Below are 49,577 nucleotides of genomic sequence, written 5' to 3'. Positions count from 1 at the left end.
CTGATCCGTCGAGCCAGGATAGGGGATTGGCGTGGCAGACATGGCCGTTCAAAGCAGCGATGTAATGGAAGCCGCCGGTCCTTACGATCGCGCCCGGGCGATCAACGCTTTCAAACTCGGCGACGTCACGTTTTACTGGATCACCCGCGCCTGCGCGATCTCGGTCCTGCTTATTCTCAGCGGCATCATTCTGTCGCTGATTGCGGGGGCGTGGCCCGCGATCCGGGCCTTTGGAGTTTCCTTTCTGCTGACGGCGCGCTGGGCGCCGACGGCCGATCCGCCGGTGCTCGGCGCGCTCGGGCCGCTCTACGGCACGCTGGTGACCTCGGTGATCGCGATGATCATCGCCATTCCGGTGGGTCTCGGGATTGCGATCTTTCTCACCGAACTTTGTCCGCAATGGCTGCGGCGCCCGATCGGCATAGCGGTGGAACTGCTCGCCGGCATTCCCTCGATCATCTACGGCATGTGGGGCTTCTTCGTGCTCGGCCCGTTCCTGGCCAATTACTTTCAGCCCTTCCTGATCGATAGCTTCGCCAACGTTCCGGTGCTCGGCACGATTTTCGCGGGACCGCCATCCTATCTCAGCCTGTTCAATGCCGCGCTGATCCTCGCCATCATGGTGCTGCCCTTCATTACCGCGATTTCGGTTGACGTGTTCAAGACCGTGCCGCCGGTTCTGAAAGAGGCCGCCTACGGTGTCGGATGCACCACCTGGGAGGTGGTGCGCAACGTCGTGATTCCGTATACAAGGGTCGGCGTCATCGGCGGCATCATGCTGGCGCTCGGCCGCGCGCTTGGCGAAACCATGGCGGTAACCTTCATCATCGGCAACGCGTACCGCATCACCGGTTCGGTGTTCTCTCCGGGCACCACGATCTCGGCGGCCATCGCCAGCGAGTTTGCCGAGAGCGATGGCCTGTATCAGTCGGGTCTGATCCTGCTTGGCTTGTTGCTGTTCGTGATGACGTTCTTCGTGCTGGCCGCGGCGCGACTGATGTTGATGCGGCTGGAACAGAAAGCCGGGAAATAGCTTCATGAATCCGATATACACGCGCCGCCGCCGCGTCGACATCATGATCCGGGCGCTCTGCTGCGCCGCGGCATTGTTCGGCGTCAGCTGGTTGGCGCTGATCCTGTTCACCCTGCTTTTCAACGGCGTTGCCGGACTGAACCTTGAGCTCTTCACCCAGAACACCCCGCCACCGGGATCGACCGAAGGCGGCTTGCTGAACGCCATTACCGGCTCGATCATCATGACCGTGATCGGCGTCGGCATCGGCGCGCCGCTTGGCATGTTCGCCGGGACCTATCTCGCCGAATATGGCAGGCACGATCGCCTGACCCCGGTGATCCGCTTCATCAACGACATCCTGCTGAGCGCGCCCTCCATCATCATCGGTCTGTTCATCTACGGCGCCATCGTGGTGCCGATGGGCGGGTTCTCCGCGCTGGCCGGCTCGCTGGCGCTGGCTGTGATCGTGATTCCCGTGGTGGTGCGCACCACCGAGGACATGCTGCTGCTGGTGCCCAACTCGCTGCGCGAGGCGGCATCGGCGCTCGGTCTGCCGCGCTCGCTGGTCATCAAGCGAATCGCCTACCGCGCGGCGCGCTCCGGCCTGATTACCGGCGTGCTGCTGGCCACCGCGCGGGTTGCCGGCGAGACCGCGCCGCTGCTGTTTACCGCGCTCAGCAACCAGTTCTTCAGCCTCGATCTGACCAAGACCATGGCCAACCTGCCGGTCACCATCAACAATTTCGTGCAAAGCCCCTACCCCTACTGGAAGCAGCTGGCCTGGAGCGGGGCCCTGCTCATCACCCTGACAGTACTCGCGCTGAACATCGGTGCGCGCATTCTTGGCGCCGAAAGGACCGCAAAATGAGTGAGCTTTCCGTGTCGATGGGCGGCGCGGGCGGACCCGCCGCCGAAGCATTGCCCGAGGCGGCGGCAAAGGTCACGGCGCGCAACCTGAATTTCTATTACGGCGACAACCAGGCGCTGAAGAACATCAATCTGACGCTGGGATCCCACCGCGTCACCTCCTTCATCGGGCCCTCCGGCTGCGGCAAGTCGACGCTGCTGCGTATCTTCAACCGGATGTACGACCTCTATCCGGGGCAGCGCGCCACCGGTCAGCTGATGCTCGATCACACCGACATTCTCGATCCCAAACTCGATCTCAATCTGCTGCGCGCCCGCGTCGGCATGGTGTTCCAGAAGCCGACGCCGTTTCCGATGACGATCTACGAGAACATCGCATTCGGCATCCGGCTCTACGAGAAGATTTCGCGCTCCGAGATGGACGGCCGGGTGGAAAAGGCGCTGCGCGGCGGCGCGCTGTGGAATGAGGTCAAGGACAAGCTCGGCGCCTCCGGCCTCAGCCTGTCCGGCGGCCAGCAGCAGCGGCTTTGCATCGCCCGCACGGTCGCGGTGCGGCCCGAAGTGATCCTGTTCGACGAGCCATGCTCGGCGCTCGATCCGATTTCGACCGCCAAGATCGAGGAACTGATCCAGGAACTGGCCGAGGACTATACCATCGCCATCGTCACCCACAACATGCAGCAGGCTGCGCGCGTCTCGGACAAGACCGCCTTCATGTATCTCGGCGAGCTCATCGAATTCGACAACACCAGCAAGATATTCACCTCGCCGAGCGATCGACGCACTCAGGACTACATTACCGGCCGGTTTGGCTGAGGAGAGAAACATGGCTTCCGATCACACCGCCAAGGCCTTCGACAGCGATCTGCAGGAATTGACCCGGCTGGTCGCGGAGATGGGCGGTCTTGCCGAACGCATGATTGTCGAGTCGGTCGATGCGCTGGTCCGCCGCGACGTCGCGCTCGGCCAGCGTGTCGTGGCCGCCGACGCCGACATCGACAAACTGCAGCGCGAGATCGAAGGGCGCGCCATATTGACCATCGCGCGGCGCCAGCCCATGGCGGTGGACCTGCGCGAAATCGTCGGCGCCATGCGGGTCGCCACCGATCTCGAGCGGATCGGGGATCTTGCCAAGAACATGGGCAAGCGGGTCGCGGCGCTGGAGAGCGATTTCCATCCGCTGAAGCTGATCCGCGGCCTCGAGCACATGACCGACCTGGTGCAGTCGCAGGTCAAATCCGTACTCGACGCCTACGCGGCGCACGATCTGCCGGCGGCGATGTCGGTGTGGAAAGGTGACGAGGAAGTTGACGCCATCTGCACCTCGCTGTTCCGCGAGCTTCTGACCTACATGATGGAAGATCCGCGCAACATCAGCTTCTGCATCCACCTGATGTTTTGCGCCAAGAACATCGAGCGGATCGGCGATCACGCCACCAACATCGCCGAGACCGTGTTCTACATGATCGAAGGCCAGCAGATCTCCGACAAGCGCCCGAAGGGCGACATGACGACATTCGCCACGACGGTACCTGGAAACTGAACTGTCCGCGTGAAGAAACGCATCAAAACAGCAGAGAAGGCAGCTTCAGATGAGCGCGCGCATTCTGGTGGTGGAAGACGAGGAAGCGTTGACAACGCTGCTGCGCTACAACCTCGATGCCGAAGGTTATGATGTCGAAACGGTCGCGCGCGGCGATGACGCCGACGCCAGGCTGAAGGAGGGCGTTCCTGATCTGATCGTGCTCGACTGGATGCTGCCGGGCCTGTCCGGGATCGAGCTGTGCCGCCGCCTGCGGGCGCGACCGGAGACCAAGTCGCTGCCGATCATCATGCTGACCGCGCGCGGTGAGGAAAGCGAGCGGGTCCGGGGTCTTGCCACCGGCGCCGACGATTACATCGTCAAGCCGTTCTCGGTGCCGGAGTTGCTGGCGCGGGTAAGGGGTCTGTTGCGCCGCACCAGCCCCGAGCGGCTCGCCACCGTGCTGGCCTATGGCGACATCGAGCTCGATCGGGAGAAGCGCCGCGTCGCGCGCTCCGGCCGTCCGATCGATCTCGGCCCGACCGAATACCGGCTGCTGGAGTTCTTTCTCGAGCATCCCGGCCGGGTGTTCAGCCGCGAGCAGTTGCTTGACAGCGTTTGGGGTCGCGATATCTATATCGATGAGCGTACCGTGGATGTGCATATCGGGCGGTTGCGCAAATTGCTCAACCCGGGCCGCGAACGGGATCCGATCCGCACCGTGCGCGGCGCCGGCTACGCGCTCGACGACCGCTTCGCCAAGGCGGAATAGTCACGGTTCGACCTGCAAGCGGTCGCGCTGAATGCGGGGGCGGTCGGCCTGAATGATTAACCAACTGACCGGGTGGAAACGATGGCGCGATTTCAGGCGAACTTGCGTGGGTGGCTCGCAGGCATGCTTGCGGGGCTGGCAACCATCGGTGCCGCGTCTGCAGCGACGATGATCGAAGATGCCGCTTCGGCCTGCGGCGGCCTCGCCGGGCCTTCCGACGCCGGGCGGATCGATTCCGCGACGCTGCAGGCGCCGTCGGAACTTGCGGTGTCTGACCGCGCGCCGACGCCGGCATCGCGCATCGTGCCGGCCAACCCGGCGTTCTGCAAGGTGCTCGGCCATATCGAGCCGACCGATCCCAAGGCGCCGCCGATCAGGTTTGAGGTCAACCTGCCGGTGCAGTGGAACGGCCGCTCCGTGCAATATGGCGGCGGCGGCTTCAACGGCACGCTCATCACCGGGCTCGGCCTGCCGCCGGCCTATCCCTTCGACAAGCCGTCGCCGCTCGCGCGCGGCTTCGTCACCTACGGCACGGATTCCGGCCACGAAAGCAAGCCCGGCGAGCCGCCGCAGCTCTTTGCGCTCAACGACGAGGCCTTCGAGAATTTCGCGCACCGTTCGTACAGGAAAGTGCGCGATGCCGCCGCAGCCTTGATGGTGCGCGCCTATGGCAAGCCGCCGGAGAAGATGTATTTCATGGGATCGTCCGAAGGCGGCCGCGAGGCGCTGACCATGGCGCAACGCTATCCGGATGATTTTGACGGCATCTTTGCGCGCGTGCCCGTCATCAACTGGGTTGGACTGCAGCATGCCGGCACGCGTTCGGGACTGGTGACGATGGGCGAGGGCTGGATCGGTCCGGCGCAGGTCAAGCTGGTCGCCGACGCCGTGCGGCAGGCCTGCGACAAGGCCGACGGCTCGGATGACCGGCTGGTTGAGAATCCCGTGGCCTGCAAGGCGACATTCAAGCCGGCTGCGCTGCGTTGCGACAGCAGCCAGAGCGGCGACCAGTGCCTGACGGAGGCGCAGATCAAGGCCATCGACACGCTGCATGCGGCCTATAAATTCCCGTTCCCGCTCGCCAACGGCCTCGATGACTATCCGGGTTGGGGCGTTTCAGGCGAAGACACGCCGGCTTCCGGACCGACCGGCGGATGGATGGCGTGGTGGCTGGGCACGGCGCCGCCAGCGTTGCCGCCGACACCCAACAACGGCATCGCCTGGGTCTACGGCGCCGGCGGCATTCAATATGTTTTCGCGCGCGATCCCAAGCTCGATGTCAGGAGCTACAGGCCTGAGCAATACAAGGCTCGGCTGCTCGAAGTCTCGCAGCTCATGGACTCGACCGATCCCGATCTCGGCCGTTTCCGCGCCCGGGGCGGCAAGCTGATCATGCTTGAACATATGGCCGACTATGCGCAGAGCCCCTATGCCGGCATCCGCTATTTCGAAAACGTCGAGCGCAGACTGGGCCAGGCGGAGACGGCGGCGTTCGCAAGGCTCTACACGGCGCCCGGCGTCGACCATGTCGGTTCCGGCGCGCCGGCCAATGTCGACATGCTCAGCGTGCTGGTCGATTGGGTCGAGAAGGGTGAGGCGCCGGGCGATCTCGAAGTCGTCGAGCAGAAGGTCGAAGCGCCTGCCTTTGCCGTCCTCCGTGCGCTGCCGCTGTGCCGATGGCCGGCCTGGCCGCATTACAAGGGCGGCGATGCCATGAGCGGGTCGAGCTTCGAATGCGCGAAATGATGCGGCCCGGGGTGGCGAGAATTCCTTTGTCGATGGTCACTTCGCCCAGCTTGACCCGAAGACCCAACGAGGCTGCGCAACAGACCGATGAGGCATGTTAGGATGAGGCATGTTAAGATAGTGGCTCCGATCGCCGGTTCATGACGAGCGTTGGGTAGAACCAAGCTCAAGTAGGGCCGATGAACGGCCTAAACGCCTTCGAGAGGCAAATCCCGCACGACCGGAGCCGTAGCGGTGGTAGCACAGAGCGTGGCTTTCGTCGAGTCACTCGCTTGGGTGTCTGCCGCCTTCTGTGCGAGCGGTCCGGCAATTTGACGACATTTGCGATCGCGCGCAGGCGACGGCTCAAACCTGGCTTAAACCGCGCTCGCACCTTCATGGGAAAGGCCGAGATAGCTCGCGGCGACGCGCTGGTTGGACGCAATATCCTTTGCCGCGCCGTCGAGGATGAATTCGCCGAGCTCCATGACATAGGCGCGGTCGGCGACCTGCAGCGCGGCTTGCGCATTCTGCTCGACCAGCAGCACCGAGACGCCGCTTGCGCGCAACTCGGAGATAATGCGGAAAATATCGGCGACGATGATCGGCGCCAGCCCGAGGCTCGGCTCGTCCAGCATCAAGAGCTTTGGCGCGCCCATCAGGGCGCGGCCCATCGCCAGCATTTGCTGTTCACCGCCCGACAGCGTTCCGGCCAGTTGCTTGCGCCGTTCCTTCAGCCGTGGAAACAGCGCGTAGACCCGCTCGATCGAGTACGCCGCGACCGCGCGCGCGACCCGGAAGGCGCCGAGCTGCAGATTGTCTTCGACATTCATCGAGCCGAACAGTTCGCGATGCTCCGGCACCAGGCTCAAGCCGGCCGCGACGCGGTCCTCGATCTCGAGCCGCGCCAGATCCTGGCCGGCAAAGGTCACGCGGCCCCTTAGCGGCAGTATCCCCATGATGGCGTTCAACAGCGTGGTCTTGCCGGCGCCGTTGGCGCCGATGATGGTGACGATCTCGTCTCTGGCGACCTCGATCGACACCGCACGGACGGCCTCGACCTTGCCGTAGGCGACATGCGCCGAGGTGACCCTCAACAGCACGCTGACGGCAGGATTCATGAAACGGCTCCGAGATAGGCCTTGATCACCTCGGGATTGCTCTTGATCGCTTGCGGCCTGCCTTCGGCGATCTTGGTGCCGAAGTCGAGCACCACGATGCGGTCGGCCAGATCCATCACAAATCCCATGTCGTGCTCGACCAGCAGCACCGACATGCCGCCATCGCGCAATGCGCGCAGCAGGGCGGCGAGCCGCTGCTTTTCCATATGCCGCAATCCCGCGGCCGGCTCGTCGAGCAGCAGCAGAATCGGATCGATGCACAGCGCGCGTGCAATCTCGACGATGCGCTGCTGGCCGAGCGACAGGCTCCCGGCCGGCTGGTCGATCTGTTCGGTGAGGCCGACGCGCTCGATCTGGCGCGCCGCTTCCGCCAGCAGTCTGGCTTCGTCGGCGCGGTCGAGGCGGAACATGCTGGATATGGCGCCGGCACTGCCGCGCAGATGCGCGCCGATCGCGACATTTTCCAGCACGCTCATGTCGGGCACCAGTTTGACATGCTGGAAGGTCCTGGCGATGCCGAGTTTTGCAACCTGCTGCGGCGGCGCACGGTCGATGCTCTTGCCCTGAACGGAGATGTTGCCGCCCGACGAGGCGAGCACGCCGGTGATCAGGTTGAAGGTCGTGCTTTTGCCGGCGCCGTTCGGGCCGATCAGCGCGACGATCTCGCGGGCCTGAACGTCGAACGAGACGTCGTTGACGGCGATCACGCCGCCAAACTGCTTGCGCGCATGTTCGATCTGCAGCAGCACGGTGGGAGTGTCTGCTGCTCTCGGGCGTGCCGGCAATTTCAAGGATATGTCGGGGCGTTTGCGATTCGGCTGCAACGGCACGCGCGCCATCAGCCAGGGCCAGACGCCGCCTGGCGCCAGTTGCAGCAGCACCACCAGCAGGATGCCGAACACGATGGTCTCGAGCTGACCCTGGCCGCCAAACACATAAGGCAAATAGCTTTGCAGGATTTCTTTCAAGATGACGACGATGGCGGCGCCGAGCACGCCGCCCCAGACATAGCCGGCGCCGCCGACCACCGCGATGAACAGATATTCGATGCCGGCCTGGGCGCCGAACGGCGTCGGATTGGCGGCGCGCTGGAAATGCGCGTAGAGCCAGCCGGACAGCCCGGCCAGGACCGCGGCATAGATGAAAACCAGGAGCTTGGCGCGGGGCGCGTGGACGCCAAAGGCTTCGGCCGCGATATGTCCGCGCCGCAGCGCGCGGATGGCGCGGCCGGTGCGCGAGTCCAGGAGGTTCGTGGTCAAAAGCGCCGAAAGCAGGACCGCGATCCAAATGGCGAAATAGATCGCACCGGGGTCGATCATGCGGAAAGACCCGATCGACAGCGGCGGGATCGCGGAGATGCCGTCGTTGCGACCGAGGAATTCGAGCTTGCTGAACAGATAAAACAGGCCGAGCCCCCAGGCGATGGTGCCGAGCGGCAGGTAGTGCCCGGACAACCGCACCGTGACCAGGCCGAGCGCGACCGCGGCGATGCCTGAGACCAGAAGCGAGAGCGGCAATGTCAGCCATGGCGAGATGCCGTAGGCCGTGGTCAGCACCGCCGTCGTATAGGCGCCAAAGCCGCAAAATGCGGCCTGGCCGAATGATGTCAGGCCGCCGACGCCGGTCAGCAGCACCAGTCCCATCGCCACCAGCGCGGCCAGACCGATATTGTCCATGAGCACGAGCCAGAACGGTGGCAGGCCCGGGATGAACGGGATCACTGCCATGATCAACGCGAACACGATGATGGGCAGACGCTGCGTCATCGCGATCAATCCTTCTCTTCCTCGACCGCGGGCGCCGCCAGCGACCGCAGCACCAGAACCGGGAGGATCAGCGTGAAGACGATGACTTCCTTGAAATTGCTGGCATAGAACGAGGAAAACGCTTCGACCGACCCGACCACCAGCGCTGCGATCGCGGTCAGGGGGTAGCTGACAAGGCCGCCGATGATCGCGGCGATGAAGCCCTTCAAGCCGATCAGAAAGCCTGTATCATAATACAGTGTCGTGATCGGCACGATCAGGATGCCCGAAACGGCCCCGATCACCGATGCCAGCAGGAATGCAATCTGACCCGACAGCGTGGTCCTGATGCCGACCAGGCGCGCGCCCAGGCGATTGATCGCGGTGGCGCGCAGCGCCTTGCCATATAGGGTAAGGCCGAAAAACAACCACAGGCCGGCGATGAAAGCGACCGTCATGGCGTAGACGGCGATGCTTTGACCGGTGAAGCGCAGCGCGCCGATGCTGAACGTCGCATCCGAGATCGGCGGGCCGCGTTGGCCTTCGGCGCCGAAAAACACCAGCCCGAAGCCCTGCAGCGCCAGATGGCAGCCCACCGAGGCGATCAGCAGCACCAGCACCGAGGTGTGCGCGATCGGCTGAAACGCGATGCGATAGAGAAACAGCCCGATCACTGCTACGATCAAGAGCGACAGCGTGAAATTGATGGCGATCGGGGGGTGGCGGCCGGCGAGCCCGTAGGTCAGCGCGAAGATCGCCGAAGGCAGCACAATATTGATCGCAAACGCCCGCGCGAGGCCGCGCAAATGCAGCGACCGGCGCCCGGCAAACAGGTCGAGGCCCATCGCCACCACGCCCATCGCCACCGCCAGCTTTGCGGTACCCGGCATCTCACCCGCTGACAGCGAGGCATAAGTCAGTGCACCATAAGTGACGAACTCGCCTTGCGGGATCAGGATGACGCGCGTGACGGCGAACACCAGCACCAAAGCCAGACCGAGCAACGCGTAGATCGCGCCGTTGGTGACGCCGTCCTGCACCAGGAACAGCATGATGGTGGTGTTCAAAACCCCGCGCTCCCCCTAAACGAATCGGTTAGTGTGAGGCTCGGCCGCCCCCAACCACCCGATAACAGCAGTTGAAAAATGCTGTCGATTTTTGATATGGTAGATAACAATTATCAATTATAACCTCAAGGCCGGCCCCGGCTCTGGCCGGCCGTTGCCAGCCTAGCGGGATTGCGAGTATCGAGCGATGACTGTCTCCAAAACTGCCGTGATCGATGCCGCCAAGGCGCCCCGCTTGGCCCGTAGGGAGACCGCCGGTACGGCCGAAAGCGCGGAGCTGCAGCTTGGCGAACTGTCCGAATTGATCGGATATGCGCTCAAGCGTGCGCAACTGAAGGTGTTCGAGGATTTTTTGCGCTGCGTCGCGCCGCTGCAGCTGACGCCGGCGCAGTTCTCGGTTCTGCTGCTGATCGACAAGAACCCGGGACGCAACCAGACCGAGATCGCCAATACGCTCGGCATCCTCAGGCCGAATTTTGTGGCGATGCTCGACGGACTGGAGAGCCGCGATCTCTGCGCGCGGGTCCGTTCGAGCAACGATCGCCGCTCCCACATCCTGATCCTGACCGACAAGGGCCGGGCAGTGCTGGCGCGCGCCAAGAAGCTGATCGCCCTCAAGCATGAGGCGCGATTCAACGAATTGCTTGGCCCCGCCAACCGCGCCGAGCTGCTTGCGATGCTGACCACGATCGCCAGAGAGTTTTGAACACGCGAACGCTCAGCCTCCGACTTCGCCTGAGACGACGTCGCCGAACAGCTTCCATTTCTCGCCCTCGAACTTCATCAGCTGGAGCTGGCTGATCGGAGCGAAATCGGTCGCACTGGTGTTGATCACGATCCCGGGCAGCAGGACTTCGGTGCGGAAATCCTTGAGGTTTGCCGCCTGCTTCATGACGTTTTCGCGGGTGAGATCGTCGCCGCACTGCTTCAGCACCTGGACCAGCGTTTGCGCGACGCCGTAACCGACCACCGTTGACTGGTCGAGCTTGTTACCCTCCGGGTAGTCCTTGGCCAGAAATTCCAGGAACCTCTTCATTCCGGAATCGTTATCCCACTGCGGCTCGGAAGGATCCTTCAGATAGGCCGCCGAAATAATGCCCTGCCCGTTTTCGTAACCGGCGGGCTTGAGGACGCTTCCGACCGACGCCGAAACGTTGTTGAGGAAATGCAGCGGCTTCCACTCCGTCTCGGCGACTTTCCTGATCGCCTGCGCCGCGAATTTCGGGGTGGTGATATCGACGAAGATATCGGCTCCGGTCGATTTGAGCTTGACGATATGGTCGTCGACCGTCGGTTCGGTGGTCTCGTAGCTCTCCTCGGCTGTTATCATCGAGGCGGCCTTGGCGCCTAACCCGTCCTTCAGACCCTTCAGATAGTCCTTGCCGTAATCGTCGTTCTGGTACAGCACTGCGATCTTGCCGTTCGGCTTCTCCTTGAGAATGTATTTGGCGTAGATGCGTGCCTCGCTCTGATAGTTGGGCTGCCAGCCCATGGTCCAGGGGAAGTCCTTGGGGTCGTTCCATTTGGCGGCCCCGGTGGCGACGAACAGCTGCGGCACCTTCTTGGAATTCATGTATTTGTGAATCGCCGAATTCGGCGGCGTGCCGAGCGGATTGAAGATGAACAGGACCTCGTCGCTCTCCACCAGCTTGCGCGCCTGCTCGACCGTCTTCGGCGGGCTGTAGCCGTCGTCATAGCTGATGAAATTGATCTTGCGGCCGTTGATGCCGCCGGCGTCGTTGATCTTCTTGAAGTAGGCGGCTTCGGTCTTGCCGATCACGCCATAGGCGGAAGCCGGACCGCTGTAGGGCATGATGTTGCCGATCTTGATTTCGCTGTCGGTGGCGCCGGTGTCGTATTTCTTCTGCGCCGATGCGCCGCTGCTCGACGCCGCGAGCATGATCAGCGCAGCCGATGCGATCGCTTTTCTGCTGGTAGCAAAAGGCATTCCGGATCTCCTTATCACTAATCATTGAGTTCGCCGCTGATGATGTCGCCGAACAATTCCCATTTCTCGCCCTTGAAGCGCATCATCTGAAGTTGCTCGATCGGCGCGAAATCGGCGGCGCTGGTATTGATCGTAATGCCGGGAAGCAAGGTGTCGGGTGCGAAGTTCTTCAGGCTGGCCGCCTGCTTCATCACGTTGTCGCGGGTCAGGTTGTCGCCGCACATTTCGAGGACCTTGACCATGGTCTGGGCGGCGCCGTAGCCGTAGACGACGGAGCCATCGAGCCTGTTGGCTTCGGGATCGTATTTCTCCAGGAAGGCATAGAATTTCTTCATGCCGGGGTCATTGTCCCACTGCGAGTCCGCGCCGTCCTTGGCATAGGCGGCCGACAGTATGCCTTGCGAATTCTCGAAGCCCGCCGGCTTGATCACGCCGCCGACGGAGGCTGAGACATTGGAGACGATGTGCAGCGGCTTCCAATCGATCTCGGCCAGCTTCTTGATCGCCTGCGCCGCGAATTTCGGGGTGGTGATGCTGATAAAGACATCGGCGCCGGAGGCCTTGAGCTTGACAATGTGGTTGTCGATCGAAGGCTCCGAGGTCTCATAGCTTTCTTCCGCCGCGATCATCGAACTCCTGGCCCCGAGTCCGTCCTTGAGGCCCTTGAGGTAGTCCTTGCCGAAGTCGTCGTTCTGAAACAGGATCGCGATCCTGGCATCCGGCTTTTCCTTCATCAGATACTTCGCATAAATCCGCGCTTCGCTCTGATAGCTGGGCTGCCAGCCCATGGTCCACGGAAAGTCCTTGGGATCGTTCCATTTGGTGGCGCCGGTGGCGACGAAGAGCTGCGGCACCTTCTTGCCATTCATGTATTTCTGGATCGCCGAATTCGAGGGCGTGCCCAGCGGATTGAAAACCAGCAGCACCTCGTCGCTCTCGACCAGCTTGCGCGCCTGCTCGACGGCCTTTGGCGGGCTATAGCCATCGTCATAGCTGATGAAATTGATCTTGCGGCCGTTGATGCCACCCTCGGCATTGATTTTCTTGAAATACGCTTCCTCGGTCTTGCCGATCACGCCGTAGGCGGAAGCCGGCCCGCTATAGGGCATGATGTTGCCGATCTTGATTTCGCTGTCGGTCGCACCGGTGTCGTATTTCTTTTGTGCGTGCGCGGCGCCGGAAGTGGCAGCGAAAACGATGAGCGCCGTCGAGAACGCGGCGATACCGAGTATCTGTCCGCTACGCAGTGTTTGTCTGGCAAGCATGGTCTCTCCTGAGCTAGCTTTTCTTGAGCTTGCCGATCAGTTGCTCGGCAACCATGGCGACCTGCCTAGCGCCGTGCGGCACCAGGAAGATGACCAGGAACAACAGCACGCCGAACACGGCGCCGGAGAGACCCTTTGAAATTCCCTCTGCGATGTTCGGCACGAAGATGATGAAGGCCGAGCCCACGATCGAGCCGGGCAACCAGCCGACGCCACCGACCACCATGCCGAGAAACAGCGAGATCGCCAGCGTGATGGTGTAGCCGTCGGGGGCAACAAACTGTACCGCGATGGCGCCGAGGCCGCCGGCGACGCCGGTGATGCCGGCCGAGACGCCGAACGCCAGGGTCTTGTACAGCGCGACGTCGATGCCCATGGCGGAGGCCGCGATCTCGTTGTCGCGTATCGCCATGAAGGCGCGGCCGGAGCGCGACCTCAGCAGGTTGACCGAGAAGATATAGATCGCAATAGTGACCGCGAGCGTGAAATAATACAGCCACATGTCCTGCGACATCGGCAGGCCGAACGGCGCGTCGGGTTTTGTCACGACCAGGCCCTGGACGCCGCCGGTCCATTGTTCGAAATAGCCGAGCTTCAGCAGCTGCGGCATGGCGGTCGCCAACGCGAAGGTCGCCAGCGCCAGATAGACGCCGCTCAAACGCAGCGCCGGCTGGCCGAACAGAAATCCAAAGGCGAAGCAGACGATGCCGGCGACCGGCAATGTCAGGGCGTAATTGATGCCGCCATGTTCCATCAGGATGGCCGAGGTGTAGGCGCCGACCGCGTAGAAAGCGCTCTGGCCGAGCGAGAACTGGCCGCTGCCGCCGGTCAGGATGTTGAGCGCCAGAACCGCGAGGCCATAGATCAAGAGCATGGTCAGCTGGAAGATGATGAAATTCTTCACAAAAAGCGGCGCGACGATCAACAGCGCCAGCATGACCAGCGAGGTTCCGTTGCCGAGCGTCATGGCCCGCTTCGGAACGGCCTCGACCGCCGGTGCCTCGGTGACGACTTCCTGAATTGCGCTCATGATCAAACTCGCTTCACGATCGGCCGGCCAAACAGGCCGGCGGGTTTGACGACCAGTACGGTGATGATCAGCGCCAGCGCGATCGGCAGTTTAAGTTCGTTGCCGACGCCGGGGATGTAGGTGCCGGCGAGATTTTCGAAGATCCCGACCAGGAACCCGCCGATCACGGCGCCGAACGGACTGGTGAGGCCGCCGAGCACGGCGGCGGCAAATCCGTAGATCAGGACGCCCAACATCATGTTCGGTTCCAGAAACACCACCGGTGCAATCATCATGCCGGCGATCGAGCCGATCGCGGCCGCCATGCCCCAGCCGAGCGCGATCATCCAAGAGGTGTTGATGCCAACCAGCCGGGCGGATTCCGGAACCGACGCCGCGGCGCGCATCGCCAAGCCGACCCGGGTAAATTGAAAGAAGATATAGAGCAGGACCAACAGCAGCAGGGTAACGCCGATCATGCCGGCCTGATGGGTCGAAATCAGCTGGCTGCCGAGAAAGGGCGAGGATCCGAACGGCGTCGGGAATTGCTTGATGGTGAAGTCCCAGATCAGGCCGGCGACGCTGTTGATGATGGCGTACAGCGCGATGAAGCCGGCGACGTTGGTCAGGATCGGCGCCTTCGCCAGCGGCTTGAACAGCAGCCGCTCGATGGCAATGCCGCCGGCGAACGAAAATACCAGGGTGAGCAGGAACGCTCCCCAGTAGGGTACACCCCATTGCATCAGTTGCCAGGCGACGAAGGTCGAAAACATCGCCATTTCGCCTTGCGCGAAATTGAGATGATCGATCGCCTGGTAGATCATGACGACGGCAAGCGCCATGCAGGCATAGATCGCGCCGGTGGCGATGCCGGCCAGGATTTGATTGGTGAAAAGCTCCATGGCCGCGCTCCTCAATAACCCAGATAGGATTTACGGATGTCTTCGTTATTGGCAATCTCGGCGGCGCTTCCGGACATCACGATGCGTCCGGTTTCGATCACATGGGCCTGGTCGGCGAGCTCCAGCGCCAGCTGGGCGTTCTGCTCCACCACCAGAATGGTGACCTTGTCCTCGCGATTGATCTTGCCGAGAATCTTGAACAGGTCGCGCACGATCAGCGGCGCCAGGCCGAACGACGGCTCGTCCAGCAGCATCAGTCTCGGACGCAGCATCAGCGCCCGGGCCACCGCCAGCATCTGCTGCTCGCCGCCGGAAAGAGTGCCCGCCTGCTGGGTATGCCGTGCCTTCAGCACCGGAAAGTGATCGTACATCCGCTCGATGTCGGAAACCACGCCGGCCTTGTCGCCGCGCGTGATGGCGCCAAGCTGCAGGTTTTCCTCGACCGTCATGGTGGTGAAGGTGCCGCGGCCCTGTGGCACGTGGGCGATGCCGAGCCGGACGATGTTTTCGGTCGAGCGGCCGATCAGCGGGGCGCCGTCGAACTCGATCGCGCCGGTCGAGCGCACCATGCTGCAGATCGCGCGCAACGTGGTGGTCTTGCCGGCGCCGTTGGCGCCGAGCAGCGTGGTCAGGCTGCCTTCGCTAAGGCCGAAGTCGAGCCCGTGCAGCGCCTGAACCTGGCCGTAATAGGCTCGGAGATCCCTGACGTTGAGCATCGCCGTCATTGGTCCTTGCTCCCGAGATAGGCCTTGATGACATCCGGGTCCGACTGCACCGCGGCTGGCGTTCCCTCGGCGAGCTTGCGGCCGAAATTCAGCGCCACCACGTGATCGGCGATCGACATCACCAGGCCCATGTGATGCTCGACCAACAGCACGGTGACGTTGCGCTCGTCGCGAATCCGGCGGATCAGATCGCCGAGCACATGGACTTCTTCATGATTGAGGCCGCCGGCGGGCTCATCCAGCAGCAGGATCTTCGGATCGGCCGCCAGCGCGCGCGCCAGCTCGACCCGTTTCTGGGTGCCGAACGGCAGACCGGAAACCGTGACGTGAGCGACGTCTTCGAGGTCGAGATAGACCAGGATGTCATGGACCCGCTTGTTCATTGCGGTTTCGCCGCGGCGAACCCAGGGGAGTTTCAGGGAGTCGCTGATGATGTCGCTGTTGGTGCGGGCATGGGTACCGACCCGGACGTTATCCATGACCGAAAGATTTGGAAACAGCGCCACGTTCTGGAACGTGCGGCCAATCCCGATTTCTGCGATCCGATGCGGCGGACGCTTCAGGATACTCTCGCCTTCCATCAGGATGTCGCCGGCACTGGGCTGGTAGAGCCGGCTCAGGCAATTGAAGAGCGTGGTCTTGCCGGCGCCATTGGGTCCGATCAGGCCGAGGATCTGGCCCTGCCGCATGTCAAAGGACACGCCATTCAACGCGATGATGCCGCCGAACACGACGCTGACGTCGCGAACCGCAAGCAGGGGTGACTTGCCCTGGGCGTTTTGCCCCTGCGCCAATGGTGCCTGCGTCATTTTGTTCCGCCCGGACGCATCGGGCCGGAATGACCAGGCGAAACCGGTCGCCGGTCGCAATGATGAAGGTTACCTGATCCCCGCGACCATACGCGCAATTTTCCCTCCTGATTTCAACTTTTTGTTTTCTTCTTTTTTGTTTTGTTCTTCTATTAATCGCGGCGTCGCTCCGCCGAGCGCGGCCTCGATATTCCTTACCATCGCCACGAGGCGAGGTCCAATATCGTGGCGCAGCCGGTCTTCGGTGAAACGGAACGCGGGCGCACCACAGCTAAATGCGTAAGGACCGGTTCCGTCGTCAAGCTTTAGGGCCACGCCCACCGCATGCACGTCGTCCTGCCACTCGCCCGCCGAAATCGCGAAACCTGACTTCTCGACCGTTTCGCCGGCGCGCTCGATGGCGTCGCGGATCCGGGGCCAGCGGCTGCCGTAGTGCTCCCGCAGTTCGCGCAATAATGAGGCACGCTCGTCACCGGGCAGTGCCCAGATATAAGCCCGCCCCATCGCAGTGGTTGCGATCGGAATGCGGGAACCGACGTCCAGCTGAACGCCCAGCGTGAGACCGTTGCGGCTCTGGCCGAAGTAAATCATGCTGAGACGGTCGCGGCCGCCGACCGCGACCGCGCCGCCGGTCTGGCGCATCAGTTCCTCGCGGTAAGACTCGGACAGGTGGCGGACGCCGAGATTGGCAAGGGCGGCATACCCGAGTGCCATCGCAGAGGGCGCCAACTGATATTTCTCGAACCGCGGAACCGGTGTAAGGTAGCCCAGCCTGGTCAAGGTATAGGTCAGCCGCGAAACGGTTGGCTTTGGCAAATTCGTACGGGCCGCGATCTCCTGATTGCCAAGAAGCCCGTCGTTGGGACGAAATGCGCGCAACACTTCAAGGCCGCGGGCAAGTGCTACGACGAAGCTGCGATCGGTCGCCACCTTCTTGGCTGGACGTTTCATTGCCTGGCGCTGTACCGACCTCGTTGACAACCGACGTGCTTCAAAATAACCCTCCGTGTCAAGATGCGGAATTAAATTCCGCACTGCGAAATAGAGCCGGAACAAGATACATCCAGATTCAAGAAACATCCAGAATAAGAAACCAAGGGAGATCAGCGTGAACGAAGTGGTCAAGATCGAGCGTCATGACGTGGTCGCGCTCGTCACGGTTGACAGCCCCCCGGTGAACGCGCTGAGCGCCGCCGTCCGCGGCGGCATTCTCGATTGCATCAAGCGCGCGATCGCCGATCCGGAGGTGAAGGCGATCGTTCTGACCTGCGATGGCCGCACCTTCATCGCCGGCGCCGACATCACTGAATTCGGCAAACCGCCGAAGCCGCCGGGCCTCCAGGAGGTGCTGACCGAGATGGAGAACTCGCCGAAGCCGGTCGTTGCCGCCATTCATGGCACGGCGCTCGGGGGCGGCCTCGAAGTGGCGCTCGCCTGCCACTTCCGCGTCGCCACTGGGGACGCCAGGCTCGGCCTGCCCGAGGTCAAGCTCGGGCTGCTGCCCGGCGCCGGCGGCACCCAGCGCCTGCCGCGCGCAGTCGGTCCGGAACTTGCGGTCAAGATGATCGTCGGCGGCGATCCGATCAGCGCGAGCGAAGCGCTCAAGAATGGCCTGATCGAGGAGATCGTCGAGGGGCCCGCGACCGGCGGCGAGGCCTTTGCCCGCAAGGTGCTGGCGGAGAAGCGGCCCTTGCGCAAGCTGCGTGACGACGACTCCAAACTCGCAGCCGCCAAGGCCGACCGTTCGATCTTCACAAATGCGGTCGCAGCCCTGACCAAGAAGGCGCGCGGGCTGGAGGCACCATTTGCGGCCGCCGACGCGGTCGGCGCGGCGATCGACCTGCCGTTTGAAGAAGGGCTGAAGAAGGAACGCGAGGGTTTTCTGAAGCTGGTGGCGAGCGATCAGTCCAAGGCGCAGCGTTATGCCTTCTTCGCCGAGCGTGAGGCCGCCAAGATCGCCGGCGTCCCCGAAGGGACAAAACCGCGCCATGTCGAGCGCGTCGCCATCATCGGTGCCGGCACCATGGGCGGCGGTATCGCGATGTCGTTCGCCAATGCCGGTATTCCGGTCACGCTGATCGAGACCGGCGAGGAGCAGCTCAAGCGCGGCATGGGCGTGATGCAGAAGAACTACGAGGCGACCGCGGCGCGTGGCGGCATTGCCGCCGACGCCCCCGCCAAGCGCATGGGCCTGATCAACGGGGTGGTCGGATTGGAACACGTCAAAGACGCCGACCTGATCATCGAGGCGGTGTTCGAGACCATGGCGATCAAGAAGGAAGTGTTCGAAAAACTCGATGAATATGCCAGGCCCGGCGCGGTGCTGGCTTCGAACACGTCCTATCTCAATATCGACGAGATCGCCAAAGTGACGAAACGGCCGCAGGACGTGCTCGGGATGCATTTCTTCAGCCCGGCCAACGTGATGAAGCTGTGCGAGATCGTGCGCGCGGAAAAGACCGCGCCGGATGCACTGACCACCGCGGTCGCGGTGGCGCGCCGAATAGCAAAAGTACCGGCGGTGGTCGGGGTCTGCGACGGTTTTGTCGGCAATCGCATGCTGGCGCAGCGCGGCAAGCAGGCGGAAATACTGTTGTTCGAGGGCGCGCTACCGCAGCAGGTCGATGCGGTGGTGACAAAATTCGGCATGCCGATGGGGCCGTTCGCGATGGGCGATCTCGCCGGCCTCGATATCGGCTGGCGCTCGCGCAAGGATCGCGGCATCAAGTCGGAAATTGCCGACGCGCTGTGCGAAGCCGGGCGTTTTGGTCAGAAGACCGGCAAGGGCTACTACAAATATGAGGGCGGCTCGCGCGCGCCGCTGCCGGATCCGGAAGTGGAAAGATTGATCGACGAGACCCTGCAGCGGCTCGGGCGCAAGCGCCGCGTGGTCAGCGACGAGGAAATTCTCGAGCGCATGATGTATCCGATGATCAACGAGGGCGCGCGGATCCTGGAGGAAAAGATCGCGGCGCGGGCGAGCGATATCGACGTGATCTGGCTCTATGGCTATGGCTGGCCGATCTATCGCGGCGGTCCGATGTTCTATGCCGATCAGGTCGGCCTCAAGCACATCGCCGACCGGTTGTCGTTCTACGCCAAGCAGACCAACGATCCCTCGCTCGAACCGGCGCCGTTGCTCAAGCGCCTCGCCGACGAAGGCAAGACCTTTGCATCGCTGGCCCGGACGGCGAAGGCGGCGTGATGGGGATCAGCCACAGCCTCGGGTCATTCCGGGATGCGCCGTTTGGCGCAGACCCGGAATCCCGAGATTCCGGGTTCGCGCTACGCGCGCCCCGCAATGACGGCGACGGTTGCGGTGTGCCAACCATCCTGACGCTTTCCCACAAGCGGGAAGGGAACGGAGACGCCGTGTTCACCTCACTGCGGGAGGCGCCGCGATGACGCATCCCGGCGAACAGTTCTATCCGCAAGGCGTGCATTGGGACGACCCGATCGCGCGCGGCACGTTGCCCGATCTGTTGTCGAAGGCGGCGGCGACCCATGCAGCGCGGCCGGCGATCGAATTCCGCGACCGGCCGATCAGTTACGCCGTGCTGCAAGCCATGGTCGACGTCGCTGCCGCCGCATTGCTGCGCGCCGGATATGGCAAGAACACGTCGGTGGCGCTGTTCCTCGGCAATGGCCCGGATCATCCGGTCAACTTCTTCGGCGCGCTGCAAGCCGGCGCCCGCGTCGTGCATCTCAGCCCGCTCGATGGCGAACGTGCGCTATCCCATAAATTGAGCGACAGCGGCGCGCGCGTTCTCATCACCAGCGATCTCGCAGCCCTGTTGCCGATGGCGCTCAAATTCCTCGAGAAGGGGCTGCTCGATCGCCTCATCGTTTGCGAGGACGATCATTGGGGCGAGGTGGGCAACCCGCATACGCCGATCCCGGACCACCCCGCGATCGTCACGTTCAGGCAATTTGTCGAGGGGGCAACCAGCCCTGCGCAATGGCCTGACATCGCAGTCGATGATATCGCGCTCTTGCAATATACCGGCGGCACCACTGGACTGCCCAAGGGCGCGATGCTCAGCCACGGCAATCTGACGGCGGCGGTGTCGATCTATGATGTCTGGGGCCGGAAGACCGAACGCGACGGCGTCGAGCGCGTGATCTGCGTGCTGCCGCTGTTTCACATCTACGCGCTGACGGTCATCCTGCTGCGCAGCCTCGAGCGCGGCGATCTGATATCGCTGCATCAGCGTTTCGATGTCGAAGCCGTGATGCGCGACATCGAGGTCAAGCGGGCCACCGCGTTCCCCGGCGTGCCGACGATGTGGATCGCGATTGCCAGCCTGCCCGATCTGGAGAGCCGCGATCTGTCGTCGCTCGTCACTTGCGGATCGGGTGGCGCGCCGCTGCCGGTCGAGGTCGCCCGGATATTCGAGCGCAAGACCAACATGAAGCTCAAGAGCGGCTGGGGCATGACCGAGACCTGTTCGCCCGGCACCGGCCATCCCCAGGCGGGACCGGAAAAGCCGGGTTCGATCGGGCTGATGCTGCCGGGCATCGAACTCGACGTGGTCGCGCTCGATGATCCGAAGAAGGTGTTGCCGGCGGGCGAGGCCGGCGAAATCCGGATTCGCGGGCCGAACGTTACCAGGGGTTACTGGAACCGGCCGCAGGAGACCGCGGAGGCCTTTGTCGGCGACCGCTTCCTGACCGGCGATATCGGCTATATGGACAGTGACGGTTATTTTTATCTGGTCGATCGCAAGAAGGACATGATCATCTCCGGCGGCTTCAACGTCTATCCGCAGATGATCGAGCAGGCGATCTATGAGCATCCCGCGGCCCAGGAAGTGATCGTGATCGGAATTCCCGATGACTATCGCGGCGAGGCGGCGAAGGCTTTTGTCAAATTGCGCCCCGGCGCCAGTCCGTTCACGCTGGAAGAACTGAAGGCATTCCTCACCGGCAAGCTCGGCAGGCACGAAATTCCCGCGGCGCTGGAATTCGTCGATGAATTGCCCAAGACGTCGGTCGGCAAGCTCTCGCGCCACGAGTTGCGCAGTGAGAAAGCCGCGCAATTAAAGCAACAGCCACTCGTAGCAGGAGGAGGCCGTTCGTGATGCGCGCCGTTCGAGATGGTGGGAGAGATTGTCATTCCGGGATGTGCCCTTGGTCGGCAATTGCCGACCAAGGCGCAGGCCCGGAATCCATAACCCCCGATCATGGTTATGGATTCCGGGCTCGGTCCGCTTCGCTTCCCGCCCCGGAATGACCGCTTTTATTTTGGTTGCCGATCATTTTCGTTCGCTCACAGGAGGATCCGATGGATCTCAGCTTCAGCAGGGAAGAAGTAGCGTTTCGCGACGAGGTGCGGGCCTTCTTCAGGGACCATGTGCCGCCCTCGACGCGGCAGAAAATGCAGGAGGGCCGTCATCTCAGTAAGCAGGAGATGGTCGATTGGTGGCGCATCCTTAACAAGAAGGGCTGGGGTGTCACGCACTGGCCCAAAGAACATGGCGGCACTGGCTGGACATCGGTGCAGCACTACATCTTCAACGAGGAACTGCAGATGCATCCGGCGCCGGCGCCGCTCGCCTTCGGCGTCAGCATGGTCGGCCCTGTGATCTACACCTTCGGCAACGAGGCGCAGAAGAAGCATTATCTGCCGCGTATCGCCAATGTCGACGACTGGTGGTGCCAGGGCTTTTCCGAGCCGGGCGCGGGCTCCGACCTCGCCTCGCTGAAGACCAAGGCCGAGCGCAAGGGCGACAAATACGTCATCAACGGCCAGAAGACCTGGACCACGCTGGCGCAGCACGCCGACATGATCTTCTGCCTGTGCCGCACCGATCCCGGCGCCAAAAAGCAGACCGGTATTTCCTTCATCCTGATCGACATGAAGTCGAAGGGCATCACGGTTCGTCCGATCCAGACCATCGACGGCGGTTTTGAGGTCAACGAAGTGTTTCTCGATGACGTCGAGGTGCCGGTCGAAAACCTCGTCGGCGAGGAGAACAAGGGCTGGGACTACGCCAAATTCCTGCTCGGCAACGAGCGCACCGGGATTGCGCGGGTCGGCGTTTCCAAGGAGCGGATCCGCCGCATCAAGGAACTGGCGGCAAACGTCGAATCCGGCGGCAAGCCGGTGATCGAGGACTTGAAATTCCGCGAGAAACTGGCCGAGGTCGAGATCGAACTGAAGGCGCTCGAACTGACGCAGCTTCGTGTCGTCGCCGACGAGGGCAAGCATGGCAAGGGCAAGCCCAATCCGGCGTCTTCGGTCCTGAAAATCAAGGGCTCGGAAATCCAGCAGGCCACGACCGAATTGCTGATGGAAGTGATCGGGCCGTTCGCAGCACCCTACGACGAGCATGGCGAGGACGGCAGCAACGAGGCGATGGACTGGACCGCGCAGATCGCGCCGAGCTACTTCAACAACCGCAAGGTCTCGATCTATGGCGGCTCCAACGAGATCCAGCGCAACATCATCACCAAGGCCGTGCTGGGGTTGTGATTGCCGCGCGTTAATGAAGACTGTCGTCCCCGCGAAAGCGGGGACCCAGTACCCCGCGGCGTTCATTGTTTACAAAGAACGCCGGTGATTACTGGATCCCCGCTTTCGCGGGGATGACGAGAAGATGTTCAGGCAACAGCGTTGCCCACGTGGTTTTGGGAGAAACAACAACATGGATTTTGATTTGTCCGAGGAGCAGCGTCTTCTCAAGGAAAGCATCGACGGTCTGTTGCGCGGCTCCTACGACTTCGAGCAGCGCAAGAAGTACATGAAAGAGAAGGGCGGCTGGAGCCGGGGTGTCTGGGGCAAGCTCGCCGAGCAGGGCCTGCTCGGCCTGCCGTTCACCGAAGACGATGGCGGCTTCGGCGCCGGTGCGGTGGAAACCATGATCGTGATGGAAGCGCTGGGCAAGGCGCTGATGCTGGAGCCTTATCTGGCGACGGTGGTGATCGGCGGCGGCTTCCTGCGCCGTGGCGGCTCGGCCGGGCAGAAGGCGGCAAATATTCCCGGCATCATCGACGGCAGCAAGACCTTTGCGTTCGCCCAGCTCGAGAAGAATTCGCGCTACGATCTGCAGGACGTCGCGACCACGGCCAAGAAAAAGGGCGGGCATTACCTGATCGACGGCGAAAAATTCGTCGTGCTCAACGGCGAGACCGCGGACATGCTGGTCGTCACCGCGCGCACCAGTGGCGGACAACGCGACGCCGATGGCGTCGGGGTGTTTCTGGTGCCTGCAGGTGCCAAGGGTGTTGCGAAGAAGGGCTATCCGACCCAGGACGGCCTGCACGCCGCCGACATCACCTTCACCGGCGTCGAGGTCGGCGCTGATGCCGCGATCGGTGATCCCGAGAACGCACTGCCACTGATCGAGCGCGTGGTCGACGACGCCCGCAGCGCGATGTGCGCGGAAGCGGTAGGCGCGATGGATGAATCCTTGAAAACCACCGTCGAATATCTCAAGACCCGCACGCAATTCGGCGTGCCGATCGGCAGCTTCCAGACCCTGCAGCATCGCGCCGCCGACATGTTCGTCGCCGTCGAGCAGGCCCGCAGTATGTCGATGTTTGCGACCATGGCTTGCGACTTCGACGACGCCGAAGAGCGCGCCACCGCGATCGCGGCGGCCAAGGTGCAGGTCGGCAAGTCGGCAAAATACGTCGGCCAGCAGGCGATCCAGCTGCATGGCGGCATCGGCATGACGCAGGAGGCGAAGATCGGCCACTACTTCAAGCGCCTGACCATGATCGAGAACACGTTCGGAGACACCGATTATCATTTGCGCCGCGTCACCAACAGCGGCGGGCTGATCTAGGCTTTATTAAAGCTTCGCCAGCAATATCGTCATTGCGAGCGAAGCGAAGTAATCCAGAGCTGCGCGACGATAGATTGCGTCGTCGCTTGCGCTCCTCGCAAGGGCGCCCACCAGGGGCGCCCCTACGACAACATCGATCTTTGTAGGGGCGACCCCTGTGGTCGCCCTCCTTCGGTCAACCCCGGCGTGATTCACCCAAGAAGGACCGCAGAAGGCCAAATGGAGAACCAATATGCAAGGAACCCCGTTCGATCTCACCGGCCGGGTCGCCGTCGTCACCGGATCCAGCCGCGGCATCGGCCGCGCCTCGGCTGAGCTGTTGGCAAAGCTCGGCGCCAAGGTGGTGATTTCCAGCCGCAAGGCCGACGCCTGCGAGGTGGTTGCCGACGGTATCAGAAAGGCGGGCGGCGACGCCCATGTCATTGCCTGCAACATCTCGCGCCGCAACGACGTGGAGGCGCTGATCAAGGGGGCGACCCTGCACTTCGGTAAGATCGACATCCTGGTCTGCAACGCCGCGGTCAACCCCTATTACGGGCCGCTGCTCGACATCCCGGACGAAGCCTTCGACAAGATCATGGGCTCCAACGTCAAGAGCAACATCTGGCTCTGTTCCCTGGCGATCCCGCAAATGGCCGCGCGCGGCAACGGATCGGTCGTCATCATCTCCTCGATCGGCGGCTTGCGCGGCTCGACCGTGATCGGCGCCTACGGGATTTCCAAGGCGGCGGATTTTGCGCTGTGCCGCAGCCTCGCCGGCGAATGGGGACCACGGGGCGTGCGCGTCAATTGCGTAGCGCCTGGCCTTGTCAAGACCGATTTCGCCCGCGCCTTGTGGGAGGACGAGGAGCGCCTGAAGCGGCGCTGCGCCACCACGCCCTTACGGCGGATCGGCGAGCCCGACGAGATTGCCGGTGCGGTAGCTTATCTCGGCTCCGATGCCTCCAGCTTCATGACCGGCCAGACCATCGTGGTCGATGGCGGGGTGACGACGGCGTCGGTGTGATCCTTACCGTATCGGCTTCGGCGGCTGGCGGCGGCGGTCGGAGGCCGGCTGATAGGCGATCCGCGAGTGGTGCGCGCAATAGGGCAGGCTGGCCAGCGCCCTGCCGCCGCAGAAGTAAAATTCCGAACTGGAGGGATCGCCGATCGGCCAGTGGCAGGTGGCTTCGTTCAGTTCGAGCAGCGACAGCCGCTGGCTCATCGGCACCACGTTGTCATGGGCGATCGGATCAGGCTCCATCTCGACGTCGAAGGCATGCGCCAGCGCGGTGTTGCCGCGCGACATCGGACGTGCCACCCGCATCATGTGCTGGGCCGGGCGTGCCTTGCGCGGGCGCGGCGCCGCCGAGGAGGGGCTCTTGGCGCGGCCGGAAAGGCCCAGCCGGTGGACCTTGCCGATCACGGCATTGCGGGTCACATTTCCGAGTTCCCCAGCAATCTGGCTGGCGGAATGGCCGGCCTCCCAGAGCTTCTTCAACTGTTCGACGCGATCGTCGGTCCAGGTCAATACCGTCATCGCACTCTTCCCTTCGTGTCGCGCCGGCCTTTCCGGAAGCGGCGTTGCGACTCCATTCCTTCAAAAACCCTGCGAGCAGAATCCCTTAGCCCTCGCCGGGCGCGGAAAGCACGCCCGGGCGTTTTAGCTGAAGCCCCTTGGGACGGGTGAGATTGAACTGCCGCACGAGATGTCGTACCCGACATTTCAAAGGCTACAATATGCCGTGACTCTCGCGCAAGAGTCAGCCTCACTGCATCCACATCTTCCACCACCTAAGAATCCCAAGTGGAATTCTCCGCGAGCGCCCCAGGCTTACGGACCGGGTTTGTCCGTTGTGGCCGGTTGACAGTTTTGGCCGGCCGCATAGAATGGTTCCACGTGCCGCCCCGAAAAGGCGGCACGTTTGCTTTTCCAGGGGCTGGCTGTCGATGCGGGCGCGCCAATGCGGGGCGTCACAGCCGGACCTAACCTTGCAGTGATCGCCATGACCAAGAGCGCGACGTCGCATCTGCTTCCTGTTTTCGCCAGGGTCGATCTCAGCTTCGAGCGCGGTGAAGGCGCCTGGCTGATCGCGACCAACGGCGAACGCTATCTCGATTTCACCTCTGGCGTCGCAGTGAATGCGCTGGGTCATGCCCATCCGCATCTGGTCGCGGCGCTGCAGGAACAGGCCACGAAATTGTGGCACATGTCCAACCTGTTCAAGAGCCCGGATGGCGAGCGGCTGGCGGGGCGATTGTGCGAACAAAGCTTCGCCGACTTTGTATTTTTCGCAAATTCCGGCGCCGAGGCGATGGAATGCGCCATCAAGATCACGCGCAAACATCACGCCGCCAAAGGCCATCCAGAGCGCTATCGCATCATCACTTTCGATGGCGCCTTTCACGGCCGAACCCTGGCGACGCTTGCCGCCACCGGCTCACCGAAATATCTCGACGGCTTCGGGCCGCCGATGGATGGCTTCGATCAGGTGCCGCTCGGCGATCTCGATGCCGTCAAGCAGGCCATCGGCCAACAGACCGCGGGCATCCTGATTGAACCGCTGCAGGGCGAAGGCGGTGTGCGCGCGCCACCGCACGCCTTCTTCAAGGCATTGCGCGAGCTGTGCGACGAGGCCGGCCTGCTTCTGGTGCTCGACGAGGTGCAGACCGGCATGGGCCGTACCGGCGTGTTGTTCGCCCATCAGCGCCTTGGCGTCACGCCGGACGTGATGTCGCTGGCCAAGGCGCTCGGCGGTGGCTTTCCGATCGGCGCATGCCTTTCGACCGCCGATGCCGCGGCCGGTATGACGGCGGGCTCGCACGGCTCGACCTTCGGCGGCAATCCGCTCGCGGTCGCCGCCGCCAATGCCGTACTGGACGTCATGCTGAAGCCTGGCTTCTTCGAGCATGTGCAGAAGATGTCGCTGTTGCTCAAGCAGAAACTGGCCTCGGTGGTCGATCGCCACCCGGGCGTGCTGGCTGAAGTGCGCGGCGAGGGCCTGCTGATCGGCCTGAAGGCGGTGGTGCCGTCAGGCGATCTGGTGACAGCCTTGCGCGACCAGAAGCTCCTCACCGTCGGCGCCGGCGAAAACGTGGTGCGGTTCCTGCCGCCGCTGATCGTGACCGAGGCCGAGATCGCGGAATCCGTCGCACGCCTCGAACGGGCCTGCGCGGCGCTGTCCGGCGATCAGTCGAAACCGACGGCCGGGCCATGACGACGCTACGCCATTTTCTCGACCTCAACGAGCTGCCGACCGGGGAGCTGCGTAACGTGCTCGCCTCCAGCCTCGCCATGAAAGCGAAGCTCAAGGCACAAAAAACCCAAGGTGCCAAGCCGGAAAAGCCGCTGCAAGGCAAGACGCTGGCGATGATATTCGAAAAGCCCTCGACCCGCACCAGGGTATCGTTCGACGTCGGCATGCGCCAGCTTGGCGGTGAATCGATCATGCTCACGGGAGCGGAGATGCAGCTCGGCCGCGGCGAGACCATCGCCGATACTGCACGCGTGCTGTCGCGGTATGTCGACGCCATCATGATCCGCATTCTCAACCACGACGCGCTGCTGGAGCTCGCAGCTTACGCCACCGTGCCCGTCATCAACGGCCTGACGCGGCGTTCGCACCCCTGCCAGGTGATGGCCGACCTGATGACGTTCGAGGAGCATCGCGGCCCGATCGAGGGCCGCACCGTGGCATGGACCGGCGACGACAATAACGTGCTGGCTTCGTGGGCGCACGCGGCGGAGCGTTTCCATTTCAATCTGCAGGTCGCGACCCCGCCGCAGCTTGCGCCGAACAAGGCGATGAAGGACTGGATCAAGGCGACGCAAGCGCCGATCGTGCTCGGCAACGATCCGGAGCAAGCGGTGCGCGGCGCCGATTGCGTGGTCACCGATACCTGGTTCTCGATGGGCGACAAGGACGGCGAGTACCGGCACAATCTCTTGAAACCCTACCAGGTCAATTCAAGGCTGATGGCGCTCGCAAAACCCGACGCGCTGTTCATGCATTGCCTGCCCGCCCATCGTGGCGACGAGGTCACCGACGAGGTGATCGACGGCCCGCAGTCGGTGGTGTTCGACGAGGCCGAGAACCGCCTGCACGTGCAAAAGGGCATACTGACATGGTGCTTTGAGGCGGTGAGGTGAGGGGTTCAACTTCGTGGGGGTGGCGAACAGGCAATCGACGGCTGCCACGACAAAACTGTCGTCCCGGCCAAGCCAACAGGTCCGGCCTCCGGCCGGTCCTGTGGAGATAATCACCGATGGATCGATTGGCAAACGCCGGAGCGGCATCTCGACTTAGGACAGACGTCAAATTAATCGCGTCGGATTTTGCAGGCCGTGCGTCCATGGGTGGGCGCCGCCGGCGGGTAACTCAGGATGAGGGCATAAGCTCCCCTCCCCCCACGCGCATCGCGCGTGGTGGGGAGGGGTCGGGGGTGGGGGGTAGCGCGGCGTTCACCGAAGCAGCGGTTCGTGCGGATGGACCCCCCACCCCCCACCCCACCCCCGACCCCTCCCCACCGCTTCGCGGGGGGAGGGGAGAGCAGATCCGATTCACTGGTTTTGACGTCTGACCTTAATGAAACGAACATCGTGGGCGCCTTCGCGGGGACGACGCGCGGAGGCCTTTGCGCCTTCCAAGCTCTTTCGAAGCCTGCCGGCCGACCCCAGATAAGGCGCCATGACATCACAAGCCCCCGACATGAAAATATTCCCTGATACCCCGGTCCGGGCGCCGTCGGCGGTTCCGCTCGACGATGCGGTGCTGCCGTTCGAGGTCGCCTCGCTCGACCTGCGCGGACGGCTGACCCGGCTCGGCCCCGCGCTCGACGACGTCTTGACCAAGCATGATTATCCACCCCCGGTCGGCAAGCTGCTCGGCGAGGCGATCGTGCTCGCGACGCTGCTCGGCTCGTCCCTGAAATTCGATGGCCGCTTCATCCTGCAGACCCAGACCGACGGCCCGGTGTCCTTTCTGATCGTGGATTTCCAGGCGCCCGACCGCTTGCGCGCCTATGCGCGCTTCGATGCCCAGCGGCTCAAGGACGGTCAGGATTCCGGCGCGCTGTTGGGCAAGGGCCATCTGGCGATGACCATCGATCAGGGGCCGGACATGAGCCGCTATCAGGGACTGGTGGCGCTTTCGGGTGGCAGTCTGGAAGATGCCGCGCATGAATATTTTCTGCGCTCGGAACAGATTCCGACCCGGGTGCGGCTTGCAGTCGGCGAGGAATGGCGCGGCGGCGGCGAAGGTCCCCGACATTATTGGCGCGCCGGCGGAATGCTGCTGCAATTTCTCCCCAAGGCGCCGGAGCGGGCGCGCCAGGCCGATCTGCATCCGGGCGACGCGCCGGAGGGCATCCTCGCCCACACGGTGGCCGAGGACGACGCCTGGGTCGAGGGCCAGTCGCTGATCGCAACCGTGGAGGATGTCGAGCTGATCGATCCCGATCTTTCCGGCGAACGGCTGCTCTATCGATTATTCCACGAGCGCGGCGTGCGGGTGTTTCCGCCGCTGCCGCTGCGCGCGAAATGCTCCTGCTCGCGCAATGCGGTCGCCTCGATGCTCGCAAGTTTTGCACCTGGCGACCGCGCCGACATGGTCAAGGATGGCAAGGTGGTCGTGACCTGCGAGTTCTGTTCATCGGTGTATGAGTTCACGCCGCAGGAGGCGGGGGTGGAGTAAGGGGGGCGACGCAGCGCCCATGTGGGCGGAACGAAGCAGTTCAGAGCTTCCGTTATTGCTGCCGCCTATACAGACATCCCCGCCAAACTGCCATGGGACGCGGGCGCCGAGGCGGTGAACAGGGAGATCGCGCGACGGCTTGCTGCACTTCCTAGCGGCGAGTGATCCCTTAGGATTCCCAATCAGTCTCCGGCTACGAGATCGAGCGCTTTGAGAGGCTGATGGCGGCCTACCGTTCGGGCGGCGAAGACATGCCGATTCTGAATGCGGCCCAGCTAGAGGATCTCGACCATCTCAGGATCACGCTCCGGATGGGCATCGACAAGCTGGAGCGCTGGCTGGAGTTTCGTAAGCAGGCGAATGAAATCAGCGCGGGCGAAGCCGATGCGGATCGGGCAGCCGTCGGCGATGCGCTCGACGAAATGGCCAACTTCATGGAGCGGTCGCCGTACTTCGATCCCGAGCTGCCAGCGAGTTTTCGATTTCTTGCCGAGGCAGCGCGCGATCGCTTGGGGGCCACCAGGACTGTCGTCTATGGCGCGGTCAAAAGCGCGGAGAACCTCGTCAGCTTTCTCGGGCAACGGGCGCTCGGCATTGTGATGAAGTCGAAAAGCCGCCGCGTACTGGATACCCTGCTTACGCGGGGTATGACAGCTCTCCTCAATCTCAATGAGCCGCTAATAAACCGCACCGCCCCCTAATTCAGCACCCGCTTGCTGTCCGGGCTGTCGAGCGAAAATGTCGGCACGTCGATCTCGAAGCGCTCGCCGCTGGCGCTCACCATCTGGTAGCGGCCGGTCATGAAGCCCGACGCGGTCGGCAGCGGCACGCCGCTGGTATATTCGAAGCGGTCGCCGGGCCCGAGCACGGGCTGCTTGCCGATCACGCCTTCGCCCCTCACCTCCTGCTGGCGGCCGGTGGCGTCGGTAATGATCCAGTGCCGGGTGCGCAACTGCACGGTCTCCGCGCCGGTATTGGTGATGACGATGGTATAGGACCAGACGAATTCACGCTTTTCAACCGACGACTGATCCGGCAGGAAGTTCGGCTCGACGGTGACTACGATCTGGCGGGTAACGGCGCGGTACATGGCTGGCGATCTTCCAAAATCGTCGCCCGGCCGAAAAGTTCCGAAGGAACCAATCGCCGGGCCGAATGGGGCGGCATCCCCTGGAATACTTATAATTCCAATCGTCGTTTCAACATAGTTCCGACCTAAAGCGCGCCCGCGCGGTCCCGGCCCCTGTGTCTTGCTTGCAACTGCCGGGCCGATACTATCTTTGCTGTGCTGCGAAAGCTGAACGCCGACCCCGTCCCGACGGTGCCTGATGACCTCCATTGCCGATCGAGTTGCTGGACCTCCCCTTGCCGGCGCGGCAGATGCGATCGGTCGCGACGCCGCGCCGGCAGCGGCCGCCCGGGCGCCGGCGATCTCGTTTCCGATCGGCAGCGAGCGCGAACTGCGGCTCGATCTGTTTCGCGGGCTGGCGCTGTGGCTGATCTTCATCGATCACCTGCCGCCCAATCTCCTGACCTGGTTCACGCTGCGCAATTACGGCTTCAGCGACGCCACCGAAATCTTCATTTTCATCTCCGGCTATACCGCGGCGTTCGTGTACGGCCGCGCCATGCTGGAGTTGGGCTTCGTCGTTGCGACCGCGCGGATCCTGCGGCGGGTCTGGCAGATCTATGTCGCCCACGTGTTCCTGTTCACGATCTTTCTTGCGGAAATTTCCTATGTCGCCACCAGTTTCGAGAATCCGCTGTACTCGGAAGAAATGGGCATCATGGATTTTCTCAAGCAGCCCGACGTCACCATCGTCCAGGCGCTGTTGCTGCGATTTCGTCCCGTCAACATGGACGTGCTGCCGCTTTATATCGTGCTGATGCTTTTCCTGCCGGCAATCCTGTGGCTGATGAAGTGGCGGCCCGACGTCACGCTGGGGCTGTCGGTCCTGCTCTATGCCCTGACCTGGCACTACGATCTGTATTTGAGCGCCTATCCGAACGGCTTCTGGGCCTTCAATCCCCTCGCCTGGCAACTTTTGTTTGTGTTCGGCGCCTGGTGCGCGCTGGGCGGCGCGCGGCGAATGTCGCGGATTCTCTCGTCGCGGATTACGCTGTCGATTTCCTTCGCCTATCTGTTCGCGGCATTCTGCGTGACCATGACCTGGTATATCCCGCAGTTGAATCATCTGATGCCGCGCCGGCTCGAGCAATGGATGTATCCGATCGACAAGACCGATCTTGACGTGCTGCGCTTCGCGCATTTTCTGGCGCTGGCGGCGATCACGGTGCGCTTCCTGCCCCGGGACTGGCCCGGATTGAAGTCGCCCTGGCTGCGGCCGCTGATCGTGTGCGGACAGCACTCGCTGGAGATTTTCTGCCTCGGCGTGTTCCTGGCATTCGCCGGACATTTCGTGCTGGCCGAAGTTTCCGGCGGCGCCGGGTTGCATTTCGTTATCAGTCTTTCCGGAATTCTGATCATGTGGGGCGTGGCGTGGGTAATTTCGTGGTACAAGCGCGTTGCCGACAAAGGCGCGTCGCCGACAAAAAGCGCCGCCGGTAACGCCGATATGGCGGGAGGGGGCTTATGAAGTCCAACTCAGGGGCGATCCTGGGCTTGATGCTGCTGACCGGTCTGTTGGCCGCGCCGTCCGTGTGCGCGCAGGATGCGGCGCCGCAGAGTTGCGAGGTCCCGGATTATCTGCTCTCCACCGAGAGCTCGCTTCCCAAAGTCGCGGACGCCGTCAAAGACGGCCGTCCGCTGGATATTCTGGTGGTGGGGAGCCGGTCTTCGACGATCAATTCATCGGAGGCAAGCGCCTATCCCGCCCGGTTTCAGGCCATCATGAAGGAAAAACTCCCTGCGCTCGCGGTCAACGTATCCGTAGAACTACAGGCCAAGAAAACTGCCGAGGAAGTCGCCGGCGGCATGGCCAAATTGATAGAAGATAGAAAGCCTACTTTGGTTATCTGGCAGACCGGGACCGTCGATGCTATGCGATCTGTCGATCCCGACGAGTTTCGCAGCGCGGTCGACGAAGGCGTTGCTGCGATGCAAAAGGCGGGAGCCGACGTTGTCTTGATCAATCTGCAATACAGCCCGCGTACCGAAACCATGACGTCTGCACCGCCTTATCTCGATAATATGCGCGTCGTGGCGCAGCAGCACGACATTCCATTGTTCGACCGTTTCGCGATCATGCAGCAGTGGAATGATTCAGGAGACTTCGACCTGTTCAGCGCAGTCCATGGCGCCGAACTTGCCAAGCGTGTCCACGATTGTCTTGGCCGCGCACTTTCAAAATTTGTGATCGGCGCGGCCCACCTCGGCCCGGCGCAGCAGAATTAAGGGTTCCGTGTTAATGAGATCTGTCATCCCTTTCTACAGAATGGCCATCCTGGCGGCGTCCGCGGCAGCGGCTCTTGGTTTGCTGGCGGTGGCGCCGGTGTGCGCCCAGGCTGCCCAACAGGGAGCGCTGGCCGATACTGGTAAATCCGATGGCGGAAAATCCGAAGCTGCCAAGCCTCCCGCGTCTGCCGCCGCCGGCGCGGCAGGCACGGGCAGTGTTGCTGCCGTCGAGCAGGCCAATCCGTCGCCGCCAAAGAGCCTCACCACCAAGGCGATCGAAACCGTCAAGCAAGCCGCGAAATCCGCCGGCGATATCTTCAGCCGTGTTCCCTGCCTGCCGCCGAAAGGCGGCGCCCAGCCGATGGGTAGGCTGTCGCATGTGGCGGCCAAGCTGGCTTCGGGAGAACCGGTGGTGATTGTCGCCTTCGGATCGTCCTCGACCGCGGGCTACGGCGCCACCTCACCTGAATTTAACTATCCCAACCGGTTGTCGGCGCAGTTGCATCGGCAATATCCGAGCGCCGACATTACCGTCATCAATCGCGGCAAGGGCGGCGACGACGCGCCCGAAATGATGAAGCGGCTGCAGACAGAGGTGCTCGACATGAAGCCCGATCTGGTGATCTGGCAGGTCGGCACCAATGCCGTGCTGCGCAATCTCGATCCGGCCGAGACCGCCAGGCAGGTGGAGGATGGCGTCGCCCGCATTCAGGCCGCGGGCGCCGATATCGTGCTGGTCGATCCGCAATATTCCCCGAAGATCGTCGAGCGGGCGGAAACCGCGAGCACGATGGTACGGCTGCTCGGCAAGGTCGCCCAACTCAGGCACATCGGCATTTTTCCGCGGTTCGAGGTGATGCGCGAATGGCACGAACAGCAGGCGCTGCCGATCGACAGTTTTGTCATTGCCGATGGCCTGCATATGAACGACTGGGGTTATGCCTGCTTCGCCCAGTTGCTTGGCGACGACATCATCAAATCGGTCGGCCAGATCAAGCTCGGCGTCAACGTGCCGTCCACCGCGCAGGTCTATCGGCCGATGTGAGTTTGAATCGGCGGTTGCGGCCAGCGCCGCCCCACTCATTGCTCACGCCTGCTCCAGCGCTTGCTGAAAATCCTCGATCAGATCGTCGGCGTGTTCGAGGCCGGCGGAGAATCTGACAAAACCCTCGCTGATGCCGAGTTCGGCCCGCGCCTCCGGCGTCAGCCGCTGATGCGTTGTCGTCGCCGGATGGGTGACGAGGCTCTTGGCATCGCCGAGATTGTTCGAAATCCGCGAAAGCTTCAGCGCGTTGAGAAAGCGGAAAGCGGCCGGCTTACCGCCCCTGACCTCGAAGCCGATCAAGGTCGAGCCGGCGCGCATCTGCTTTTTCACTAACGCGGCCTGCGGATGATCCGATCGCCCGGGATAGATCAGCCGGGAGATTTTCGGATGCTCGGCCAGGGCATTGGCGACGGTGGCGGCGGTTTCGGTCTGGGCGCGGACCCGGACTGCAAGTGTCTCCAGCCCCTTCAGCAGCACCCAGGCATTGAACGGCGACATCGAGGGGCCGGTCTGACGCATGAAGTTGTGGATGTGCTCGGCGATGAACGCCTCCGAGGACAGAATGATGCCGCCGAGGCAGCGGCCCTGGCCGTCGATATGCTTGGTGGCGGAATAGACCACGACATCGGCGCCCAGTGCCAGCGGGCTCTGCCAGATCGGCGTCGCAAACACGTTGTCGACGATCAGCCGTGCGCCGGCGGCATGGGCGATTTCCGCGATCGAGGGAATGTCGAGCACGTCGAGCGTCGGGTTGGTCGGGCTTTCCAGAAAGCAGCTTTTGGTGTTCGGCCGCATCGCCTTCTGCCACTGTCCGAGATCGAGGCCGTCGACCAAAGTGGATTGGATGCCGTAGCGCGGCAGCAGGTCTTCCACCACATAGCGGCACGATCCGAACATCGCTTTCGCCGCGACCATGTGGTCGCCTGATTTTAGCGGCGCCAGCACCGCGGTCGTCACCGCGGCCATGCCGGTGGCGGTGGCGCGCGCCGCTTCGGCGCCTTCCAGCTCGATCATGCGGCGCTCGAACATCGAGATGTTGGGATTGGAAAAGCGCGAATAGAGGAAGCCGGGATCCTCGCCCTTGAAGCGGGCCTCGCATTGCTCGGCGCTGTCGTAGACAAAACCCTGCGTCAGAAACAGCGCCTCGGAGGTTTCGCCAAATTGCGAGCGCAGGCTGCCGGAATGGACCAGCCGGGTCTCGGGACGGTAGCGGGCGGTCGGAGACGCGGGTACGGGTGCATCAGACATGTGACCTCCATCGTGGCCACGCCCCAAGGCAATGGTCACAAAAAAACCGGCCTGGAAAATTGCACAGGCCGGGATCACATTGTCCCCGGCCTGTTTAGCGACTTATTTAACGTGGCTGCAAGCCGGCCGGCTCAAATCACCACGGGATAAGTCAAGCTGATATTCGGTTGCGCCCTTTCCGTCAAGGCGGCCATCGGATAACCGGTAAATGTTCGTATTTGCCGCGTCCAGTGGGTGACATCAGCCGCGACGTCATTCGGGAACCATTCCGTGCCGTTCACGCTTCAACCCGACGCCAATGGCATCCTGCCCGACCGCATGATCGCGGCGATGGCGGATGCCGGCCTCATTTTGCCGGCCTATCCTTTCGTCGAAAGCCAGATCCAGCCGGCGAGCCTCGATCTGCGCCTCGGCGACATCGCCTTCCGCGTCCGCGCCAGCTTTTTGCCGGGGCCGGGCGCCACCGTGGCCGAGCGCATCGACGAACTGAAGCTGCACGAAATCAGCCTGGCGCTGCCGCCGGAGATCGTCGCCGCGGCCAATCCGAAAAGCTCGACCGGGCGGCTCGACGTGTTCACGCGCGTGATCGCGGACGGCACGCGGCGGTTCGACAGCATCGGCGCCGGCTATCACGGCCCGCTCTATGCCGAGATCAGCCCGAAAACCTTTCCGGTGCTGCTGCGCGAGGGTTCAAGGCTGAGCCAGGTCCGCTTTCGCACTGGCGATGCCGTACTCACCGAGGACGAACTCGAAGTGCTGCACGAACAAGAGCGGCTGGTCGACTGCGACGATGCCGACCTCGTCAGCGGTGTGGCGCTGAGCGTCGATCTCTCGGGCCAAAGCGGTAATGGATTTGTAGGCTACCGCGCCAAGCGCCACACCGGCGTGATCGATATCGACCGCCGCGGCGGTTACGCGGTCGATGAATTCTGGGAGGCGATCGCGGCGCGCCCCGATGGCAGCCTGATCCTCGATCCCGGCGAGTTCTATATTCTCGCTTCCAAGGAAGCCGTCCAGGTGCCGCCGGACTACGCCGCCGAAATGGTGCCGTTTGATCCCCTGGTCGGCGAATTCCGCGTGCACTATGCCGGCTTCTTCGATCCGGGCTTCGGCTATGCCGGTGCCGGCGGGCAGGGCTCGCGCGCGGTTTTGGAAGTGCGCTCGCGCGAAGTGCCGTTCATCCTCGAGCACGGCCAGATCGTCGGCCGGCTGGTATATGAAAAAATGCTGGCGCGGCCCGATGCCTTGTACGGCCAGCGCATCGGCTCCAACTACCAGGCCCAGGGATTGAAGCTCAGCAAACATTTCCGGGTGTGAACGCTGATAGGGTGCATATCCAGGCTCGTCATTGCGAGCCAATCGGGCGCGCGAACGCGCGCTCGATTGAGCGAAGCAATCCATCGCCGCCGCAGAAAAGCGCAATGACGGTTGGAAGGTCCTCATCCCAGGTTTCGTATGAGTAAAGGTTGTAATATATGATATGCACAACCAATCGCGGCCAAAGCTGCGCCAATAATGCAAAAATGCGATTGATCGCAGTATCATAAGCGATCCGGGGGTCGGGCGAAAGTCTATCGGTGCTTGACCGAAAAAGCATGGATGCCCGCCAACAGCCCGGACACGACCAGCCACCAATCGGTTCAGGCCACCCTTGCGCCAGTCAACCACTCGCTGACGCTTCTTCGACTGCGTGCGACATCGATGGCAGGTATCTTGACGATCGTGATCCTGACCATGACGATGTCGGGTGGCGCCATGGGCGGCGGCGTGGCGTCGGCGGTGGCCCGCGCGCTCGGGGCTGGCGATGTCGACCGCGCCTCGGCGCTTGCCGCGCACGCGCTTTTGATCGGCATCTGCTTCGGGCTGACCTTCATGCTGGGCATGCTGATCTTCGGCCCCGCCGTGCTGCGATTGCTCGGCGGCCGCGGCAACGTACTGAGTAACGCCACAGGCTATGCGCAGATCTTTTTCGGTGGCGCCGTGCTGCCCTGGCTGATGAACACCATGGCGGGAATTTTGCGCGGCACCGGCAACATGAAGCTGCCGTCGCTGATGATCCTCAACTCCGCGGTCTGTCAGATCATTCTCGGCGGCACGCTCGGCCTCGGCCTTGGTCCGATCCCGCAGTTCGGCATGCGCGGCGTCGCCTCGGGTTCGCTGATCGCCTATTTGATCTCTATCGCGGTGATGGCCTGGTATCTGTTCTCCGGACGGGCGCGCGTCATCCCCACGATCCGGGGGTTGCGCGTTCAGCGGGCGATGTTCGCAGACATTCTCAAGGTCGGCGTCGTCTCCTGTTTCTCGCCGCTGCAGTCGGTGCTCAGCATCAGCATCTTCACCCATATGCTGGCGGGTTTCGGCACGGCTGTTCTGGCCGGCTACGGCATCGGCGCCCGGCTCGAATTCATGCTGACCTCGGTCGCGTTCGCGTTCGGCATCGCATCGGTGCCGATGATCGGCATGGCGATCGGCGCCGAACGGATCGCCCGCGCGCGCCGGATTGCCTGGACCGCGGGTTTTGTCTCGTTCGTGGCGGTCGGGGCGATCGGCACCTTGATCGCTGTTTTCCCCGACCTCTGGGTCAATATCTTTACCGGCGACCCCGGCGTGCGCGCCGCCAGCCGGCAATATCTGTCGACGGCGGCCCCGATGTACGCCTTCATTGGGCTCGCGATGTCGATGTATTTCTCCTCGCAGGGCGCGGCCAAGGTTCTCGGCCCGGTGCTGGCGCAAAGCGCGCGGCTGGCATTCATCGCGCTCGGCGGCTGGTGGCTGTCGGTGCACGATGCCACGCCTGCGAATTTCTTCGCCCTGGCGGCGGCATCGATGGCGGTGCTGGGCCTGCTGTCGACTTCGAGCGTCATCTTGACCCGATGGGAACCAAAGCGCGGCACCTATGCGCAAGTTCGTCCCGCACTTTCGGCAATAGTGGATTAGCGCCGCCGGTGCCGGCGGTGGCCATGGCCGCCGCCGAAATTGGCCATCTGCATCAGCTGCGGAATCATGGCCATCAGGTCGCCGCCGCCGCTGCCGCTGCCGCCGAGCGTGCCGAGGACATTGCCGCCGCCATCAGGCGCAAAGCCCGCGCCGCCGCCGAGGCCGCCGGGAATGCCGCCGCCGCCCACCATTGCGCCAAGGCCGCCACCACTGTCCATCATTTGGCTCATCATCGGCCCCACGGTTTGCATCATCATGCCGAAGCGGCGCTTGCCCATCTTCGCCTTCATCATTTCGAGCATCGGCGCCATCTGGGTCATCATGTCGCTGCCGCCTCCGCCGCCAAATCCCGCGAATTGGGCCTTGGCCGGGACCGTTGTCAGCGTAAACAGCAGCAGCAGTGTCGCTGCCTGGCACACCACCTTGTCAGCTCCAGTCATGGTTCTCTCCTCGCATGCGCGCGCTCCGCGGAAGCGATGCAAACCGGACGCGCGCGCCGAGGCTAGAGAATGCCAAATAAGCTTTCTGTGAGAGAAATCACATTCGCGCGGACGCGCGCGGGGGTTGGCCAATCAGGGCTGCAATCCGCCGGGAATCTTGCCGCCAATGCGCCCCAAGGCCTTCTGCATGGCGACGGCGGCCTGATCCATCTGGCCGTCGATATAGGGCGCGACTTCATTGGGCAATACGTCGACGATCCAGATCAGCCGGGCGTGCGCCTCGCCGTCGGCCAGGACCTGCACCGACGCGCTATAATGCTTCACCCGCTCGCTGATGATGGCATAGACCAACCGCCGCCGCGGCTCGTCGCAATCGACCAAAAGTTCGCGCGCCACCGTGCCATTGGCGAAGGTGACGATGCGTGCCTCGCCATCGAGCCGCGCGTTGGTCACAAACCCCGGCGCCAGCCGCCGATGCACGCTGCCGAAATCGCGAACCGCGGCCCATACCTCGTCGGAGTGAGCATCGATCGGAATGTCCTTGTGGAGCGACGCCATGTGAGTTGGTCCTGCTGTTGGAGTGGTTGAGGTTGAGCGGATATCATTTTCACGCTCGTCATTCCCCGACGCGCCAACTGGCGCGTCTGAGGGTGCGAGCAGGGCGAGCGAGCCCGGAATGACGCAATGGTTGTCGGCGCTTGCGCTACGTACAAACCGCTTCGACATTGTTGCCGTCGGGGTCGGTCAGGAACGCGGCGAAATAGCTCGGGCTGTAATCGCTGCGCGGGCCGGCGGCGCCGTTGTCGCGGCCACCGGCCTTCACGCCCGCGCTGTGGAATTTGCCGATCGCCGCATGATCGGGCGCGCGGAACGCGATGTGGGTACCGGCGCCGTCAGGTCCGCTGTGCGAATAAAGCCAGAGCGCCGGCTCGCCCTTGGGGCCAAAACCTGCGCCGCCCTCGTCGCGGGAACACAAGACATATCCGAGCGGCGCCAACGCCGCGGTGTAGAAGCGCACGCTGGCGTCGAGATTTCTGACTTTCAGTCCGATGTGGTCGTACATGATGATCTCCAGTTCGATGGCGCGTTCGAGACTCGCGCGCTACGGGGATCACCCCATCAGTTCAAGGCATGGCGTTCTTGGAAATTCTTGCGCAATCCCCGCGAGGCTTGCCGGAACCGGCGCGGCGAGACGCCTGCGGCGCGGTGGAAGGTGCGCACAAAGTTGGAGAGATCGCCGAAGCCGACGTCATAGGCGACATCGGTGATGGAAATGCCAGGGTTGGCCAACAGCCGCGCGGCGTGACGCAGCCGCGAGCGCACCAGATATTGGTGCGGGGTGACGCCGAGCACGCCTGAGAACAGCCGCAGGAAGTGGAACGGGCTGAGACCGGCCTCGGCAGCGGCGTCCTCGAGGTCGATTGCCCGGTGCGAATGCGCGTCGATCCACAGCGCGGTTTCGACCGCGCGGCGGCGATCCCGGGCCGCGGCCGGCGCAGGCGCGCGGTGCCGCCCGGAGACCACCTCGACAAATCGGCTGGCGAACATCTGTCCGACTTCATCGAGGCCGACATCGCTGCGCCCCTCGGCAGCGGCCTGCGCCAGCTCGCCGAGCACCATCAATTCCGGCAGCGGCGGCGCGGCGCCGACCCGCCAGACCTCCGTCCGGTCGCCGATCGCCTGCACCAGCTCCGGACTCAAGTAGAACGACAGGCACTCGTCGCCGCAGACGTGGTCGTGGGTGCAGACGAATTCGTCGCCGGGATAGCCGACCAGGATCGAACCGGCCACCAGTTCGAAGCAGCGGCCACGGCAGCGGCAGCCGAAGCTGCCCTTGCGGACATAGGACACCGAGTGGCAGCGATACTGCTCTACAAACGGCGTGTCGTCAGGGCCGGCACTGCAGCGGAAATCGGACACCGAGATCGATTGGCGCTGCAGCAAAGTCGTTCTTGTCATGCCGCAATTTTAGCCCTGAGGGCGTGGCGGAGCAACCGGAAGCAGCACGTCGAACAGGGTCTTGCTGTTGACGCCGCAATGTGCGCCTTCGATCGAGAGCAGCCGGCGCTTGGAGATCGTGCCGCCGTTCAAGGACATTTTGTCCGCGTACCCGCCGGCATCGAGAACGCGGTGACAGGGCACGATTATGACAAAAGGGTTGCGGGAGAGCGCCTGCGCCACCGAATGCACGGCGCCGGAAGCCCCAAGCTGCTTGGCGATTTCGCCGTAGGTGCGGGTTTCGCCCCTCGGGATCGCCCGCGTCAGCGCGTAGACGCGCTGATTGAAGCCGGGGAGGCCGCTCATATCGAGGGTGAGGTCGGAGAGCTCGCGGGCTGCACCGCGCAGCAGCGCGGCAATGCCTTCGATGGCGATTTCGACATGCAGCGGCCGGCGGAGTTCGCGGGCGTCGGGATACTGGCGCAGTATTCGGCCGCGGGTTTCGATCTCGCGGGCTTCCGGAAGCTGCACGCCGACAATGCCGGAATCGCCCCATGCGATGCCGCACCGGCCAATTGCCGTGTCAAATACAGTGTACCCGCGCCCCGCCATCGCCCCAGCCGCCCCCGGGGGGATCATAGCACTGTCGTAAGCCGCCGCATCCGAAAAATGCGGCCAAGCCGGGCGGGGAGGGGACAATTCGCCAACCCCGCTTGGCGGCGCCCGCGGTCTCGGCTACATCAGATGGCTTAGGCGTCCGCGGGCGTAGTTCAATGGCAGAACGGCAGCTTCCCAAGCTGCATACGAGGGTTCGATTCCCTTCGCCCGCTCCACGCCCAGTGTTTTTGCGTCGCGTCGTTGCTCGCATCCGGAACAAGCTGCCGTGACCGCCATCCGCGTTGCCATCGTAGGTCTCGGCAAAATCGCCAAAGACCAGCATATCCCGGCGATCGCCGGCACAACGGGCATTGAACTGGTGGCCGTCGCCAGCCGCCATGCCTCCATCGCGGGGACGCCGCATTTTGCCACCCTCGAGGAACTGCTTGCCACCGGCCCTGCTATCGATGCCGTCGCGCTGTGCACGCCGCCTCTGGTCCGTCATGCGCAAGCCGCGGCGGCGCTGAAGGCGGGCAAGCATGTGCTGCTCGAAAAGCCTCCGGGCGCCACCATCGGCGAACTCACGCCCCTGATCTCAGCGGCACGGCAGTCGGGCAAGACCCTGTTCGCGACCTGGCATTCCCGTTTTGCGCCCGCGGTGGAACCGGCCAGAGCCTTCCTCGCCGAGCGCCAAATCAAATCGGTCGCTGTTGAGTGGAAGGAGGACGTCAAAGTCTGGCATCCCCGGCAGGAATGGATCTGGCAGCCCGGCGGGTTCGGGGTGTTCGATCCCGGCATCAATGCATTGTCCATTCTGACCCGTATCCTGCCGCGGCCGTTTTTTCTGACCCAAGCCGAATTGTCTTTTCCTGGCAATCGCGGCGCCCCGATCGCGGCCGATCTCAACTTTTCCGACGCCGCCGGCCTGCCGATCCGGGCAGAGTTCGACTGGCGCCAGACCGGTCCGCAGACCTGGGATATAAAAGTCGTAACCGACGGCGGTGTTCTGACGCTTTCTTCCGGCGGCAGCCGGCTCGATCTCGACGGCCGGACCCTGGTCGATGAAAAGCCGGCCGAGTATCGCGGCATCTACCGGCGCTTCGTCGAACTGATCGCCAACGGCGTCTCTGACGTCGATCTTTCGCCGCTGGTTCATGTCGCCGACGCTTTCATGGCTGGCCGGCGCCGCGAAGTCGAGCCGTTCATCGGGGAGTGAGCATGACACGGTCGGACATGCCTGCGGCGCCACAGAGGCTCGTGCGGCAGATTTTCGGGCATTTACCGGAAGGAATACCCTGCGAAATGGTGACGCTGCGTGGCGATGACGGATTCGAGGTCCGCGTCATCACATTTGGCGCGGCGATCCAGTCTTTGTATGTTCCAGATCGCGACCGGCGTCTCGCCGACGTCGTGCTCGGCCGGGATAATCTCGCCGGCTACGTCGCGGAGCGGCGCTTCCTTGGCGCGACGATTGGACGTTATGCCAACCGCATCGCCGACGGCAGGTTCGAGCTCGACGGCCGTCGTTATGTATTGCCCGCCAATGATGGTCCCAATACCCTGCACGGAGGTTCCTCGGGTTTCGATCGCAAGAACTGGACCGTCACGTCCGCCGGCGAAAATCCGTCGCCTTTCGTTACACTGTCCTATCGGAGTGCGGAGGGGGAGGAAGGCTTTCCCGGCGCGCTGCAAGCCAGCATCACCTATTGCATTTCCGGCGGCAGGGAGCTTTCGGTGACATTCTCGGCGGTGAGCGACCAGCCGACCATCGTCAATCTGACCAATCACAGTTTTTTCAATCTTGCGGGGGTCGAGGCCGGTGGCGGCATTCTCGACCACCGGTTGACGATTGCAGCCGACGATTACCTGCCGGTCAGGGCGGACGGCATACCCCTGGGTGCCCCAACCGTGGTCGATGGCACGCCCTTCGATTTCCGCGCCCCGCATGGCGTCGGCGCGCGCCTGCATGACGCGGACCCGCAGATCCAGATCCGCGACGGCTATGATCACTGTTACTGCCTGCGCGGCGGGACCACGACGGACGCCCGTTTTGCCGCGCGCGTCGAAGACCCGGGCTCGGGCCGCACCCTCGAGCTCTGGACCAACCAGCCGGGGCTTCAATTCTATTCGGGCAATTTTCTGGACGGCGGCACCACCGGAAAATATCGCCGGGTCCATCGCCAGTATGATGCGCTGTGCCTGGAGCCGCAGACCTGGCCCGACGCGCCGAACCGTCCGGACTATCCGTCGGCGCGGCTCGATCCCGGCCAAACCTATCGTCATGTCTTGCTCTATCGGTTTTCCGCGATCTGACGGCCTGCGCCGAGCGAGGTGCCAGGGGAGGAAAGGGTGGAAGACGTCGGCATCACGATCCTGAGCGAGCAGCATTGCCATCTCGGCGAAGGCTGCACCTTTGATCCCGTGACCGGCACCGCCTGGTGGTTCGACATTCTCGATCGCACTTTGTTTCAGGCCGATCTTCAGACCGGTGCGATCGCCTCACATGCGCTTCCCGTCATGGCCAGCGCCCTGGCCGTCATCGACGACCGGCGCCAGCTGATCGCGGCCGAAGATGGTCTTTATGTCCGCGATATCATCCAAGGCCGTCTCACACTGCACACGCCGCTCGAGGCCGGCAATGCGGCGACGCGTTCAAACGATGGCCGCGTTCATCCCTGCGGGGCGTTGTGGATCGGCACCATGGGCCGCCAGGCGGAACAGGATGCGGGCGCGATCTATCACTTTCATCGTGGCGAACTGAAGCGGCTCTACGCCGCCATCGCCATCCCGAACGCCATCTGCTTCGCGCCGGATGGCGCCACCGCTTATTTTGCGGATAGCCGCGAGGGCATTCTTCATCGCGTCGCCGTCGATCCCGTCAACGCCATGCCGATCGGAAGCCCTGAGGCCTTGGTGGACCATCGCGGCAGACCAGGCAGCCTCGATGGCGCCGTGGTCGATGCCGAAGGGCTGATCTGGAATGCGCGATGGGGCAGCGGCTGCGTCGACGTCTACACGCCGCAAGGCGAGCGCGTTCGCACCCTCCGCGTACCGGCCAGACAACCGAGTTGCCCCGTCTTCGTCGGCAAGGATTTCGACCGGCTGCTGGTCACCTCGGCCTGGGAAGGCATGGATGAGGAGGAGAGGGCCGCCGATCCGCACCATGGCAGGACATTTATTCTCGATGTCGGTGCCGTCGGCCGTCCCGAACCCCGCGTGCTGCTGGGGTGAACCGTAGTCGCCGCCCGGCTTGACCAAGTCAAGCCGGGCGACGACGGCTATGGGTGGCGCGGCGCTATTTTTGAATGCAGGTATCGGCGGTAGCCTTGGTGCATTCGTCGAGGCCGGTAAATACCGGATCCTCGACTTTCTTGCCCTCGATCAGATTGATCATGACCGAGGGTGCCTTGTAGCCCATCTCGAATGGCCGCTGGCCCACCAGTGCTTCGACCCGGCCCTCCTTGGCCAGCGGGACCTCGTCACCGATGGTATCGGCGGCGACGATCACCAGATCCTTGCTGTCGATCTGCTTCTTGTATTGATCGGTGAGCTGACGGTAGGGCTGCGGCGCGCCGAACAGCGGCCAGCCGCCCTCGATCACGAACGCATCGATTTTCGGATTGGCGGTCAGGATGTCCGACATCGCCTGGACGCCCTTTGGCCCATCGTCATTGGTGAACACCGGACAGCCCGAGATCTCGGTCCAGCCGCCTTCGCCCTTGAGCCGATCCAGCCCCTTCTTTCCGGACAGGGCATCGCGCGATCCGGATGCGCGGCGCAGAATGTTGTCTGCGGCGGCATTGCCCTCGATCAGGCAGACCGTGCCGCCTTTCGGCTTGGCCTTCTTCAGGTATTCACCGAGCCGAACCCCCATCAGGTAATTATCGGTGCCGAGATAGGTCTTGCGCAGCGCGGCATCTTCCTTCTTGAGATCGGCGTCGACGGTCATCACCGGGATTTTTGGCGCGGCCGCCTTGATGGCGTTGGCGATCAAGGGCGCGTTCGAAGGCGAAATCGCGATCGCCGCGGTGTCGGACTTGCCGAGAATATCCTGGACGATCTGGGCTTCGCCCGCCTCATCCGAGGTCGAGGCCGGCCCGGTATAGAAGCAGTGATAGGCGGAGCTCGCGTTCTCCTTGTTCCACTTCTCGCAGCCCTGATGAATGGCTTCAAAGAATGGATTATCCAGGCCCTTGACGACGATGACGAGCTCTTTCTTCTGAGCCATGGCGGAGCCGGCCGACATGGTCAGCGCCGCGACGCTCACGGCTAACAGTAGTTTATTCATTGGTCCCTCCCTCATTTTTGTCCCTCTCTATAGCGAGCATTCGCCCGTTTTTCCAAAAATTTGCCGGAGCAAAGCTCCCATTGTCAGCGGGGTTTGATCCGGATATCGCTTAACAATGAAAGATAGTGATCGATGTCGGTGCGGTGAGCAATAGAGACTATGGTTGGGAAACTTTTGGTGCACTGCACCACCACGAATTCTTTATGTCCGCGAACCGGCTCGACGTCATCGCACGGACATCATTGACTGGCTGGAGACGCTGTATTTCAATGCGTTCCCTTGCGATGCACCCCAACGACACCTCAACACCTCAAAACTCCAGCGTATCTGCTCCGCGGAAGGCAAAGGCCGGAATGGCTCTTCTCGAACTGAGGAATATTTCGAAGCATTTCGGTGCCGTTCATGCCCTCAATGATGTTTCGCTGTCGCTCGATCCCGGGCAGGTGGTGGGCCTGATGGGTGACAACGGCGCCGGCAAGTCCACTTTGGCCAAGATCGTGGCCGGAAATTTTCGCCCCAGCCACGGCGAACTGACGATGGAGGGCCGCAACCTGATCATGCACCGGCCGATCGAGGCGCGCCAGCATGGCATCGAGATCGTGCACCAGGATCTCGCGCTTTGCGACAATCTCAGCGCCGCCGCCAATGTCTTTCTTGGCCGCGAAATTCGCCAGGGTCTTGGTCCCTTCAAGGTGCTCGACTACGCCACCATGTATCGCCGCGCCGGGCAGATCTTTGCCGAGCTTCGCTCCGAAACCCGGCCGCGCGACCTGGTGCGACAGATGTCCGGCGGCCAGCGGCAGGCGGTGGCCATCGCCCGAACCCGGATCGCCGACGCCAGGATCATCCTGATGGACGAGCCGACGGCGGCGATATCGGTGCGGCAGGTCGCCGAGGTCTTGAACCTGATCCGTCTGTTGCGGGATCGCGGCATCGCCATTGTCCTGATCAGTCACCGCATGCCCGACGTGTTCACGATCGCCGATCGTGTCGTGGTGCTGCGCCGCGGCCGCAAGGTCGCCGACAAGCCGGTGGCCGCCAGTTCGCCGGAGGAGGTGACGGGGCTGATCACCGGGGCCATCGAGCACGCGCTGTGACGGCGGGACCGCTCATTTAATCAAAACCGAAAGTTTCATGGATGGACATTCAGTTCGACGATGGCGTCAAGCGCGCAAGGTTTCCGCTTCTCGCCTGGCTGACACAGCGCCAGGCCTTCTGGGTCCTGCTCGCGGTCTGCGTGGCCTGTATTTTTCTGTCGTTTGCGACCAATTCGTTCGCGACCTCCAACAACATTTTCAACGTCGCCCGCAATTTTACCTTCGTCGCGGTGATCGCGCTCGGCATGACCATCGTGATCATCACCGGCGGCATCGATCTGTCGGTCGGCTCGGTGCTGTGCCTGTGCAGCATGATCCTCGCCGTCGTCATGCATGCCGGTTACAGCATCGAGGTCGGCATCGCCGCGTCGCTCGGAACCGCGCTTTTGATCGGCGCCATCAACGGCGTGCTGATCGCCTATCTGGGCATCCCGCCCTTCGTCGTCACGCTCGGCATGCTGTCGATTGCGCGCAGCCTCGCCATGGTCGCATCCAACAACACGGTGGTATTCCAGTTCGGTCCGGATCACGACAAGCTGTTGTTTCTCGGCGGTGGCGCCTGGCTGTTCGGGATCGCCAATCCGGTGATCTACATGATCGTGCTGGCGCTGCTGACCGGCTTCGTCCTGCATTTCACGCGGTTCGGCCGCTATGCGTTCGCAATCGGCGGCAATGAGCATGCGGCGATCGTGACCGGCGTGCCGGTGCGCCGGACCAAGGTCGCCGTCTACATGATCTCGGCGCTCTCGGCCGGCATCGCAGGCGTGATCGAAACCGGATGGCTCGGCGCGGTCACCACCAATCTCGGCGCCGGCATGGAGCTTCAGGTGATTGCCGCGGCCGTCATCGGCGGCGCCAATCTCGCCGGCGGCATCGGCACGGCGTTCGGCGCGCTGATCGGCTCGGCATTGATCGAGGTGATCCGCAACAGCCTCGGGCTTCTCGGCATCAGCGCGTTCTGGCAGGGTACCTTCGTCGGCTCGTTCATTATCATCGCGGTCACATTCGACCGTATCCGGAATTTCCGGCTTCCGGATTGAGCCGCCGGCACATCTTCACCCTCAGACCAACCAGGGAAGAAAACGCAAATGACAGCCAAGCGCGTGGTATTCACCGGCGGAACGGGCAAGGCCGGCCGGCATGTCCTGCCGCATCTGCAGGGCAAGGGTTATGACCTGCTCAACGTCGACCTCAAGCCGTTCGATCACAAGGGGATCGGCACCCTGATCGCCGATCTGACCGACAGCGGCCAGGCCTTCAATGCCCTGACCACGCATTTCGGCTTCGGCGGTTTCAACGCCGGAAAGCCGCCGTCGCCGCCCGATGCGGTGGTGCATTTCGCCGCGATCCCGCGCGTGCTGATCGAGCCCGACAACGAGACCTTCCGGGTCAACACCATCGCGACCTACAACGTGATCGAGGCCGCCGCAAAACTCGGCGTCCGCAAGATCATCATCGCCTCCAGCGAGACCACCTATGGCGTGTGCTTTGCCGAAGGCGACAAGAATTTTCACAGCTTTCCGCTCGAGGAGGACTATGACATCGATCCGATGGACTCCTATGGCCTGTCCAAGGTCGTGAACGAAAAGTGCGCGCGCGCCTTCGCGATGCGCTACGTCATCGACATCTATGCCTTGCGGATCGGCAACGTCATCGAACCGCATGAGTACGACATGTTTCCCGGCTTCCTGGCCAACCTGCCGTCGCGCAAGCGCAATGCCTGGGCCTATATCGACGCCCGCGACCTCGGCGAGATCGTGCATCTGGCGATCCAGAAGGACGGCCTCGGCTTCCAGGTCTTCAACGCCGTCAACGACACCATCACCGCCACCATTCCGACCCGCGAAGTCCTCAAGCGCTATTGCCCCGGTGTTCCCGTCACCAGGGAACTGGGTGAGTTCGAGGCTCCGCTGTCCAACCGCAAGGCGCGCGAGGTCTTGGGATTCAAGGAAAGCCATAACTGGCGGAAATATGTTACCGTCGAATAGCGGCTTCTGCAGGCCATTGAGCAAATCTGTCATCGCCCGGCTTGACCGGGCGACCCAGTATTCCAGAGCTCGATCGACCTGGCCTCGCCGCCGTCCCGAACAGCAGGGCTTTCCGTTCGATTGCGAAAGTTGTGTCTCGAAAGACCACACCTTTTTCCCTGTTAAGCCCTGTTAATACAGGGGCGGAAACAGGGGCATCCAGGTTCCTGTGCTGGATTTGCCTGTGTTGGATTCGCCTGTGTTGGATTCGTAGGGTTAAGCAAAAGGCGCTCTTCGCGCCGTTGCCCACCTCTTGCTTGAGATGATTCTTAAGTTGGTGGGCACTCCATCGGTTCGCGCATACGCGCGACCCCGCGGCTTTGCCACCCTACAAATTTCCGATGCACTTTTCAAACAGCCGAGCAAGGATAGTCTGAGATCGTCATTGCGAGCGTTAGCGAAGCAATCCAGCTTTGGCGCCGCGGAGAGAAAGCTGGATTGCTTCGTCGCAAGGGCTCCTCGCAATGACGGGCACTTTCAACATACGTTCGCAGCCCCGCGGCGCGGCGCGCCCGGGCTTTGCCAGGAAACTTCCGCCCAAACAGAGGGCGTGGGGAATGCCGGATGCCCAGTGGCACCCGCAGCCTCGCGTGCAGAAAACGGCCATCACGCACACGAGTATTCACAGCGAGGCACCGGAAAACACCCGGC

45 protein-coding genes, 1 tRNA gene, 1 pseudogene and 1 riboswitch are annotated in these 49,577 nt (G+C 62.9%); of the genes and pseudogenes, 28 read left to right on the top strand and 19 right to left on the bottom strand.

Annotated elements, in window-relative coordinates:
- The first annotated feature begins 31 nt into the window (after window positions 1-31).
- From pstC to ABSG20_RS01995, 6 genes are all read left to right on the top strand, one after another.
- Window positions 32-1,033, top strand: a complete 1,002-nt coding sequence (gene pstC, locus ABSG20_RS02020) for a phosphate ABC transporter permease subunit PstC (RefSeq protein WP_423862803.1) — start codon at window positions 32-34, stop codon at window positions 1,031-1,033.
- Between the two features lie 4 nt (window positions 1,034-1,037).
- Window positions 1,038-1,883: a phosphate ABC transporter permease PstA gene (gene pstA, locus ABSG20_RS02015; protein WP_423862802.1), complete on the top strand. Its 846-nt coding sequence runs from the start codon at window positions 1,038-1,040 to the stop codon at window positions 1,881-1,883.
- Entirely contained in the window at window positions 1,880-2,698 is an 819-nt protein-coding gene (gene pstB, locus ABSG20_RS02010) for a phosphate ABC transporter ATP-binding protein PstB (protein ID WP_423862801.1), read from the top strand. The genes pstA and pstB overlap by 4 nt, the downstream gene beginning before the upstream one ends.
- Before the next feature lie 10 nt (window positions 2,699-2,708).
- Window positions 2,709-3,425: a phosphate signaling complex protein PhoU gene (gene phoU / locus ABSG20_RS02005; protein WP_423862800.1), complete on the top strand. Its 717-nt coding sequence runs from the start codon at window positions 2,709-2,711 to the stop codon at window positions 3,423-3,425.
- Window positions 3,426-3,474: 49 nt separating this feature from the next.
- The gene (gene phoB / locus ABSG20_RS02000; protein WP_423862799.1) at window positions 3,475-4,176 is read left to right on the top strand and encodes a phosphate regulon transcriptional regulator PhoB; all 702 of its coding nucleotides are present in this window, start codon (window positions 3,475-3,477) and stop codon (window positions 4,174-4,176) included.
- 81 nt (window positions 4,177-4,257) lie between these two features.
- A complete protein-coding gene (locus ABSG20_RS01995) occupies window positions 4,258-5,922 on the top strand; it encodes a tannase/feruloyl esterase family alpha/beta hydrolase (RefSeq protein ID WP_423862798.1) in 1,665 nt (554 codons plus the stop codon).
- Window positions 5,923-6,278: 356 nt separating this feature from the next.
- Here ABSG20_RS01995 and ABSG20_RS01990 read toward each other — a convergent pair whose 3' ends face one another.
- Genes ABSG20_RS01990 through ABSG20_RS01980 form a run of 3 tightly spaced genes read right to left on the bottom strand, consistent with a single transcriptional unit; the run spans window position 6,279 to window position 9,834 of the window.
- Window positions 6,279-7,022 carry an ABC transporter ATP-binding protein gene (locus ABSG20_RS01990; protein ID WP_423862797.1) on the bottom strand — a complete coding sequence of 248 codons (744 nt, stop codon included), beginning with the start codon at window positions 7,020-7,022 and terminating at the stop codon, window positions 6,279-6,281.
- Window positions 7,019-8,788: a branched-chain amino acid ABC transporter ATP-binding protein/permease gene (locus ABSG20_RS01985; protein ID WP_423862796.1), complete on the bottom strand. Its 1,770-nt coding sequence runs from the start codon at window positions 8,786-8,788 to the stop codon at window positions 7,019-7,021. The genes ABSG20_RS01990 and ABSG20_RS01985 overlap by 4 nt, the downstream gene beginning before the upstream one ends.
- A gap of 5 nt (window positions 8,789-8,793) precedes the next feature.
- On the bottom strand, window positions 8,794-9,834 hold the full coding sequence (locus tag ABSG20_RS01980; RefSeq protein ID WP_423862795.1) for a branched-chain amino acid ABC transporter permease: 1,041 nt from the start codon (window positions 9,832-9,834) through the stop codon (window positions 8,794-8,796).
- Window positions 9,835-10,021: 187 nt separating this feature from the next.
- Between ABSG20_RS01980 and ABSG20_RS01975 the strand changes: the two genes are divergently transcribed.
- Window positions 10,022-10,540: a MarR family winged helix-turn-helix transcriptional regulator gene (locus ABSG20_RS01975; RefSeq protein ID WP_423862794.1), complete on the top strand. Its 519-nt coding sequence runs from the start codon at window positions 10,022-10,024 to the stop codon at window positions 10,538-10,540.
- Between the two features lie 12 nt (window positions 10,541-10,552).
- Here ABSG20_RS01975 and ABSG20_RS01970 read toward each other — a convergent pair whose 3' ends face one another.
- The 7 genes from ABSG20_RS01970 to ABSG20_RS01940 all read right to left on the bottom strand — a co-directional run bounded on the left by ABSG20_RS01970 (window position 10,553) and on the right by ABSG20_RS01940 (window position 17,443).
- Window positions 10,553-11,782 (bottom strand): ABC transporter substrate-binding protein, encoded by a 1,230-nt coding sequence (locus tag ABSG20_RS01970; protein ID WP_423862793.1) that lies wholly within the window; start codon window positions 11,780-11,782, stop codon window positions 10,553-10,555.
- Between the two features lie 17 nt (window positions 11,783-11,799).
- A complete protein-coding gene (locus ABSG20_RS01965; protein ID WP_423862792.1) occupies window positions 11,800-13,047 on the bottom strand; it encodes an ABC transporter substrate-binding protein in 1,248 nt (415 codons plus the stop codon).
- Window positions 13,048-13,060: 13 nt separating this feature from the next.
- Window positions 13,061-14,077, bottom strand: a complete 1,017-nt coding sequence (locus tag ABSG20_RS01960) for a branched-chain amino acid ABC transporter permease (protein ID WP_423862791.1) — start codon at window positions 14,075-14,077, stop codon at window positions 13,061-13,063.
- A 2-nt stretch (window positions 14,078-14,079) separates the two neighbouring features.
- Entirely contained in the window at window positions 14,080-14,958 is an 879-nt protein-coding gene (locus ABSG20_RS01955) for a branched-chain amino acid ABC transporter permease (protein ID WP_423862790.1), read from the bottom strand.
- Between the two features lie 11 nt (window positions 14,959-14,969).
- The gene (locus ABSG20_RS01950; RefSeq protein ID WP_423862789.1) at window positions 14,970-15,683 is read right to left on the bottom strand and encodes an ABC transporter ATP-binding protein; all 714 of its coding nucleotides are present in this window, start codon (window positions 15,681-15,683) and stop codon (window positions 14,970-14,972) included.
- The gene (locus ABSG20_RS01945) at window positions 15,680-16,477 is read right to left on the bottom strand and encodes an ABC transporter ATP-binding protein (RefSeq protein WP_423862805.1); all 798 of its coding nucleotides are present in this window, start codon (window positions 16,475-16,477) and stop codon (window positions 15,680-15,682) included. The genes ABSG20_RS01950 and ABSG20_RS01945 overlap by 4 nt, the downstream gene beginning before the upstream one ends.
- A gap of 84 nt (window positions 16,478-16,561) precedes the next feature.
- On the bottom strand, window positions 16,562-17,443 hold the full coding sequence (locus ABSG20_RS01940) for an IclR family transcriptional regulator (protein ID WP_423862804.1): 882 nt from the start codon (window positions 17,441-17,443) through the stop codon (window positions 16,562-16,564).
- Window positions 17,444-17,600: 157 nt separating this feature from the next.
- On the opposite strand from ABSG20_RS01940, the gene ABSG20_RS01935 reads away from it, so the two are divergent.
- The 5 genes from ABSG20_RS01935 to ABSG20_RS01915 all read left to right on the top strand — a co-directional run bounded on the left by ABSG20_RS01935 (window position 17,601) and on the right by ABSG20_RS01915 (window position 25,288).
- Window positions 17,601-19,697 carry a 3-hydroxyacyl-CoA dehydrogenase NAD-binding domain-containing protein gene (locus ABSG20_RS01935; RefSeq protein WP_423862788.1) on the top strand — a complete coding sequence of 699 codons (2,097 nt, stop codon included), beginning with the start codon at window positions 17,601-17,603 and terminating at the stop codon, window positions 19,695-19,697.
- Window positions 19,698-19,893: 196 nt separating this feature from the next.
- Window positions 19,894-21,573: a dicarboxylate--CoA ligase PimA gene (pimA, locus tag ABSG20_RS01930; protein WP_423862787.1), complete on the top strand. Its 1,680-nt coding sequence runs from the start codon at window positions 19,894-19,896 to the stop codon at window positions 21,571-21,573.
- Window positions 21,574-21,776: 203 nt separating this feature from the next.
- A complete protein-coding gene (pimC, locus tag ABSG20_RS01925; protein WP_423862786.1) occupies window positions 21,777-22,967 on the top strand; it encodes a pimeloyl-CoA dehydrogenase large subunit in 1,191 nt (396 codons plus the stop codon).
- Between the two features lie 172 nt (window positions 22,968-23,139).
- Window positions 23,140-24,282, top strand: a complete 1,143-nt coding sequence (pimD, locus tag ABSG20_RS01920) for a pimeloyl-CoA dehydrogenase small subunit (protein WP_423862785.1) — start codon at window positions 23,140-23,142, stop codon at window positions 24,280-24,282.
- Between the two features lie 232 nt (window positions 24,283-24,514).
- On the top strand, window positions 24,515-25,288 hold the full coding sequence (locus ABSG20_RS01915; protein ID WP_423862784.1) for an SDR family NAD(P)-dependent oxidoreductase: 774 nt from the start codon (window positions 24,515-24,517) through the stop codon (window positions 25,286-25,288).
- Between the two features lie 3 nt (window positions 25,289-25,291).
- Here ABSG20_RS01915 and ABSG20_RS01910 read toward each other — a convergent pair whose 3' ends face one another.
- Window positions 25,292-25,801 (bottom strand): GcrA family cell cycle regulator, encoded by a 510-nt coding sequence (locus tag ABSG20_RS01910; RefSeq protein WP_423862783.1) that lies wholly within the window; start codon window positions 25,799-25,801, stop codon window positions 25,292-25,294.
- A gap of 466 nt (window positions 25,802-26,267) precedes the next feature.
- On the opposite strand from ABSG20_RS01910, the gene ABSG20_RS01905 reads away from it, so the two are divergent.
- From ABSG20_RS01905 to ABSG20_RS01890, 4 genes are all read left to right on the top strand, one after another.
- On the top strand, window positions 26,268-27,479 hold the full coding sequence (locus ABSG20_RS01905) for an aspartate aminotransferase family protein (protein WP_423862782.1): 1,212 nt from the start codon (window positions 26,268-26,270) through the stop codon (window positions 27,477-27,479).
- Window positions 27,476-28,411 (top strand): ornithine carbamoyltransferase, encoded by a 936-nt coding sequence (gene argF, locus ABSG20_RS01900; RefSeq protein ID WP_423862781.1) that lies wholly within the window; start codon window positions 27,476-27,478, stop codon window positions 28,409-28,411. Before ABSG20_RS01905 ends, argF begins: the two co-directional genes overlap by 4 nt.
- 538 nt (window positions 28,412-28,949) lie before the next feature.
- A complete protein-coding gene (locus ABSG20_RS01895; protein WP_423862780.1) occupies window positions 28,950-29,954 on the top strand; it encodes an Hsp33 family molecular chaperone in 1,005 nt (334 codons plus the stop codon).
- A 221-nt stretch (window positions 29,955-30,175) separates the two neighbouring features.
- A complete protein-coding gene (locus ABSG20_RS01890; RefSeq protein ID WP_423862779.1) occupies window positions 30,176-30,655 on the top strand; it encodes a hypothetical protein in 480 nt (159 codons plus the stop codon).
- Here the strand turns inward: ABSG20_RS01890 and apaG are convergent.
- Window positions 30,652-31,044, bottom strand: a complete 393-nt coding sequence (apaG, locus tag ABSG20_RS01885) for a Co2+/Mg2+ efflux protein ApaG (protein WP_423862778.1) — start codon at window positions 31,042-31,044, stop codon at window positions 30,652-30,654. The genes ABSG20_RS01890 and apaG overlap by 4 nt on opposite strands.
- A 238-nt stretch (window positions 31,045-31,282) precedes the next feature.
- Between apaG and ABSG20_RS01880 the strand changes: the two genes are divergently transcribed.
- The 3 genes from ABSG20_RS01880 to ABSG20_RS01870 are packed head-to-tail and all read left to right on the top strand — an operon-like array spanning window position 31,283 to window position 34,354.
- Complete coding sequence (locus ABSG20_RS01880) at window positions 31,283-32,551, top strand: OpgC domain-containing protein (protein WP_423862777.1); 1,269 nt, start codon at window positions 31,283-31,285, stop codon at window positions 32,549-32,551.
- On the top strand, window positions 32,548-33,309 hold the full coding sequence (locus tag ABSG20_RS01875; protein WP_423862776.1) for an SGNH/GDSL hydrolase family protein: 762 nt from the start codon (window positions 32,548-32,550) through the stop codon (window positions 33,307-33,309). The genes ABSG20_RS01880 and ABSG20_RS01875 overlap by 4 nt, the downstream gene beginning before the upstream one ends.
- Before the next feature lie 13 nt (window positions 33,310-33,322).
- Window positions 33,323-34,354: an SGNH/GDSL hydrolase family protein gene (locus ABSG20_RS01870; RefSeq protein WP_423862775.1), complete on the top strand. Its 1,032-nt coding sequence runs from the start codon at window positions 33,323-33,325 to the stop codon at window positions 34,352-34,354.
- Window positions 34,355-34,396: 42 nt separating this feature from the next.
- Here the strand turns inward: ABSG20_RS01870 and ABSG20_RS01865 are convergent, their stop codons facing one another.
- The gene (locus ABSG20_RS01865; RefSeq protein WP_423862774.1) at window positions 34,397-35,602 is read right to left on the bottom strand and encodes an O-succinylhomoserine sulfhydrylase; all 1,206 of its coding nucleotides are present in this window, start codon (window positions 35,600-35,602) and stop codon (window positions 34,397-34,399) included.
- Between the two features lie 73 nt (window positions 35,603-35,675).
- Window positions 35,676-35,755: riboswitch (SAM riboswitch) on the bottom strand.
- Window positions 35,756-35,872: 117 nt separating this feature from the next.
- On the opposite strand from ABSG20_RS01865, the gene ABSG20_RS01860 reads away from it, so the two are divergent.
- Window positions 35,873-36,919, top strand: a complete 1,047-nt coding sequence (locus tag ABSG20_RS01860; RefSeq protein ID WP_423862773.1) for a 2'-deoxycytidine 5'-triphosphate deaminase — start codon at window positions 35,873-35,875, stop codon at window positions 36,917-36,919.
- A 384-nt stretch (window positions 36,920-37,303) separates the two neighbouring features.
- Window positions 37,304-38,539 (top strand): MATE family efflux transporter, encoded by a 1,236-nt coding sequence (locus ABSG20_RS01855; RefSeq protein WP_423862772.1) that lies wholly within the window; start codon window positions 37,304-37,306, stop codon window positions 38,537-38,539.
- On the opposite strand, the gene ABSG20_RS01850 is transcribed toward ABSG20_RS01855, so the two are convergent.
- The 5 genes from ABSG20_RS01850 to ABSG20_RS01830 form a co-directional block, all read right to left on the bottom strand.
- Complete coding sequence (locus ABSG20_RS01850) at window positions 38,536-38,979, bottom strand: hypothetical protein (protein ID WP_423862771.1); 444 nt, start codon at window positions 38,977-38,979, stop codon at window positions 38,536-38,538. The genes ABSG20_RS01855 and ABSG20_RS01850 overlap by 4 nt on opposite strands.
- Window positions 38,980-39,111: 132 nt before the next feature.
- The gene (locus ABSG20_RS01845) at window positions 39,112-39,537 is read right to left on the bottom strand and encodes an SRPBCC family protein (RefSeq protein ID WP_423862770.1); all 426 of its coding nucleotides are present in this window, start codon (window positions 39,535-39,537) and stop codon (window positions 39,112-39,114) included.
- Between the two features lie 145 nt (window positions 39,538-39,682).
- On the bottom strand, window positions 39,683-40,042 hold the full coding sequence (locus ABSG20_RS01840) for a VOC family protein (RefSeq protein WP_423862769.1): 360 nt from the start codon (window positions 40,040-40,042) through the stop codon (window positions 39,683-39,685).
- A 56-nt stretch (window positions 40,043-40,098) separates the two neighbouring features.
- Complete coding sequence (locus ABSG20_RS01835) at window positions 40,099-40,938, bottom strand: helix-turn-helix transcriptional regulator (protein WP_423862768.1); 840 nt, start codon at window positions 40,936-40,938, stop codon at window positions 40,099-40,101.
- A gap of 9 nt (window positions 40,939-40,947) precedes the next feature.
- Window positions 40,948-41,529, bottom strand: a complete 582-nt coding sequence (locus ABSG20_RS01830; RefSeq protein WP_423862767.1) for a methylated-DNA--[protein]-cysteine S-methyltransferase — start codon at window positions 41,527-41,529, stop codon at window positions 40,948-40,950.
- Between the two features lie 147 nt (window positions 41,530-41,676).
- Here ABSG20_RS01830 and ABSG20_RS01825 point away from each other — a divergent pair.
- The 4 genes from ABSG20_RS01825 to ABSG20_RS01810 all read left to right on the top strand — a co-directional run bounded on the left by ABSG20_RS01825 (window position 41,677) and on the right by ABSG20_RS01810 (window position 44,745).
- Window positions 41,677-41,750 (top strand) — tRNA-Gly (locus tag ABSG20_RS01825).
- Between the two features lie 50 nt (window positions 41,751-41,800).
- On the top strand, window positions 41,801-42,730 hold the full coding sequence (locus tag ABSG20_RS01820) for a Gfo/Idh/MocA family protein (RefSeq protein ID WP_423862766.1): 930 nt from the start codon (window positions 41,801-41,803) through the stop codon (window positions 42,728-42,730).
- Window positions 42,731-42,732: 2 nt separating this feature from the next.
- Window positions 42,733-43,827 carry an aldose epimerase family protein gene (locus ABSG20_RS01815; RefSeq protein WP_423862765.1) on the top strand — a complete coding sequence of 365 codons (1,095 nt, stop codon included), beginning with the start codon at window positions 42,733-42,735 and terminating at the stop codon, window positions 43,825-43,827.
- A 36-nt stretch (window positions 43,828-43,863) separates the two neighbouring features.
- Window positions 43,864-44,745: an SMP-30/gluconolactonase/LRE family protein gene (locus ABSG20_RS01810; RefSeq protein ID WP_423862764.1), complete on the top strand. Its 882-nt coding sequence runs from the start codon at window positions 43,864-43,866 to the stop codon at window positions 44,743-44,745.
- A 64-nt stretch (window positions 44,746-44,809) separates the two neighbouring features.
- On the opposite strand, the gene ABSG20_RS01805 is transcribed toward ABSG20_RS01810, so the two are convergent.
- Complete coding sequence (locus tag ABSG20_RS01805) at window positions 44,810-45,802, bottom strand: sugar-binding protein (protein WP_423862763.1); 993 nt, start codon at window positions 45,800-45,802, stop codon at window positions 44,810-44,812.
- A 353-nt stretch (window positions 45,803-46,155) separates the two neighbouring features.
- Here ABSG20_RS01805 and ABSG20_RS01800 point away from each other — a divergent pair, with 353 nt between their 5' ends.
- The 3 genes and pseudogenes from ABSG20_RS01800 to ABSG20_RS01790 all read left to right on the top strand — a co-directional run bounded on the left by ABSG20_RS01800 (window position 46,156) and on the right by ABSG20_RS01790 (window position 48,887).
- Window positions 46,156-46,899, top strand: a complete 744-nt coding sequence (locus ABSG20_RS01800) for an ATP-binding cassette domain-containing protein (protein ID WP_423862762.1) — start codon at window positions 46,156-46,158, stop codon at window positions 46,897-46,899.
- Between the two features lie 110 nt (window positions 46,900-47,009).
- Window positions 47,010-47,939, top strand: a pseudogene (locus ABSG20_RS01795) (ABC transporter permease); the annotation flags it as partial.
- Window positions 47,940-47,987: 48 nt separating this feature from the next.
- Window positions 47,988-48,887 carry an NAD-dependent epimerase/dehydratase family protein gene (locus ABSG20_RS01790; protein ID WP_423862761.1) on the top strand — a complete coding sequence of 300 codons (900 nt, stop codon included), beginning with the start codon at window positions 47,988-47,990 and terminating at the stop codon, window positions 48,885-48,887.
- The last annotated feature ends 690 nt before the right edge of the window (window positions 48,888-49,577 follow it).

Origin of the sequence: Bradyrhizobium sp., from assembly GCF_049512235.1 — a bacterium.
GTDB lineage: Bacteria > Pseudomonadota > Alphaproteobacteria > Rhizobiales > Xanthobacteraceae > Bradyrhizobium.
The sequence above is the reverse complement of the archived record's forward strand: the minus strand, read 5'-3'. Positions and strand labels throughout refer to the sequence as shown.

Coding starts and splice junctions, on each gene's coding strand:
- phoB (WP_423862799.1), top strand. CDS start 3,475: ATGAGCGCGCGCATTCTGGTGGTGGAAGACGAGGAAGCGTTGACAACG.
- ABSG20_RS01940 (WP_423862804.1), bottom strand. CDS start 17,443: ATGAAACGTCCAGCCAAGAAGGTGGCGACCGATCGCAGCTTCGTCGTA.
- ABSG20_RS01915 (WP_423862784.1), top strand. CDS start 24,515: ATGCAAGGAACCCCGTTCGATCTCACCGGCCGGGTCGCCGTCGTCACC.
- ABSG20_RS01995 (WP_423862798.1), top strand. CDS start 4,258: ATGGCGCGATTTCAGGCGAACTTGCGTGGGTGGCTCGCAGGCATGCTT.
- ABSG20_RS01990 (WP_423862797.1), bottom strand. CDS start 7,022: ATGAATCCTGCCGTCAGCGTGCTGTTGAGGGTCACCTCGGCGCATGTC.
- pstA (WP_423862802.1), top strand. CDS start 1,038: ATGAATCCGATATACACGCGCCGCCGCCGCGTCGACATCATGATCCGG.
- pimA (WP_423862787.1), top strand. CDS start 19,894: ATGACGCATCCCGGCGAACAGTTCTATCCGCAAGGCGTGCATTGGGAC.
- ABSG20_RS01955 (WP_423862790.1), bottom strand. CDS start 14,958: ATGGAGCTTTTCACCAATCAAATCCTGGCCGGCATCGCCACCGGCGCG.
- ABSG20_RS01805 (WP_423862763.1), bottom strand. CDS start 45,802: ATGAATAAACTACTGTTAGCCGTGAGCGTCGCGGCGCTGACCATGTCG.
- ABSG20_RS01905 (WP_423862782.1), top strand. CDS start 26,268: ATGACCAAGAGCGCGACGTCGCATCTGCTTCCTGTTTTCGCCAGGGTC.
- ABSG20_RS01865 (WP_423862774.1), bottom strand. CDS start 35,602: ATGTCTGATGCACCCGTACCCGCGTCTCCGACCGCCCGCTACCGTCCC.
- ABSG20_RS01850 (WP_423862771.1), bottom strand. CDS start 38,979: ATGACTGGAGCTGACAAGGTGGTGTGCCAGGCAGCGACACTGCTGCTG.
- ABSG20_RS01950 (WP_423862789.1), bottom strand. CDS start 15,683: ATGACGGCGATGCTCAACGTCAGGGATCTCCGAGCCTATTACGGCCAG.
- apaG (WP_423862778.1), bottom strand. CDS start 31,044: ATGTACCGCGCCGTTACCCGCCAGATCGTAGTCACCGTCGAGCCGAAC.
- ABSG20_RS01970 (WP_423862793.1), bottom strand. CDS start 11,782: ATGCCTTTTGCTACCAGCAGAAAAGCGATCGCATCGGCTGCGCTGATC.
- ABSG20_RS01790 (WP_423862761.1), top strand. CDS start 47,988: ATGACAGCCAAGCGCGTGGTATTCACCGGCGGAACGGGCAAGGCCGGC.
- ABSG20_RS01960 (WP_423862791.1), bottom strand. CDS start 14,077: ATGAGCGCAATTCAGGAAGTCGTCACCGAGGCACCGGCGGTCGAGGCC.
- ABSG20_RS01880 (WP_423862777.1), top strand. CDS start 31,283: ATGACCTCCATTGCCGATCGAGTTGCTGGACCTCCCCTTGCCGGCGCG.
- ABSG20_RS01830 (WP_423862767.1), bottom strand. CDS start 41,529: ATGGCGGGGCGCGGGTACACTGTATTTGACACGGCAATTGGCCGGTGC.
- pstB (WP_423862801.1), top strand. CDS start 1,880: ATGAGTGAGCTTTCCGTGTCGATGGGCGGCGCGGGCGGACCCGCCGCC.
- ABSG20_RS01835 (WP_423862768.1), bottom strand. CDS start 40,938: ATGACAAGAACGACTTTGCTGCAGCGCCAATCGATCTCGGTGTCCGAT.
- ABSG20_RS01890 (WP_423862779.1), top strand. CDS start 30,176: ATGGCGGCCTACCGTTCGGGCGGCGAAGACATGCCGATTCTGAATGCG.
- ABSG20_RS01855 (WP_423862772.1), top strand. CDS start 37,304: ATGGCAGGTATCTTGACGATCGTGATCCTGACCATGACGATGTCGGGT.
- pimD (WP_423862785.1), top strand. CDS start 23,140: ATGGATTTTGATTTGTCCGAGGAGCAGCGTCTTCTCAAGGAAAGCATC.
- ABSG20_RS01875 (WP_423862776.1), top strand. CDS start 32,548: ATGAAGTCCAACTCAGGGGCGATCCTGGGCTTGATGCTGCTGACCGGT.
- ABSG20_RS01975 (WP_423862794.1), top strand. CDS start 10,022: ATGACTGTCTCCAAAACTGCCGTGATCGATGCCGCCAAGGCGCCCCGC.
- ABSG20_RS01870 (WP_423862775.1), top strand. CDS start 33,323: ATGAGATCTGTCATCCCTTTCTACAGAATGGCCATCCTGGCGGCGTCC.
- phoU (WP_423862800.1), top strand. CDS start 2,709: ATGGCTTCCGATCACACCGCCAAGGCCTTCGACAGCGATCTGCAGGAA.
- pimC (WP_423862786.1), top strand. CDS start 21,777: ATGGATCTCAGCTTCAGCAGGGAAGAAGTAGCGTTTCGCGACGAGGTG.
- ABSG20_RS01985 (WP_423862796.1), bottom strand. CDS start 8,788: ATGACGCAGCGTCTGCCCATCATCGTGTTCGCGTTGATCATGGCAGTG.
- ABSG20_RS01845 (WP_423862770.1), bottom strand. CDS start 39,537: ATGGCGTCGCTCCACAAGGACATTCCGATCGATGCTCACTCCGACGAG.
- argF (WP_423862781.1), top strand. CDS start 27,476: ATGACGACGCTACGCCATTTTCTCGACCTCAACGAGCTGCCGACCGGG.
- ABSG20_RS01800 (WP_423862762.1), top strand. CDS start 46,156: ATGGCTCTTCTCGAACTGAGGAATATTTCGAAGCATTTCGGTGCCGTT.
- ABSG20_RS01965 (WP_423862792.1), bottom strand. CDS start 13,047: ATGCTTGCCAGACAAACACTGCGTAGCGGACAGATACTCGGTATCGCC.
- ABSG20_RS01840 (WP_423862769.1), bottom strand. CDS start 40,042: ATGTACGACCACATCGGACTGAAAGTCAGAAATCTCGACGCCAGCGTG.
- ABSG20_RS01815 (WP_423862765.1), top strand. CDS start 42,733: ATGACACGGTCGGACATGCCTGCGGCGCCACAGAGGCTCGTGCGGCAG.
- ABSG20_RS01895 (WP_423862780.1), top strand. CDS start 28,950: ATGACATCACAAGCCCCCGACATGAAAATATTCCCTGATACCCCGGTC.
- ABSG20_RS01910 (WP_423862783.1), bottom strand. CDS start 25,801: ATGACGGTATTGACCTGGACCGACGATCGCGTCGAACAGTTGAAGAAG.